This window comes from Vibrio sp. QJM3NY_15 (assembly GCF_057785995.1).
This window is the reverse complement of sequence record NZ_JBYMCW010000003.1, coordinates 1-57,671: the sequence shown is the minus strand read 5'-3', so window position 1 is coordinate 57,671 and position 57,671 is coordinate 1. Positions and strand designations below refer to the sequence as shown.

General features: G+C 44.3%; 53 protein-coding genes and 3 pseudogenes (1 of these 56 running past the window's edge). 35 read left to right on the top strand and 21 right to left on the bottom strand.

The window, feature by feature from the left end; all coding sequences use genetic code 11:
- The 14 genes from traC to AC3CKG_RS24845 all read left to right on the top strand — a co-directional run.
- On the top strand, nucleotides 1-1,344 hold the 3' portion of the coding sequence (gene traC, locus AC3CKG_RS24910) for a type IV secretion system protein TraC (RefSeq protein ID WP_076645890.1). 1,239 nt of this gene lie to the left of the window's left edge; the window shows 1,344 of its 2,583 coding nt (coding positions 1,240-2,583); its start codon lies off the left edge, out of view; the stop codon is at nucleotides 1,342-1,344.
- Complete coding sequence (locus AC3CKG_RS24905; RefSeq protein WP_016768853.1) at nucleotides 1,334-1,669, top strand: TrbI F-type domain-containing protein; 336 nt, start codon at nucleotides 1,334-1,336, stop codon at nucleotides 1,667-1,669. Before traC ends, AC3CKG_RS24905 begins: the two co-directional genes overlap by 11 nt.
- 8 nt (nucleotides 1,670-1,677) lie before the next feature.
- A complete protein-coding gene (gene traW, locus AC3CKG_RS24900) occupies nucleotides 1,678-2,343 on the top strand; it encodes a type-F conjugative transfer system protein TraW (RefSeq protein WP_488530067.1) in 666 nt (221 codons plus the stop codon).
- Nucleotides 2,340-3,353 (top strand): conjugal transfer pilus assembly protein TraU, encoded by a 1,014-nt coding sequence (traU, locus tag AC3CKG_RS24895; protein ID WP_488530066.1) that lies wholly within the window; start codon nucleotides 2,340-2,342, stop codon nucleotides 3,351-3,353. Before traW ends, traU begins: the two co-directional genes overlap by 4 nt.
- Before the next feature lie 89 nt (nucleotides 3,354-3,442).
- Nucleotides 3,443-4,138, top strand: coding sequence for a type-F conjugative transfer system pilin assembly protein TrbC (trbC, locus tag AC3CKG_RS24890; RefSeq protein WP_488530065.1), 696 nt, complete (start codon nucleotides 3,443-3,445; stop codon nucleotides 4,136-4,138).
- The gene (gene traN, locus AC3CKG_RS24885) at nucleotides 4,135-5,850 is read left to right on the top strand and encodes a type-F conjugative transfer system mating-pair stabilization protein TraN (RefSeq protein WP_488530064.1); all 1,716 of its coding nucleotides are present in this window, start codon (nucleotides 4,135-4,137) and stop codon (nucleotides 5,848-5,850) included. Before trbC ends, traN begins: the two co-directional genes overlap by 4 nt.
- Nucleotides 5,851-5,854: 4 nt before the next feature.
- Nucleotides 5,855-6,634, top strand: coding sequence for a type-F conjugative transfer system pilin assembly protein TraF (traF, locus tag AC3CKG_RS24880; protein ID WP_102281431.1), 780 nt, complete (start codon nucleotides 5,855-5,857; stop codon nucleotides 6,632-6,634).
- Between the two features lie 85 nt (nucleotides 6,635-6,719).
- The gene (gene trbB / locus AC3CKG_RS24875) at nucleotides 6,720-7,136 is read left to right on the top strand and encodes a type-F conjugative transfer system pilin assembly thiol-disulfide isomerase TrbB (RefSeq protein ID WP_488530079.1); all 417 of its coding nucleotides are present in this window, start codon (nucleotides 6,720-6,722) and stop codon (nucleotides 7,134-7,136) included.
- Nucleotides 7,133-8,539 (top strand): conjugal transfer protein TraH, encoded by a 1,407-nt coding sequence (locus AC3CKG_RS24870; protein WP_146458021.1) that lies wholly within the window; start codon nucleotides 7,133-7,135, stop codon nucleotides 8,537-8,539. Before trbB ends, AC3CKG_RS24870 begins: the two co-directional genes overlap by 4 nt.
- 1 nt (nucleotide 8,540) lies before the next feature.
- A complete protein-coding gene (locus AC3CKG_RS24865) occupies nucleotides 8,541-11,345 on the top strand; it encodes a conjugal transfer protein TraG N-terminal domain-containing protein (RefSeq protein WP_488530063.1) in 2,805 nt (934 codons plus the stop codon).
- Nucleotides 11,346-11,423: 78 nt separating this feature from the next.
- Nucleotides 11,424-11,978: a hypothetical protein gene (locus AC3CKG_RS24860; protein ID WP_488530062.1), complete on the top strand. Its 555-nt coding sequence runs from the start codon at nucleotides 11,424-11,426 to the stop codon at nucleotides 11,976-11,978.
- Nucleotides 11,979-12,284: 306 nt separating this feature from the next.
- A complete protein-coding gene (locus AC3CKG_RS24855; RefSeq protein ID WP_488530061.1) occupies nucleotides 12,285-13,412 on the top strand; it encodes an XRE family transcriptional regulator in 1,128 nt (375 codons plus the stop codon).
- The gene (locus AC3CKG_RS24850) at nucleotides 13,413-13,964 is read left to right on the top strand and encodes a PIN domain-containing protein (protein WP_171763042.1); all 552 of its coding nucleotides are present in this window, start codon (nucleotides 13,413-13,415) and stop codon (nucleotides 13,962-13,964) included. It abuts the gene before it with no gap.
- Nucleotides 13,965-14,521: 557 nt separating this feature from the next.
- Nucleotides 14,522-15,091: a TfoX/Sxy family DNA transformation protein gene (locus tag AC3CKG_RS24845; RefSeq protein ID WP_171387428.1), complete on the top strand. Its 570-nt coding sequence runs from the start codon at nucleotides 14,522-14,524 to the stop codon at nucleotides 15,089-15,091.
- A 292-nt stretch (nucleotides 15,092-15,383) separates the two neighbouring features.
- Here AC3CKG_RS24845 and AC3CKG_RS24840 read toward each other — a convergent pair whose 3' ends face one another.
- Together AC3CKG_RS24840 and AC3CKG_RS24835 are read right to left on the bottom strand one after the other, a co-directional pair.
- Nucleotides 15,384-15,791 carry an H-NS family histone-like protein gene (locus tag AC3CKG_RS24840; RefSeq protein WP_488530060.1) on the bottom strand — a complete coding sequence of 136 codons (408 nt, stop codon included), beginning with the start codon at nucleotides 15,789-15,791 and terminating at the stop codon, nucleotides 15,384-15,386.
- 176 nt (nucleotides 15,792-15,967) lie between these two features.
- Nucleotides 15,968-16,567: a DUF2913 family protein gene (locus AC3CKG_RS24835; protein WP_488530059.1), complete on the bottom strand. Its 600-nt coding sequence runs from the start codon at nucleotides 16,565-16,567 to the stop codon at nucleotides 15,968-15,970.
- A gap of 149 nt (nucleotides 16,568-16,716) precedes the next feature.
- Between AC3CKG_RS24835 and traD the strand changes: the two genes are divergently transcribed.
- Complete coding sequence (gene traD, locus AC3CKG_RS24830; RefSeq protein WP_488530058.1) at nucleotides 16,717-18,804, top strand: type IV conjugative transfer system coupling protein TraD; 2,088 nt, start codon at nucleotides 16,717-16,719, stop codon at nucleotides 18,802-18,804.
- Nucleotides 18,805-19,389: 585 nt separating this feature from the next.
- Complete coding sequence (gene traI / locus AC3CKG_RS24825) at nucleotides 19,390-25,167, top strand: conjugative transfer relaxase/helicase TraI (RefSeq protein ID WP_488530057.1); 5,778 nt, start codon at nucleotides 19,390-19,392, stop codon at nucleotides 25,165-25,167.
- An 18-nt stretch (nucleotides 25,168-25,185) separates the two neighbouring features.
- Here traI and AC3CKG_RS24820 read toward each other — a convergent pair whose 3' ends face one another.
- The 5 genes from AC3CKG_RS24820 to AC3CKG_RS24800 form a co-directional block, all read right to left on the bottom strand.
- Entirely contained in the window at nucleotides 25,186-25,545 is a 360-nt protein-coding gene (locus AC3CKG_RS24820; RefSeq protein ID WP_016790675.1) for a hypothetical protein, read from the bottom strand.
- A 590-nt stretch (nucleotides 25,546-26,135) separates the two neighbouring features.
- Complete coding sequence (locus AC3CKG_RS24815; protein ID WP_372045359.1) at nucleotides 26,136-26,579, bottom strand: lytic transglycosylase domain-containing protein; 444 nt, start codon at nucleotides 26,577-26,579, stop codon at nucleotides 26,136-26,138.
- Nucleotides 26,580-26,634: 55 nt separating this feature from the next.
- Nucleotides 26,635-26,970 (bottom strand): type I restriction endonuclease subunit M, encoded by a 336-nt coding sequence (locus AC3CKG_RS24810; protein ID WP_488530056.1) that lies wholly within the window; start codon nucleotides 26,968-26,970, stop codon nucleotides 26,635-26,637.
- Between the two features lie 76 nt (nucleotides 26,971-27,046).
- Complete coding sequence (locus AC3CKG_RS24805) at nucleotides 27,047-27,433, bottom strand: DUF7659 family protein (RefSeq protein WP_488530055.1); 387 nt, start codon at nucleotides 27,431-27,433, stop codon at nucleotides 27,047-27,049.
- A gap of 40 nt (nucleotides 27,434-27,473) precedes the next feature.
- A complete protein-coding gene (locus AC3CKG_RS24800; protein ID WP_488530054.1) occupies nucleotides 27,474-27,818 on the bottom strand; it encodes a hypothetical protein in 345 nt (114 codons plus the stop codon).
- 211 nt (nucleotides 27,819-28,029) lie between these two features.
- Here AC3CKG_RS24800 and AC3CKG_RS24795 point away from each other — a divergent pair.
- Together AC3CKG_RS24795 and AC3CKG_RS24790 are read left to right on the top strand one after the other, a co-directional pair.
- Nucleotides 28,030-28,128 (top strand): annotated as a pseudogene (locus AC3CKG_RS24795) (IS3 family transposase); the annotation flags it as partial.
- 97 nt (nucleotides 28,129-28,225) lie between these two features.
- A pseudogene (locus tag AC3CKG_RS24790) lies at nucleotides 28,226-28,542 on the top strand (DUF2913 family protein); the annotation flags it as partial.
- 29 nt (nucleotides 28,543-28,571) lie between these two features.
- On the opposite strand, the gene AC3CKG_RS24785 reads toward AC3CKG_RS24790, so the two are convergent.
- The gene (locus AC3CKG_RS24785; protein ID WP_488530053.1) at nucleotides 28,572-28,697 is read right to left on the bottom strand and encodes a hypothetical protein; all 126 of its coding nucleotides are present in this window, start codon (nucleotides 28,695-28,697) and stop codon (nucleotides 28,572-28,574) included.
- A gap of 733 nt (nucleotides 28,698-29,430) precedes the next feature.
- On the opposite strand from AC3CKG_RS24785, the gene AC3CKG_RS24780 reads away from it, so the two are divergent.
- From AC3CKG_RS24780 to AC3CKG_RS24750, 7 genes are all read left to right on the top strand, one after another.
- Nucleotides 29,431-30,608, top strand: a protein-coding gene (locus AC3CKG_RS24780) for an IS3 family transposase (RefSeq protein WP_488530052.1) whose coding sequence is annotated in 2 segments (ribosomal slippage) — nucleotides 29,431-29,689 and nucleotides 29,689-30,608 — 1,179 coding nt in all. Because the reading frame shifts where the segments join, the coding sequence is not laid out codon by codon here.
- Between the two features lie 275 nt (nucleotides 30,609-30,883).
- Nucleotides 30,884-31,921: a ComEC/Rec2 family competence protein gene (locus tag AC3CKG_RS24775; RefSeq protein ID WP_488530051.1), complete on the top strand. Its 1,038-nt coding sequence runs from the start codon at nucleotides 30,884-30,886 to the stop codon at nucleotides 31,919-31,921.
- Nucleotides 31,921-34,140 carry a Mov34/MPN/PAD-1 family protein gene (locus tag AC3CKG_RS24770; RefSeq protein ID WP_102483254.1) on the top strand — a complete coding sequence of 740 codons (2,220 nt, stop codon included), beginning with the start codon at nucleotides 31,921-31,923 and terminating at the stop codon, nucleotides 34,138-34,140. The genes AC3CKG_RS24775 and AC3CKG_RS24770 overlap by 1 nt, the downstream gene beginning before the upstream one ends.
- 21 nt (nucleotides 34,141-34,161) lie before the next feature.
- Nucleotides 34,162-34,668 carry a hypothetical protein gene (locus tag AC3CKG_RS24765; protein ID WP_108214425.1) on the top strand — a complete coding sequence of 169 codons (507 nt, stop codon included), beginning with the start codon at nucleotides 34,162-34,164 and terminating at the stop codon, nucleotides 34,666-34,668.
- Nucleotides 34,669-34,935: 267 nt separating this feature from the next.
- Nucleotides 34,936-35,577 (top strand): hypothetical protein, encoded by a 642-nt coding sequence (locus AC3CKG_RS24760; protein WP_102483256.1) that lies wholly within the window; start codon nucleotides 34,936-34,938, stop codon nucleotides 35,575-35,577.
- Nucleotides 35,574-36,278, top strand: a complete 705-nt coding sequence (locus tag AC3CKG_RS24755) for a hypothetical protein (protein ID WP_102483257.1) — start codon at nucleotides 35,574-35,576, stop codon at nucleotides 36,276-36,278. The genes AC3CKG_RS24760 and AC3CKG_RS24755 overlap by 4 nt, the downstream gene beginning before the upstream one ends.
- Nucleotides 36,271-36,945 carry a hypothetical protein gene (locus AC3CKG_RS24750; RefSeq protein WP_488530050.1) on the top strand — a complete coding sequence of 225 codons (675 nt, stop codon included), beginning with the start codon at nucleotides 36,271-36,273 and terminating at the stop codon, nucleotides 36,943-36,945. The genes AC3CKG_RS24755 and AC3CKG_RS24750 overlap by 8 nt, the downstream gene beginning before the upstream one ends.
- A gap of 260 nt (nucleotides 36,946-37,205) precedes the next feature.
- Here the strand turns inward: AC3CKG_RS24750 and AC3CKG_RS24745 are convergent, their stop codons facing one another.
- Nucleotides 37,206-37,922 carry a S24 family peptidase gene (locus AC3CKG_RS24745; protein WP_488530049.1) on the bottom strand — a complete coding sequence of 239 codons (717 nt, stop codon included), beginning with the start codon at nucleotides 37,920-37,922 and terminating at the stop codon, nucleotides 37,206-37,208.
- 342 nt (nucleotides 37,923-38,264) lie between these two features.
- Between AC3CKG_RS24745 and AC3CKG_RS24740 the strand changes: the two genes are divergently transcribed.
- From AC3CKG_RS24740 to AC3CKG_RS24730, 3 genes are read left to right on the top strand one after another with little or no spacing between them, the layout of a single operon-like run.
- A complete protein-coding gene (locus AC3CKG_RS24740; RefSeq protein ID WP_488530048.1) occupies nucleotides 38,265-39,062 on the top strand; it encodes a ParA family protein in 798 nt (265 codons plus the stop codon).
- Entirely contained in the window at nucleotides 39,055-39,447 is a 393-nt protein-coding gene (locus tag AC3CKG_RS24735) for a hypothetical protein (RefSeq protein WP_016767843.1), read from the top strand. The genes AC3CKG_RS24740 and AC3CKG_RS24735 overlap by 8 nt, the downstream gene beginning before the upstream one ends.
- Nucleotides 39,448-39,501: 54 nt before the next feature.
- On the top strand, nucleotides 39,502-39,792 hold the full coding sequence (locus AC3CKG_RS24730) for a helix-turn-helix domain-containing protein (protein ID WP_488530047.1): 291 nt from the start codon (nucleotides 39,502-39,504) through the stop codon (nucleotides 39,790-39,792).
- 496 nt (nucleotides 39,793-40,288) lie between these two features.
- Here AC3CKG_RS24730 and AC3CKG_RS24725 read toward each other — a convergent pair whose 3' ends face one another.
- The 5 genes from AC3CKG_RS24725 to AC3CKG_RS24705 all read right to left on the bottom strand — a co-directional run bounded on the left by AC3CKG_RS24725 (nucleotide 40,289) and on the right by AC3CKG_RS24705 (nucleotide 45,142).
- The gene (locus tag AC3CKG_RS24725) at nucleotides 40,289-40,561 is read right to left on the bottom strand and encodes a helix-turn-helix domain-containing protein (protein ID WP_488530046.1); all 273 of its coding nucleotides are present in this window, start codon (nucleotides 40,559-40,561) and stop codon (nucleotides 40,289-40,291) included.
- Between the two features lie 560 nt (nucleotides 40,562-41,121).
- Complete coding sequence (locus tag AC3CKG_RS24720) at nucleotides 41,122-42,066, bottom strand: hypothetical protein (protein WP_488530045.1); 945 nt, start codon at nucleotides 42,064-42,066, stop codon at nucleotides 41,122-41,124.
- A gap of 477 nt (nucleotides 42,067-42,543) precedes the next feature.
- A complete protein-coding gene (locus AC3CKG_RS24715; protein ID WP_137003057.1) occupies nucleotides 42,544-42,813 on the bottom strand; it encodes a hypothetical protein in 270 nt (89 codons plus the stop codon).
- A gap of 146 nt (nucleotides 42,814-42,959) precedes the next feature.
- On the bottom strand, nucleotides 42,960-43,514 hold the full coding sequence (locus tag AC3CKG_RS24710; protein WP_488530044.1) for a recombinase family protein: 555 nt from the start codon (nucleotides 43,512-43,514) through the stop codon (nucleotides 42,960-42,962).
- 275 nt (nucleotides 43,515-43,789) lie between these two features.
- Nucleotides 43,790-45,142 carry an ISNCY family transposase gene (locus AC3CKG_RS24705; RefSeq protein ID WP_488530078.1) on the bottom strand — a complete coding sequence of 451 codons (1,353 nt, stop codon included), beginning with the start codon at nucleotides 45,140-45,142 and terminating at the stop codon, nucleotides 43,790-43,792.
- A 421-nt stretch (nucleotides 45,143-45,563) separates the two neighbouring features.
- On the opposite strand from AC3CKG_RS24705, the gene AC3CKG_RS24700 reads away from it, so the two are divergent.
- Entirely contained in the window at nucleotides 45,564-45,824 is a 261-nt protein-coding gene (locus AC3CKG_RS24700; protein ID WP_050647194.1) for a type II toxin-antitoxin system Phd/YefM family antitoxin, read from the top strand.
- Nucleotides 45,824-46,126 (top strand): type II toxin-antitoxin system RelE/ParE family toxin, encoded by a 303-nt coding sequence (locus AC3CKG_RS24695; RefSeq protein WP_050647195.1) that lies wholly within the window; start codon nucleotides 45,824-45,826, stop codon nucleotides 46,124-46,126. Before AC3CKG_RS24700 ends, AC3CKG_RS24695 begins: the two co-directional genes overlap by 1 nt.
- Nucleotides 46,127-46,129: 3 nt before the next feature.
- On the opposite strand, the gene AC3CKG_RS24690 is transcribed toward AC3CKG_RS24695, so the two are convergent.
- The 3 genes from AC3CKG_RS24690 to AC3CKG_RS24680 all read right to left on the bottom strand — a co-directional run bounded on the left by AC3CKG_RS24690 (nucleotide 46,130) and on the right by AC3CKG_RS24680 (nucleotide 48,815).
- Complete coding sequence (locus tag AC3CKG_RS24690; RefSeq protein ID WP_488530043.1) at nucleotides 46,130-46,741, bottom strand: recombinase family protein; 612 nt, start codon at nucleotides 46,739-46,741, stop codon at nucleotides 46,130-46,132.
- A gap of 137 nt (nucleotides 46,742-46,878) precedes the next feature.
- A complete protein-coding gene (locus tag AC3CKG_RS24685; RefSeq protein WP_488530042.1) occupies nucleotides 46,879-47,793 on the bottom strand; it encodes an AAA family ATPase in 915 nt (304 codons plus the stop codon).
- Nucleotides 47,790-48,815, bottom strand: coding sequence for a DNA mismatch repair protein (locus tag AC3CKG_RS24680; RefSeq protein WP_488530041.1), 1,026 nt, complete (start codon nucleotides 48,813-48,815; stop codon nucleotides 47,790-47,792). Before AC3CKG_RS24680 ends, AC3CKG_RS24685 begins: the two co-directional genes overlap by 4 nt.
- A gap of 1,372 nt (nucleotides 48,816-50,187) precedes the next feature.
- On the opposite strand from AC3CKG_RS24680, the gene AC3CKG_RS24675 reads away from it, so the two are divergent.
- From AC3CKG_RS24675 to AC3CKG_RS24660, 4 genes and pseudogenes are all read left to right on the top strand, one after another.
- Nucleotides 50,188-50,910 (top strand): hypothetical protein, encoded by a 723-nt coding sequence (locus AC3CKG_RS24675; protein ID WP_488530040.1) that lies wholly within the window; start codon nucleotides 50,188-50,190, stop codon nucleotides 50,908-50,910.
- Between the two features lie 67 nt (nucleotides 50,911-50,977).
- On the top strand, nucleotides 50,978-51,649 hold the full coding sequence (locus AC3CKG_RS24670) for a hypothetical protein (RefSeq protein WP_488530077.1): 672 nt from the start codon (nucleotides 50,978-50,980) through the stop codon (nucleotides 51,647-51,649).
- Nucleotides 51,646-52,163: pseudogene (locus AC3CKG_RS24665) on the top strand (metal-dependent hydrolase). The gene AC3CKG_RS24670 and the pseudogene AC3CKG_RS24665 overlap by 4 nt, the downstream one beginning before the upstream one ends.
- A gap of 350 nt (nucleotides 52,164-52,513) precedes the next feature.
- A complete protein-coding gene (locus AC3CKG_RS24660) occupies nucleotides 52,514-53,239 on the top strand; it encodes a S1 domain-containing protein (protein WP_488530039.1) in 726 nt (241 codons plus the stop codon).
- Between the two features lie 331 nt (nucleotides 53,240-53,570).
- Here the strand turns inward: AC3CKG_RS24660 and AC3CKG_RS24655 are convergent, their stop codons facing one another.
- Both AC3CKG_RS24655 and AC3CKG_RS24650 read right to left on the bottom strand, forming a co-directional pair.
- On the bottom strand, nucleotides 53,571-54,422 hold the full coding sequence (locus tag AC3CKG_RS24655; RefSeq protein WP_488530038.1) for a hypothetical protein: 852 nt from the start codon (nucleotides 54,420-54,422) through the stop codon (nucleotides 53,571-53,573).
- A gap of 135 nt (nucleotides 54,423-54,557) precedes the next feature.
- Nucleotides 54,558-54,818: a restriction endonuclease gene (locus AC3CKG_RS24650; RefSeq protein ID WP_488530037.1), complete on the bottom strand. Its 261-nt coding sequence runs from the start codon at nucleotides 54,816-54,818 to the stop codon at nucleotides 54,558-54,560.
- Nucleotides 54,819-55,213: 395 nt separating this feature from the next.
- On the opposite strand from AC3CKG_RS24650, the gene AC3CKG_RS24645 reads away from it, so the two are divergent.
- The gene (locus AC3CKG_RS24645; RefSeq protein ID WP_488530036.1) at nucleotides 55,214-55,342 is read left to right on the top strand and encodes a hypothetical protein; all 129 of its coding nucleotides are present in this window, start codon (nucleotides 55,214-55,216) and stop codon (nucleotides 55,340-55,342) included.
- A 59-nt stretch (nucleotides 55,343-55,401) separates the two neighbouring features.
- On the opposite strand, the gene AC3CKG_RS24640 is transcribed toward AC3CKG_RS24645, so the two are convergent.
- Nucleotides 55,402-56,472: a ParB family protein gene (locus AC3CKG_RS24640; protein ID WP_488530035.1), complete on the bottom strand. Its 1,071-nt coding sequence runs from the start codon at nucleotides 56,470-56,472 to the stop codon at nucleotides 55,402-55,404.
- A complete protein-coding gene (locus AC3CKG_RS24635; RefSeq protein WP_488530034.1) occupies nucleotides 56,472-57,671 on the bottom strand; it encodes a ParA family protein in 1,200 nt (399 codons plus the stop codon). The genes AC3CKG_RS24640 and AC3CKG_RS24635 overlap by 1 nt, the downstream gene beginning before the upstream one ends.

The window sequence follows — 57,671 nt, the reverse complement described above, 5'->3', positions numbered from 1 at the left end:
ACGTTAAAAAGTGCCAACGTGGTCAATTTCTTTCCGATGGTGCTCGATTTTAAACGCCTGGTCAGTGGCATGTTGCTGCCGACGATGCGCGGGCAAATCTCGTTTTTTGATCCCTTTCATTGTGGCAGTGACAACAAAAATATCGCCTTAACCGGCGGCTCAGGGGCGGGAAAAAGCTTTTTTACCCAGGGCTTGGTGCGCAGCGTCTACGCCAAAGGGGGGAAGTGTTGGATCCTCGACAAAGGGGACAGTTACAAAAAGCTCACCCTGATGCTCGGGGGCACCTACCTCAATCACACCAATATTTTCCTTAATCCGTTTACCCATCTAGAACAAGTCAAAAACAGCGCGCATCACGAGCCGGTCGACGGAGAGAACGTCGACCCGATGAAAGAAGCGCTCAGCAACATCACCGCCTTGTTCGCGACCATCGCGTCGCCTCATGCTGAATTGGAAGGCTATCAGATGGCGGTGCTGGGTGACGCCATTTTACGGGCGTGGGAGGACAATGGCACCATAACGATTGTGGATGACGTCCAAGCGCAGTTGTTTACGTTGGCCGATGAACATGGCCACGATCGCCGTATTCGAGACATCGCCGTACAACTGAATAAATATTGCGCAAAGGGCATTTATGGCGACACGTTCAATAAGCCCTCAATGCTCGATCCCACGGTGGATATCACCACCCTAGAGCTTGAAGGGTTCCCTGAAGATGTGCTGCGTCCGGTGGTGTTTGCGCTGATTGTGTCCATCAACCAGCAGATGTACCTCTCAGGCTCTCGCTCAACCCCCAAAATGTGCATCATCGAAGAGGCGTGGAGCTTGATGTCAGGCACCAACGCCCAGACGCGCAGTTTCATTAACACCGGTTATCGAACCGCGCGTAAATTTGGGGGATCATTTTGTACGGTGACCCAAGGTATTGGGGACTTTTTTGTGAACGAAGAAGCGCGCGCCTCTTACGATAATTCCGACATTCACATTACGCTGCGCCAAGGCGAAGGCTTTGAAAAGTTTTTGCAAGACAACCCCAAGGCGTTCAACGAAATGGAGCAAGGGATCATCAAAAGTTTCCCACGAGCTGGGGACGCCGGGTACAGCTGCGTGCGCATCAAAGCCGGTGGCCACACCACCTATCACCGCGTGTTTTCCGATCCGTTTACGCGAGCGTGCTACAGCACCGAAGCGACCGAATTTGAATACTGCGAAAACTTAGTGAAACAAGGCATGCCGAGTATCGAAGCGATAGAAGCGACCGCGCAACATTTCTACGGTCAAGAAATCGCCGACTATCAGCAAGCGCTTCAACAAAAAGCACAAGGGGTTTCCCATGACGTTTGATTTACATGGCCTATTTATAGTGGCGTGCGTGAGTATTGCCTCCTCGGTGGTGACCACCTTAGCGCTGGAGTCGCCGCCTCCCTTAGTCAGCATGGACGTAAAAAGCACCCTCGACCAATACCATAAAGAATTGCTGAAATCCCCCCTTTCTCTGCCTGAGCAAACGGATAAATTGGCGCACTTTGCTCGTGTCATGAACGAAGAAGTGGCGCGTTACGCCACTGAGCAAGGGCAAGTGGTGTTGGTCAGCGCCGCGGTCGTCGGCGGCACACCGGACATCACCGCACACATCCAACGTGCCATTGTTGAGCGCTATGAGCCGTAGGAGTCAGTATGCGACACCTGATGATGGTCTTCGCCCTGCTGCTTTCGTTAGGGGCGGTGGCGAAGGACTTAGGTCGAATGGGACCGACGTTCCCGATTGGCGAAATCGACATGCTGACGTGGATAGAGGCGCGGCTTAAACACTTCGAGGCAACGGGCAAACTTGAGCAAATGCAAACCGAGTTTGCTGAGCAAGTGAAACAAAGCGTGGAAACGCCGCCGCCGCTTTCCTTATCGACCACGACCACCCCCAAAACGTTTTTGGTGGATCCCAGCATCACGGTGCCCAAGGATTTAACCGACGCCCAGGGGCGAGTCTTTGCCAAAGCGGGGACGCGAGTGAATCCCTTTGATACCCGCACTTGGCCAACGGGCGCAAAATTACCGCAGTTTGAGTATTCAAACGTGCTGGTTTTTTTTGATGCGCGTGATGCCAAGCAAGTCGAGTTCGTGGCCAACCTAGAGCACGCCAAGCCCCTTCGCTACATTTTAACCGGTGGCAGCCCCAATCAGGCGGCCAAACGATTCAAGACCCGCATGTACTTCGACCAACAAGGGACGCTCAGCGACCGGCTTCACATCCAAGCGGTGCCCAGTCTTGTCGAGCAGTCGGGGCACGCATGGCGCGTTCAAGAGTTTGATGTGCAACACATTGTTGTGGGAGAGTCACCATGAAAATCCGACCTTTCCTCGGGTTACTGGCCCTGTGCGGCGCCTTGTTGGTCAGTTCGACCGCGAAGGCCGGAGGGCCCGCGTGCGTCAGCCGATTTATCAACCCCATCACCGACGTGTGTTGGAGCTGCCTATTTCCGATGACGCTGGGCTCTGTACCCCTCATTCCGTCCATTTACCCTGACACCAACAACCCCACAATGCCGATCTCGTTTTGCCCAAAACCGCCGCCGATTTTCATGCAAATTGGTTTAAACATTGGTTATTGGGAGCCGTACGCGCTGACCGATGTGACGCGGGTGCCTTATTGCATGGTCAATATGGGGATGCAACTGGCCGGCGCCAATCAGCAAAAACTCGGCGGTCGAACCACCGCGCGCGATTCCGGTTCGAGTGATGGCGGGTTTTATCACGCGCACTGGTACAAATACCCCCTCATCTACTGGCTGCAATTGATGCAATCGGCGGCGTGCATGGCCACCGATAACTTTGATGTGGCCTACCTGACCGAGGTCGACCCTCTGTGGGACGACGACGAGCTGGCGTTTATCTTAAACCCCGAAGCGATTTTGTTTGGTAACCCCATTGCGCAGTTAGCGTGCGTACCGGAGTCCATTGCCACCACGACCAATGTGGTGCTCCCGTTTGATTTTTTGTTTTGGTGTTTGGGCTCTCAAGGCAGCGCTTACCCGTTAACGGGCAACACCAACTATCGAGACACCCCGATACAAGCGGGCACCCTCATTATGGAGCGGCTCAATTACAAGTTGCACCGGCAAGGGATGGTGTGGGAGACGCGCGGCGAAGATGGGGCGGTCTGTTATCAATACCCGACGCCAATCTTACCCAAGTCTCGATACCGTTATCAAATGAGCGCGCCGATCACGGACGCCGCATGGTGTCACCCTTACACCACGACGACCACCATTTGGGAAATGGGCCACGATAACCCCACTACGGGCGATAACTTCGGTTACGTTCAGTGGCGTAAGCGCAATTGCGTGTTTCTTTAACCTGAGCTCGCTTTTGGCTGGGTAGGCTTGCCTGCCCCGTCAAAAGGAGTACCACGCTTGCGTGGAGCTTTTATTTATTTGAGGTTTTTATGTCCCCCTTGCACTCCCTAGTCGCCACGGCTGCCTTGTGCGCGGCGACGCTGTGTCACGCGTACACTCAAGAAGAGCTTCAAGCATTCACCGAGCTTGAAAAAACAATGGTGCAAACAGCCATGCCGTCAGAGCTCGAACGTCATCTTCAATCCCAGCCACGCGCCAGCGATGAGATAGCATCTGATGCGAAAGCTATGGCACGTTTTTGGCAAGACAAGCTCAAACCCCAACACCTTAAGCGCGTCATTGATATTCCCGATCCAACGCAAAACCCCAAAGCTGCCCCAACGGGGGTCATGGTGTTTGTGTCTTTGACCATGCCAGAGGCGTCCTTGCGCGCGCTTTTAAAACAAAGTGAGCAATGGCAAGTGCCTTTGGTGATACGCGGTGTGTTGCCAAGCGGTTTTCCGGCGACCGCAAGGCGCATTCAATCGCTACTGAAAACCCATCAACCAGACCAACCCATTCAAAGTGGTTTTGCCATTAACCCTGAGTGGTTTCGGACCTTTTCGGTGACTGAAGTGCCAACGTTTGTGGCGGTAAAACCCGGCAAGTGCTTACCCAAGCAGCCGTGCAATGAAACGGACTATGACCTCATTAAAGGCAACCTATCGATCCCCGATGCGCTGAATCAATTGGCTCGTGGTGACAATCCCGAGGTGGTGAATGCCGTCTTAAGGAGGCAGCCGTGAAACACGTTCTATTGATCGCGAGCCTGGCCATCGTTAGCGGCGCATTCGCAAGCCAAGGCGACCATTATTACGACAATGTAGATTGGGTGAAAAGCGCACAGAAAAATATCCCTTCAACGGCAAAGGGGAAGCTCGATGTGGGGGATTACTGCGCGGGGCAAGGGTGTGACAATGATCTGCGTAACCCTGAGCAGGCTCAGCTGAACGACGGCAATATGGACGCAAACGCGCGCACTCATTATCAGTCCAATGATAAGGCGCAAGCCGTGCAAACCCGTTTTGATAAAGGCCGACCGGATGTGAAAAGCGACCCCGCGTATGAATTTGCGCTCATGGTCCAGGATAATGCCTATGAGATATCTCATGGCTTATCCAATCAATACGTGGATTGTGATAACGCGACGCAATGCGTCATCGATGACATTCCCAAAGTGTGTCGTCAACCGACCAATAACACCGTGCCTTGCACTAAAATGCCGACGTTCACCGCGGTCACGTCTCCTGTGATTTACAGTTGCCCATCAGGGTGGTCTCGAAGCGGACACATGTGTCATCGCACGGTGACAGAGTGTCGCTATGACGGTTATAACCAAGTCAAAAAAGGGGGGTGTCCTTGGGATAGTGACCTATGGCGTTGGGATGGGAAATATGTGCATCCCTCTTCTGGTTTCTCATTAGGCCCGCTTAACAAGTCGAACCAGCGTTCATGTGGGCGTAGGGATAGAGACAGACATACTTATGGGATCTGCGGCCCTGTTCCAGAAAGCCAGCGGGCTTCACTCTCTTGTCGTTCAGGCTACACCCTATCCGGCGGTAACTGCATCAAAAACACCCTCACCTGGACCACTCATTGCAACCTATTAAGTGAGTGTCAAGTCGTGTCCCAAACCTGTGTAGAGGGGCGAGGCACACGCCGTATTAACGGCGTGCCCACCACGCTCGATTGCTGGAAGTACCAAGTTAACCACCAATGCACGCGGGACAATACGTGTAATGCGCTGCCGACCGATTGCACCACCACCGCGACGCATTGCAGTGCCAAACAAAAAGGCGTGTGCATCGAGGAAGAGCTCAAAAAATCCTGCCCAGAGAAGCGCTGCAGCGCCACCAACTTAACCTGTGGCGAAGAAAGTTTTTGTCTCGACGGTGATTGCTATGCGGGCACGCCTGAGCCCTCCAGTGATTTTAATGAATCGGCGGCGGCTTTAGCGGCGCTGGCCAAAGCGGCAGAAGGGCTCGGTGATCCGCCTCTCATCTTTACTGGGCAAGGTCAGAAGTGCACCAAAAAAATGCTCGGCATTTCGGACTGCTGTAAAGATGGCGGTTGGGGCACCGATGTGGGGCTCGCTCAGTGCAGCGAAGAAGAAAAAGCCCTGGGTAAAGCGAAAGATGACAAGTTGACCATTTATCTCGGCAGTTACTGCGCAGAAAAAGTGCTCGGGCAATGCTTACGCAAGAAGAGAACCTATTGCGTGTTCGACAGCTTATTGGCGCGCATTATTCAAGAGCAAGGAACGCGCGACCAACTGGGATTGAGCTTGGGCACCGCTAAGGTGCCCATCTGCGGGGCGATCACCCCAGAGCAGATGCAGCAAATTAACTTTGAAGATATCGATTTCTCGGATTTCTTTGGTGAGATGAACAGCAGCACCCACTTGCCGTCTAGCCAAGAAATTCAACATCGGTTATCCAGTGCTTTAGGAGATCCATAACGTGATGCCCTCTTTTTCGACCCCTTTGGTGAGGGTCGCCCTGATGTTGGGAGTGATGGGCGCGTTCAGCGCCCAAGCCTCGTCTAACCCGCAAGGTTGGAAGTGGTATAACGAGCCCCATGCGGCCCCAACCTTAACCCCGCCGCCCCCAAAACCCCTTGAGCCCAATACCACCACGAGGATCATGAGCGCTACCGAACAGATGGACTGGTTTCATGAGACGTACAAGGAAGCGCTCAACGACGCCACCATCCATTCGAAAGACGAGGACAAGCTCAAGACGGTCATGCAACTTCACCAATACATTGGTGAGCGCACCAGTGAAACGGGCATGACGTTCAAAAAGGTATTACTCCAACACCCTGAGCTCTCTTACCTCAAAGATCGCCCGGCTGAATTTGCGGCGCGCGGCACCTATCACAAGCTCGAACGGGAGAAGAAAATCGACGCCGTGGCGCACATGCGCGACGAAGGTTGGGGTTTTTTCTTTGTGTATGACGGCCAAGACAGTCTCAGTCAGCAATTGGCCCCGTCGCTGCAAGCCTTTTCCGATACGCACGGGATTGAGATTTTAGGATTATCGCGTGATAAGACCTTTGTCTCCGGTATTCGAGATAACCGCAATAACGACAACAAAGTCGAGGTGCCTTATGCGCCTGCCCTGATTTTAGTCAACCCCAATACGGGTGAGATGAAGCCGCTTGCTTACGGGTTTATTTCACAAACCGCGTTGTTGGGGCGTTTCTACAACGTCGCCAATGACTATCAAACGCCCGATTTTTAGCGCGCAGAGTCTTGCCGCTTCAAATCTCTCCCCCTGTTTTGCGCCTTCACGTCCTTAAATGACGGTAAACCAAGAGAACATCATCATGTTGATACGCACCCTTACTTTACTCTTTTTGCTGCTTTCGCCTTTCGCTACGGTGCAGGCTGCGCCCAATGACGATTACGCGATGGTGTTCTTCTTTCGCAGTGATTGCCCTTATTGCCACCGTTTTGCACCGAAACTCAAACGAGTGACCCATCGGCAACAACTGCAGACGTACGCCTTTTCGCTGGATGGCCAAGCCGTTCCTCATTACCCCGTCCCTATTCCGGCGACGCCCGCGGTGAGTCAGATGTTTTTTGACACTCCCCGCAACATCACGGTACCCGCGACGTTTTTGATAAACGTCAATTCTCAGAAGTTTGTGCGCGTGTCTATTGGCGATGTGTCGGAGGTGCAGTTAGAAACCAGCATTCGCCACATTTTAAGCGATGCCGACACCTTAGAGGCCATACGATGATCCGACCTCACCACACCCCACCAGGGCGAGCCCGTCTTATCGCTTTGATGCTCAGCGGGTTACTCACTGGCGCTTCCTACGCCGGCGGCGTCAATTCGTCGTTAGACGGTTTTTTTAATGGTCTCGGTTACAACGCCAATGTTACCCACCCCAATGCTTTCAAAGGCCAAGCCGCGAATTATTACAATGGCGGCTCTTTGTATGCTCGCACCCCTATAAAAAGTGCGCAGCTCATGAGCGTGCACTTGCCCGAGGTCTCAATGGGTTGTGGCGGGATTGACGCCTTCATGGGGGGATTTTCTCATATCAACGCCGACGGTCTCGTGCAATTTGGCAAAGCGGTGGTGCAAAACGCGGCGCCGTTTGCGGTCGACCTGGCGCTTCAAGTCTGGGCGCCGCAAATCAAACAAATTCGTGACAACCTGCAAAACATTGCCGATAAGTTTCTCAATCAGTCGATCAACTCTTGTGAAGCGGCGCAGGCGGGGGTCAGTGGACTGGCCGCTACCTTTGGCGGTCCGGCGGCGAAAAAGCACGTCTGCGCCACTATCGGCACCAAAGGCAACGTGTTTGATGATTGGGTCGGCGCGCAAGTGGAGTGTGGTGTGGGCGGTCAGTCGAACGCACAGGTCGCACGCGCTCGCGCGGATGGCAGTGCTGGGTTGGAAGACATCGCCAAGACCAGCCACAACATCGTTTGGTCAGCGGCGCTTAAAAATGGCTGGTTAGCGGGAGATAAAGCGCTGGCTGAATTTTTGATGAGCCTGTCAGGGACGTATATTTATGACGCAAACGGTCGCCCCAAATACTACGCCTCCTTGTTAGCGGACAACAATAACTTGGTGGACGCGATGCTCAAAGGGGGGAAGATTGAGTATTACAAGTGTGATAACACCGATGAGAAAGCCTGTTTGTCTCCGCAGAAAAAAGAGCTGACTTTAGCGCAAGACAAAGGGCTCGAAGTGCGTATTCGTCAAACGTTAGAAGCCTTATACATCAGTGTCGCCAATGATACGGAGCTCACCGACAATCAAAAAAGCTTTTTGGAGTACACCGACACGCCGGTACTGGCGGTGTTCATCGGCTCAGTCAGAAGCAACCGTTACCCGAACTTTTCGGCGTACGCGCGCGTCATCTCGGTTGAGTTGCTGACCCGCTACCTCAGAAACATGCTGACGGTGGTGACCACGTCACTGAACCACACGCAAGTGGACAGCAAGGACATCGCTTTAATCATGTCAGACATCGATCGCGCTCGCGACTTCACCAATGGACTCTCAGACAAAGCGAAACGCGTGATATTGACCCAAGAGCAATTGACGCAGGCGTATAAAGAGAGCGACTCGGAAGCGATGAGCAAAATCAACAAACAACTGCTGCAGAACCTGTCCTTTGGAGGCTAATGTGACACTCGAATATTACACTTACACCCAAGGCGCGGCGATACAAAAGGCGCTCAATGCCATCGCCACTTTTTTTGTCAGCCAATCGTTCGCCTCAATGATGTCCATCTCTTTGATGATAGGCGCCGCGATGACCTACGCGTACTTTGTGGCGACACGTAACCCCAAACACATCTACATTTGGGCCATTGTGTTCGCCCTGGTGCCTTCGATGTTGATAAAACAAACCGTCACCATGCAAGTCATTGATAAGACCGAGCCAACGGCGGGGTATTCGGTGGCCAACGTGCCCTATCTCATTGCCCTGCCGACGTGGTTCTTTTCGACCATGATGGTCGGTACAGCCGACGCCATCGAGTCCATTTTTACCACCACCGACGATGAGCGTTACGGTCGCACCGGCATGATGTTTGGGTCCGAGTTGTATCAGTTGTCGCGTCAAAGTGATTTAAAAGACGTGGCGCTGCGCCGTTTATGGAATGACTTTTTCCAAAACTGCATTATTGGCGACATCCAAATCAATAAAAAGTACACCTGGAACGCACTCATGAACGCGCCGGACACGTTTGCTTTCTTAGATACCAAAAACATGAGCCCACTGCGCGGTGTGATACTCAACGATCTCAATCAAACCTTTAAAACCTGCGAAGAGGTGTACCCTGACATCAAGGCCAAATTCACCACCTCCGCGGCGATTGAGCTCGATTTGATTGCGACTTACCTGCACGGCGACAAAGCGTCGACCTATAAGGCGCACGTAAAAAATGCGATGTCGAACAGTTATCAGAAATTCATTGGTATCAGCAACAACGCGGTCGATGTCCTCAAGCACAACATGGCGATGAACGCGATGCGTTACAGCATTAACACCCTCGACCCGTCCGCCAGTGCGATGAATTACGCGTACACCTCGAACAAAATGCAGCAAACCTCGATGTGGGCGACCCTTGGTATGCAGGCCAGAGAGTTTATCCCGATGTTGCACACGATGCTCTTTACCCTGTTTAGCTGTCTAGGGTTCATGGTCGCGGCGGCGGCGCTCATTCCGGCGCTCACCAAGATGGTTCTGACCAACTACATCAAGACGTTCGCCTACCTCGCCACTTGGCCGGCCCTGTTTGCGATACTCAATGCGATCATGACGTGGACTCTTGAGTCGCACTCAAGCGCGACCGCGAATCCAATGCGAGGACTTTCATTATCGAACAGCAATGCGATTGATGAGCTGCACATGCGCTACGGCTACATGGCCGGGTTTTTGATGATGACCATTCCAGTGCTTGCGGGGAAAATATTGCAAGGGGGCGTGGCCGCTGCGCAAGCCATGAACTACCAACTGGCGGGGATGATCAACAGCACCAACGCCCGCGTCTCTGCGGCGTCTTCCACCGGTAACATGGACTTTGGTAATCTGCAAATGCAAAACCACAGCCTCAATAACACCTCAGCCAACAAGTTTGATGACAACATGCTGCTAAGAACCGGGATGAACACCGCGCAGCAGCGGGATGGCTCAAGCATCACGAGCTTACAAAATGAAGATGGCCGCAGGCTGTATAACGCGCAGGAAGCGGAATCCAAACCCTTATGGCAAGCGCAAGCCTCGAACATGCTGCAAAACAGCGTCAACGACCAATATTCGGACGCAAAAACCGCGCAGACGCAGAATATGAACAGTTTCAACGACAGCTTCTCGAAAGGCTTCCAGCAAAGTGACCGCTGGAACGACAACTGGAGTAAAAACCGCTCTTATGGCGACGGTCAAACGATGTCGACCGAAGGACAAATCAGTCAATCCCACTCGAAAATGGACTCGGCGATTCAGAGTGTGTCTGAGACCATGGGCTGGACGCATGATCAAGCGCAGGCGTATGTGGCGGCGAAAAATGCCGGCGTTGAAGTGGGCACCCCGAAATTCTTTGGGACGAGCGCCAAAGCCGGTGCCAGTTGGAGTGAGGAGGATAGAGAGTCATTCAGTCACATGAACGCGGAGCAGAAACAAGCCCTATCCCAAGCGACTTCGCAATACAGTGAAGGGGCGACGGAGATGCAGCGCGCAGGCCGCACACTCGATGCGAAAGAAAATCGCAGTGAAGCTGAGCAATACGCGCACGACTTTGCGATCAATGCGCAGCGCACTCAACAAACCGCGGCCGCGGTCAATGAATCGAACGCACAGGTCGACAGTCTAAGCCACATGCAATCGAGACTGAAAAACGACACGGTGAATTTCAGTGCCAGTGCCATCACCGGTTTCCAGCAATATTTAGAGAAATCGACACGCGGAGACACAGAAGAAATGGCACGCTTGATGAACGCCAGTCAGCCGGAAGACATGCAAGACGTTAGGCGCGCTTTTGAGGATTACACCCGTACCGATGGCTTCCAGGAACAATACGGCGTCAATACCTCAAAAGCGTCACTCAATGAGCTCAAATCTTTGTATCAACCCAAGGACTTAGGGCAAACGCCAACGCTCACGCCTGAGCAAAAAACGCTGGCTAATACAGGCGCTGAACAATCGTTAGCCAAAACACAGGAGGTGGCTGCTGACATGTTTAAGGTCAATGAGAGTGGCGAGTTGTTTGTCGACAGCACTTACCATAACGTGAAAGGGAATGCTTTACTCTACGCGGGACATTTGCAAAATGAGGTGCAAACGGCCCCAACGCCGACCGTCGAAGGCAATCATGGAGTGCAAAAGAAAGTCGAGGCGGAAGTTGATACCACCCCCATTAAATCGACTGAAGTGGCCAGTTATCCCACTGCGGGCTATCCCCTCATGCCGCCTAAAGATAATGGTTAAAAACACAGCGCTGTATATTTAAACACATAGTAAATTATGTTAATATGGTGTCTATATTGGTGAGGGTTGGAGTAATGTATGAAATGGATAATAGGCGGTTTAATCAGTGTGTTGGTGAGCCTACCAGCTATAGCGCAACCGTGGCACAAAAGCCCCGCGTTAGAGCAGCTTATCGTGAAACTGAACACCAGATACCAATCGGATGACTTATCAGAATATAAGCAAGAGAAGATGGATCAGGTCGACAACCTGTCCTATTTCATCCGCTACCTTGACCAACCTGGCACCGAACAGCACGCTAAGCTCAAAGCGTTTTTATGGGGAATGCAGGCCGCGCACATCGGCAGTATTAACCAACAAATTCAGACCAATGTGGTGCCGTGGTTTTGTCCAGCCGGCGGCAGCTTGAAAACGGTCAGTCACAACGCGAAAAACCCAACCGAGTTCATAGAGAACATCATTTGGGAGGCATTAGAAAGAGATTTAAAACACGATCCAAAAGCTTTCGATGAGTTTGATGGTGTTGCTGCGTTTAGTTATACAACAGGCTTGATTATGTATGGCTTACAAACTAAATACCCGTGTTACGACCAAGTGCCGCAATCGCACCGTTTGGTGGGCTTTAACTACTAGCCTCCTTAACGCCAACCACACTCTAAAAAGGCACGCCACACGGCGTGCCTTTTTCATGGGTGATAACAACGAAGATATTCTTCCCCCGCCACTGGCACTCAAGTTAGGCGACTGACGAGGGCTAGTCTTACTGCTGGTGATATTAAACAAACGCCAAAGCTGGAAGAGTTCCGAATGCGAGGTGTTTAGCTGTCTCTGTAGTAGTCGAAAAAGAGTTTAATTGATCTGGGATAAAATTAGTCAAGTTACAGGTTCTGTAACTTGACTAAACTTGACTGACTGGCTGTTCAACAATATACTTCGGCCATGAAAAAGAAATTAAATATTCAAAACGCCTTGAGTGCAATGGAATCAGCTGGTTTAACACAGACAGCTGTTTCAGATAGCTTAGGTGTCAGTAAAGAGGCTGTTTCTCAGTGGTTAAATGAGAAGTCATTCCCTCGTCCTAATAAGTTGCTACAGCTTGGTAAACTACTAAAGCTGAGTTTCGCCGATCTTGTTATCAATGAAGATCCTCATGCCCCTGTAATTGCCTTTCGCAAGAAAGCAGGGACAAAAACAAAGGATCACCATGTTGAGAAAGCGCAAGAGACAGGGCGATTTTTACGTCATTTAGTTCCTTATTTACCTTTCGAAACATTAGAAATGCCGCCGATCTTAAAGTCTCCAACATGTGACTATGAGTATTTGCGTAAAGTTACAGCGAAAGTACGAAAAGATATAAACCTTAGTGAAACTGAAACTGTAGATTTTGACCATTTAATACGTCGCTTTAGCGAACTACAAGCCGTAGTTGTTCCGGTACTCTGGGGGACAAAGCAGCGTCATGAAAATGCTATTCATATACATCTCCCTGACTCTCAAACCACATGGGTATATCTTAATTTAGATACAAATATTCATGATTTTAAATTCTGGATGGCACATGAACTAGGACACTGTTTGTCTCCATCTTTGTCGGGTGATGAAGCAGAAGATTTTGCAGATGACTTTGCTGGTGCTCTACTTTTCCCTAATGAATTAGCAAAAAAAACATATCTAGATATTTTCAAGCTAGGATCGAGTTCAGCCAAAATTTCAAAAATATTAGAGATCGCAAATAGTCAATGTATTTCACCTTATACAGTACTGGGCCAAGTGAATAAATATGCGTTGAATGCCAAAGTTCAGGAAATAGACCTACCTAAATCTTTTTATGGTGCTATTACGAATTTTAATAAGAAATTTAGTAATTTAAGTGAAGCTTTACTAGGTAATATCTCTGAGCTTGATGCTCGTGATTTTATTACTAAGTCAGAGAAAGCTTTTGAAACGCCTTTCTTTGATTTGCTAAAAAGATACCTCAAAGAGGAGAGAAAAGGCCCTGGTTTTGTTCAATCAGTAACAGATATGCCACTATTGGATGCACGTAGTATCTATTCTGAGTTGACTTAAATGCCCCAGTCTAAAGTCTTAGTTGATACCAATTCATACCTCAGATTAGCCCAATCAATTCGACCATTATTGTTTGTTTCTTTTGGTGACGACGATTACTGTCTTTATATCCTCCCTGAACTCAATGAGGAACTTGGTAATCGTCGATTAAATTCAAAGTTCCCATGGGTCAATGAAGAAGAATATGAAGAGAACAGAAAGCATTTCCCTACAATAGGGCGCAAACAAAAAAATGCAATAAACCACTCATTTTCATATATCTGGGATTACGTTACGACGGACTTACCTGGCCCCTCAAAGGTTGATGCCCTCTACATTGCGTATGCGCTAGAGTTAGATATTCCTGTGGTGACAGATGATCAAGACATGGCTGAGTTAGCCGAAGCGTTTGAAGTGAAGTCTATTCCGACTTTAGAGTTAATGAAAATTATGCATGACAACGGTCATGCAGATATCGGCAAAATCAAAGGTATTGTTGACTATTGGATCGCAATTGGAGATTGCCCAGCTAATCTACATCGTGATCTTAAGAAATTTTTTCCTGAGTTATAAAAACAATCAACCCTTGTGAGACCCCTGAACAAGCAGAACATTCAATGGGTTCACTTTCCCAACGCTGTACGACTTTACCCACCCCACTTTCGTGTTATGGAATAAATCAAGGTTCGCTCTACCAGCTATATGCTTGCATGTAGTAAGTAGAGTGAGCCAGACAAACGCAGTGCGTCAGAAGTATTTTCGTTTTTAATCGATAACCCTAGCTCACTGAGAGCGACCAACCCCTATTTTTTTCGTCTCAGAAAATTTTAGTGGACCGTCTCTGTGGGCTACTTTATTGATGGTAAGAACCGGACGGGTTTTGAAGTTATTTTATATTTTTCTCTCACTTCCCCTCTACTTCTCGGCCCTTTCCTTGTTATCGAGGTGATACGCAGATCACCGTATTATGGTCATGTTATTCGGGGCTCCAAATGGGCGATTAATGTGAGAACTCGATCATGCTTTTTCTTTGCATTAGCCCATAAAATAGTTAAATCATATCTCCTCTCAACATGAGGTTAAACATTACAGTACTCATTAGCATGCCTAACAATTTTTTGAAATATTACATGGATCTATTATCACCATTAGGAAGCATAACATCGCACTCTATGTTCGGCGGATTTGGTTTATTTTCAGATAAGACAGTTTTTGCTTTCGTTGCGGAACAACGATTATGCATAAGAGCGAATGAAAGCCAAAAAAAAGTGTTTGAAAAGCGTGGATTTCAGCCCTTTTCTTATACAAAACGGACGGGTCGGGTTGTCACCTCTTATTACATCCTACCTAATGATGTATTGAAGGATCGCAACCAAGTGCTTCAATTAGCTAAAGGTGCACTGAACGATTCCCAGAATAGAGGGTTATCAAAACGTTTATCTTTCCCCGTTAAATTGAGAGTATTACCGAACTTTCAAGCAAGCACAGAACGGATGCTCAGAAAGGCTGGTATTGATTCTGTTGAGTGTTTATATCGTGTTGGCGCAGCCAACGCTTTCCTCGCCATTCGAGCTTCGCATAATGTTCCCGTTAAACTTGAACTGCTTTGGATTCTAGAGGGAGCGATACAAGGTGTACACTGGTCGGTCGTTTCTAACCAAAGGCGCAATGAGTTAATCCATTTGATTGAAACTGTGTGACTATATTTATAAAAACGACAAACAACGAGCCAAAGCTCTGAAGCCCTCTTTATTTATAATTACTGTAATTGAAGGTGATGGAAGTCTTTCGTGGCTTGTTACCATATAAAGGGGCAATAGAGCATTAAACCACCTTTCGTTTAATGCTTTGTAATATTGATATGTGTTTGCCAGCGCTAAGTCATGGGGGCTCTGTCCATTGCCCTGACTTTTTGCTGAGCCAAGGGCATCGAGTAGATCAAGTATGACCGTTATAGTCGTCTGCAGGGGCGCTTTTTTTGAGTAAAAGAAACTAGCGATTAATCAAAAAATCATCCATGGATTGACCCGCATCTAATTTCGTTTGAATGCCCGAAGGTGTGCGACCTTGTCCTGTCCATGTTTTTTCAGTGCCGCTCTCATCAGTGTATTGGTATTTTGCGGGTCTTGATTGACGAATTTTTTTTGTTTTTGGCTGTCCAGAGAGCGCTGCCAGTAAGTCCTCTACCCCTATTCCAATCTCTGACATTTGTTTTGCCATTTCAGCCACTTTGGCCTCTTTTTCTGCGCGCGCTTCACGTTCAACTTCTTCGCTTTCCTGGCGTTCCAGATACACGGTTGTTAATTTATCCAGTGCGTCTTCAAGCTGCTCAAAAGTTAATTCTCGAGAGAATGCTCGCAAAGTGCGAATGTTCAGTAACGTTTTAATCATTGGGTTCATGTTAAGCCTATTTATTGTTGAATTTTTATATGACTAAGCGGCTGCATATATAATGCTTGTCGAAGTGTGTGTCAAAATTCATTTGAAAGTAGTGATGCTTTGTTAACTGGGTCTCATATAAAAGCTGAGATGACATAGAGGGGGAGAAATGAAGAGGTCATTGTCCAACAACGCGCTTATCGCTCACTTTTTGGGGAGGAAATGCGATGCAAGAGTAAGTGAATCACTTCATGCTCATCCACATGCTCGATTTCTACGCGATAGACACCTTTGGCTTGCACGGCCTCAGTCAGCGCTTTGAGGCGCGTCGTTTTGACAGTCATCACCAAGGGTTTAATTTGGTTATTGTCTTTATCAAACCCCTCTTCAATTTCTGACTGGGTCATATACAAGGTCTCCTCCTCTCTCGCTTTGTCGGGATGGTCAATCTCGGAAGGAAATTGGTGCTGCTCATTGAGGTCTGTCAGCATGAGATAGAGTTCATCCGCCTGGGACAATCGAGCCTGATACTCAAGGTTCAGTTGATTGACCGCCCACAACTTTTGCTCAAGATTACCTCTGGTTTGGCGACCAATAGTGAGCATGGTTTTTAGGTCGTTCTTGCACACAGAGAATTGAGCCTGCTTTACTTTCGGTTTGAGGTATTTCACCAAGAATGCATTGCGTTTCTTGACCGTCCAAAACCCGCCTTGCTGACTCATAGTGCAATAGAGCGTCAGCAGTGAATGGGTAACCAGCTCATCCAGAGCTAGGTAGTGTTTTAAATTTTGACTCATCAAAGCGCTCTGTTTATCCAATCAGTCGCACAGTGTATCAAATCCCCAATGAAAATCATGGCGTAAGCGCGGCCTTTCCTTTGAATGGCAGTGAATACGTTCATTTCACCACTTTACCTTCAACGCCAACTCTTAAATAAGGAGCGACGATGCGTACCCGTAAGAAAAGTAACCATTTTACCCGAGGTGGCCAAGTCACCTTCCATTCCATTCGAATGTTCTTTCAAGTCAACAACACCCTCATCAAGTTCATTGGTTTTGGGATGTTATTGGCTACCCTCGCCCTGACACTGTGGCAAGCTCCGCGTCACGCCTTTTGGGGTGAGTTCTATTACTGGCGGAACATTTTATACGCTAAGTTCGGCAAACCATTAGACAGCTTGGTGACCACGGTGTGGGACGGTGAGCGCTACCAGTCCACGCTCGCGTCTCAGCTTGAAAATGTCGTGCTTCTCGATATTCACGCCGAGGTGTGGCGCAACTTCCAAGTCTACTACCTCATTTCGATGTTGGTCGGATTCTTCATCTTTTATTTGCTGCAGCGTTTTTTCAAAGAGCAAGGCGAGAAACAGAGTGAAGACTTTCATGTGCGTGGTTTTCGCCTGGTTGAGCCACAAGTCTTAACTAAGAGGCAAATTAAGCGCGCTAAAGTGAACCGTAAACGCGGTTATGGCGATGGCACCATTTCTAAATTTAAGATTGATGGCCATGCGCTGCTCAAACAATCGTTTGAGGTGCAACATCTGCTCATTGATGGCACCACGGGCGCGGGTAAATCAGTGATGATCCGCAAACTGGTGCGATGGATACGAGCGCGTGGCGACAAAGCCATCATTTACGACAAAGGGTGTGTGTTCACCAGTAAATTCTACCGCCCTGAGACCGACGTCATATTGAATCCGTTTGATGCTCGATGCGCGAATTGGGACGTGTGGTGCGACGCGAAAGACGCCCCCGACTTTGAGAACATGGCCGCGGCCCTCATCCCACAACACGGTGATGGCGATCCGTTTTGGGTTGACTCAGCGCGCACCATTTTTTCATCCACCGCCTTTCGCATGAGCCAAGACAATCAACCCGCGACGACCGCACGCCTATTGAGTTTAATTTTGACCAGTGAGCTTGAAGCATTGGGTAATTTTCTTGAAGGCACCGAGGCGGCGGCCCTGGCATCGAAGGACATCAAGAAAACCGCGATTTCCATCAAGTCGGTGTTGGCCACCTACATGAAAAGCATGCGTTTTTTAGACGGTCTTGATGATGAGCATCGAGACGAAGCGCTGCAGAAGAAGTTTTCTATTACAGACTGGGTGCAAGACGATAAGCAAACCGGGTTTTTGTTCTTATCGAGTAACGCGCAGCAGCATGCGTCACTGCGACCGCTCATCTCCATGTGGTTGGCTATCGCGTCCAACGCCATTTTAGGATTAGAAGCCGATGAAGACCGCCGCATTTGGGTCTTGATGGATGAAATGCCCAGCCTTCACAAACTGCCAGAATTGGGTTCCATCATAGCCGAAGTGAGAAAATTTGGCGGGTGCTACTTAATTGGTATCCAATCGTACGCGCAGTTGGTGAAAACCTATGGCAAGAACGCCGCCGATGAGATGTTTGATTTGTTGAACACGCGCTTTTTCTTTCGTGCTCCTTCCGCACAAATGGCGCAAATCTCTTCCAAAGACTTGGGGGAGCAAGAAGTCGATATTTCTAAAGAAAACGTGTCGTACGGTGCGAACACGCTGCGTGATGGCGTGTCATTGGGCCATCAAACGGTCACAAGACCGGTGGTCTCGCCGAGTGAGATCCAAGCTTTGGATGATTTGCAATGTTACTTACGCACGCCAGGTGTCGATCTCATCACTAAACTGGATTTGGAGTTCGATGTCATGAAAGACATCTGCCCTTCTTTCAACAAACGTAGCGTGACATTGTCACAGCCTATGCAGGAGGCCTATGCCCAAGCCACCTACTACGAAAGCGTCGCACCGAGCCTTCACCTATCTAAAGAAGAGCAGCAACCCCTTCTCGACCTGCAACAAGCCAAGTTCGATTCAAAAGAAGAGATGCTCAACGAGGCAAGCCAAATGAAAGAAGCGATGCAAAGTGACACCGTGCAAGCGATGGTCGAGTCAAAGGCTCAAGAAAATCACGAGTACCAGGAGCAAGCGCAACGCACCATTGAAGAGCAAGCCATCTCGCCGGAAATAGAGATGGAAGCGGGCGATATGGTTGAATAGCGCACCAAATAGTCGAGAGCCACACAAGACAGAAATAGGTCATTGCATCCCAAGTCTAGTAGGTATTTTCATGTTACCGAGTTTGTCTAGATTCATCTTCGAGACCTTGGTCGTCTCGCTCTTATTTTCCGCACTTTGTCTTATGCAGATCACCGAGAGTCCATTTCAATGGACGCAACTTTTCATCGCGACCACGGGCTCTTTATTACTGTATGGTTTGAAGCACCTCGTGGTGGTTTTTGTTAAAAAACGCCCCAACACGCCTCACTACATTGTACTCACCTCTGCAGGATTCGCTTTACTCCTGAGCATCAGCATGGAGTACTCGTTATTTGGTTTATTGCATTCGATAGGCATGACTTGCCTGTACTTGGCACTTATCGTGTCAAAAAGTGCACTGACTCAATCTTAGTTACTACTAAACATTTAGTTATAGTGCACTAGAAACGTACATAGAGCCTTATCATCTCGAATCATCACTATAAAAATCCTTGCAATGGCAAGGCTTTGTAATTCCACCTCCCGTTATTACCACCGCTCAGTTTTGCTGCTAGCGGCGATTTGCGTTGCACAAGGAAAATACTCATGCTTTCTATTAGCCCATTGAAATCCGCTTCTGGCGCTGCCAAATATTACCTCACCGAAGAAAACCCCAAAGACCTACCTGACGTCTCTTTAGAAAAAGACGCCGGCGATAACTACTACCTCAAGGAGCAAGACCAGGAAGAAAACACCTTCTGGCATGGCAAGCTGGCCATCGAAGCAGGATTGGCGGGAAAACCCGTAGAGCAAGCCACCCTAGAATCGGTACTCTCTGGCAACCTGGGTAGTGAAACCATTAAAGGGAAACGAAATGATCATAAATCGGGCTTCGACCTGACCTTTTCTGCACCTAAAACCGTCAGCGTTCTTGCGCTTGTAAGTGGCGACCATCGACTTATTGAAGCGCACAATAACGCTGTAAAACTTGCCTTAACAGAGCTCGAAAAAGACGTGGCACAATTCACTACCATCAACAAAGAAGGAGCGCGCGAGTTTCACAACACCGACTCGATGATATTCGCAGTCGTACGCCATAAGACCAGCCGTGAAAACGACCCACAGGTCCACTCTCACGCGCTAGCCGCTAACATGACGCGCGATCAAGAAGGAAAACTTCGCACGCTTGCATCCAGCCTAAAACAAAAAGGGGGCGTGATTAACGGCACTGGCGAGCGTATTTACAACTTCCAAAAATACTACGGTATCTTGTACCAGAGCCAATTAGCTAAAGAGGCAGAAACACTCGGTTATTCCACGCGAGGCGTCGGCAACGGTCAGTTCGAAATCACCGGTGTCCCTCAGCCTATTCTTGATGCGTCGTCCACTCGCAAACAGCAAATTGACCAACGCACACTCGATTTAGGCTTTGACTCTCGCGCGGCGAAAGACGTAGCAAACCTCGATACTCGTAAAAGCAAAACCTACCAGAGCAGTGACAGCCTCAACAAACAGTGGCAAAGCACCGTAAAAGAGCAAGGGTATGAGCCCGACCAGCTTGTCACCATGGCGCAACAAGTGAAAGAAGCGCAAAACACCCCACTATTTGGTGAAACCAAAGCCGCCATCAGCAGAGCCATTGACCATCTAGGGCAATACAGCACCGCGTTACACCTAGAAAAAATCATTGAACTCACCGCCTCAGAATTCACCAAAGGCGGCGTGCAACTCAACGCTATTGATATCAAAAAAGTCGCGGATGAAATGATTAAACAGGGCGACTTGATAGGACTCAATCAAAAAGGGCAATACACCACCAAAGGCTTAATTGATAACGAACAAGCGCTTATCGACAGCACCCAAGGCCGGGCGCATCACATGCGCACCCACGTTGAATCCAGCACGCTCAACAAGCTCGCTATCCCTGAAAACCAGCAGCGTATACTGACCGACCTGTACCACTCCACCAAACAGTTCCATGTGGTGAATGTACACGGCTCATCACAGGGTATTGCGCAGCAGCTACTCAACGTAGGCAATCACAGCGGTAAGCGTGTCCAATTGGTCTCCCAAAGCGTGAAAGCTAAGGCTGAAGGCATGGAGAGCGTCCAGCGTAAGAGTCAAACTCTCAGCGCCTGGGTCGGTCAGCTCTTTTCACCAGAGCAGCGCCACACCACCCACAGCTTATTGCAAAGCGATACGCCGCTGACCAATAAAGACGTCTTGCTCATCGATGACGCCCATAAGATGAGCGCGAATGAGCTGTTAGCCCTCACCGATAAAGCCAAACAATCGAGCAGTAAAGTAGTGATGCTTAATCGTGTATCAAGCCGTCAGGGATTTAAAGCCAATAACGCTATCTCGCTGTATCAAAAAGGCAATGTGGAGAGTCATTCTTGGGTTGGCAAGCGAGCCAGCCATACCAACGTAAAACTGCATGACAATGATACCGAAAGGATAGCGCGGGTGTACTCAGACCTCCCCGATAAAGCCAACACGCAAGTGATTGCCACCTCCAGCGTCGAGCAGCGGCGGTTAACCGAAGCGATACGGGGCCAACTGAAAAATACCGGCGCCCTCGCCAGACACGAAACCACCCTATTCACTCAAACCCTTCACCACCTCTCTAAAGCGCAGCAACCCCTCGTTCAACACTACAAACCTGGCATGACACTCACCCATTGGGAGAAAAACAAACCTCAGAGTTTTGTCATCGCCAGTATCGATAAAGAGAGCAACACCATGACCGCACTCAGCAAACACGATGGACAGTCACACACCTTTGACCCGTCCAGTCGCGCCTTTAAGCACATGAAGATGCAAATCAATAAACCGCAAAGTCTCAACATCGCCCAAGGCGAACGCCTTCGAACATTAGGCAAACACTTCCCTGCTGGCTTGGACGCGAACCAAAGCTACCTTGTCACTCACATTGACAAAGAAAGCCTCACGCTTGAGAGCAAAGGGGAAACGCAGCGCGTCAACTTAGAGAGCTTAAAAGACGCGCCGCTGCAATACGACTACGTTCACGGCGCCCACCATATTGAGCCAAAAGCCCATACCTTACTGTCTGGCAAAGCGTTTACCCTATCTAAGCCCCTGATAAACGACCTGACTGAAAAAACAGAGCGCCTTGATATCTTCACCGACAAACCAGACAAAGCCCAAAGCGCACTTGAAAAAGAGCAGGTCTCCCCGTCAGCCATTGAGCGCGTACTGCAGACGCAAAACATCAACGACCGCTACCTAAACGACGCCACCCAAGATTGGCTAAAACAGGATGTCAGTCAGGCGCTGTCAGCACTAGCCAAAGCGCAAAACGCCCCACTCATCGAAAAAGCGGTCAGCTTTGCCCTGAACCACCTCTCAGAGCGAGAAGCGGCGTTTAGCCAAAAAGCCTTAGTGGTGGAAGCGGTGCGTTACGCCTTTGAAGAAGCCGGAGGCTCTATTACTAAAGAGCAGGTTGAAACAGAGCTGACTAAACGCAGCGACACCCTCTCTGCAGAGTACAGTGACGGCACACGCTGGACGACGCACGCCGCGCTAGAAACTGAAAAGCGCATCTTGCAAAACATCGATGATGGTAAAGACCAACATCAACCTTTTGCAACGCCTAAGCAGGTGCAAGACTTTCTCGATACCAAGCCTCGCCTAACCCAAGGGCAAAAGGACACCATCACCCTCATCTCAACCACCAAGGACAGCTTTGTGGCCATCCAAGGGTTAGCCGGTACAGGTAAGTCCACCATGCTTGAATCGAACATTGAACTTATCCAGTTAGTCAAAGAAGCCAGCCAGCAACCAGAGCAAAGTGTCATCGGTCTTGCGCCCACGCACGCTGCCGTGGCAGAGCTCGAAAGCAAAGGCGTGAAAGCGCAAACCCTGGAAAGTTTGCTCTCTGACATCCGACAAGGAAACCGCGATGCCAGCGACTACCAACACACCTTGTTCTTTCTCGATGAAAGCTCCATGGTCAGCAACAAGCAAGCCGATGAGTTCACAAAGCTGGTCAATGACAGTCAGTCCAAAACAGCCAAATTGGGCGATAAAGAGCAGCTGTTATCGCTCAGTGCCGGTAAACCCTTTGAGTTGGCCATAAGCCAAGGCCGCATCGATACCGCTTACATGACCGACATCATCCGTCAGCAAAACGATAATCTACTTAATGCAGCGCAAAACATCATTGATAAGCAGCCACAGAGCGCCCTAGATAAACTCCAGCAGCAAATCCCTGATACCCAAGGCAACAGTCAACATGTCATTTCTACGCTGGATGAAAACGACAAAGACCGACGCAGAGCGCAGCTCACCGCCACAGAGAAGCTGCCTTATGTGGTCGCCAAAGACTATTTAGAGCGCACCCCCGAAACGCGAGACAACACACTGATTATCGCGTACACCAACCAGGAGCGAGACACCATCACCGAACACATCCGTGTCGGTTTGATGAAAAAGAGTGAATTAGGCAAAGAGAACGTCATCGCAACGAGGCTACGCTCAATCGGCGCGACGGGAGAGGAGCTCACCACCATGATGCCGTATCAAAAAGGCTTGATACTGAGCACCAAGCCCGGTGAGTACGCGACAATCACTCACGTGGATTCAGAGCATGGCGTAGTAACACTTCAAGATGCGAGTACAGGTAAGGCAAGGCCGTTCTTACCGCGTAACCGTGACCACCGTTTCACCACCCTGTTCTCTACGTCAGAAAAGCCACTTTCAACCGGTGATAAAATCATCACCCGTTTTACCGATAAAGAGCGCGGCATTAAAGCCAACGTGGAGTACCGCATCACGCAAGCGACAACAGACAATGTTATCGCTCAATCTAAGACAGGACAAACACTCAACCTTAACCCTAATGCGCTTAAAGACGGGCACTGGGACTACGCTTACAGTCGGACCGCAGACATGGCGCAAGGGTCCACCCATCAACACGTCATTAGCGCGATACAAAGCAAAGGCGCACTGACCAACTTAAGACGCGCTGGTATCGATGTGACTCGTGCCAGTCAGCACATTCGGCTCTATACCGACAACACCAAACAATTGGTCAAAAGCTGGCTTTCTAAAGAGAGCCACAAAGCCAGTGCGATAGAAACCCTCAACCAAATCCCACCCAAAGACACCACTTACTTTAACCGTAATGCCCTCCCTCATGAGGACATCCGGTTCCAAAATAAAAGCGGTGACTTTGACTACAACACATTTAAGGAGCACATCAATACGCAACTACCCAAATACACCGAAAGCCTCGCCATTCAGTTATTAGGCCAGCCGAATCAATCCAAATCAGACCGGGATTATTTAACCTTTGGCATTGGTAAATCCGCCATTAAAGTGACCTTAACCGGAGAGCATCGAGGGTATTTCAAAGACTACACCACAGGCGAAAAAGGCGCATTGATTAACCTTATTATGAGTCATAAGGAAATGAATTATAAAGCCGCGATGAATGAAGCGCACAAGATGCTCAATGAGCCAGATAAATATCAATTGGAGGAAAACAATAAACACGACAAATTACTGAGCACCACCCCAAGGCATATTGCGCAGTTTGAAGAGCGGGCTAAAGATTATATCAATCAAAGCTTACCGATGGATAACACACTGGCCCAAACGTACTTAAACAAGCTCGGTGTCAATAACATTGAAAATAACCAGGTTAAGTTCCACCCTGCGGTCTATTCATCCGAAGATAGATCTCTTCATCCTGCGATGTTAACCAACATCCACAATAAAGAAGGTGAAACCAAAGCCATTGAAGTGACCTATTTAGATACTCAAGGCAATAAAGACACCTCCCTAGACATTAATCCAAGAACCCTAGGCACAAAGTCCAAACAATTAACACAATTCCATCAAGGAGAGAATTTAAACACCACCATCATCAGCACATCGATAGAAAACTCGTTTTTAATTCGAGACCAAACCCAAGGGCAGATTGACATTATCAATGTCAATCATAAAAACGACATTCAAAACATCTCCACCGATGAACTGAGACAGAACATCATTATTGTATTAAATCAAGGCAACCACGATTTAAACCCGAATAACATTGAGAAAATCGTCGAGAACTTTAACGGTCGAGACATTCAATTCATGTCAGACGATAACCTTAAAGAGGACATTAAATCGTGCATTGATAAACTAGAGCGAGATAACAGCGCACATAGCCTTGAATTAAATGAGACGCACACTTCTCATCAAGAGAGCGAATTAGATACCCTCAACTATAATGAGAAAAAAGAAACCGACAGCCAATCGCTCGACCACTTTGGGCCAAAAGAATATTCACCTCAACAAGAGATGGCATTGAATCACTCAGAGAAAGAGAGCCATTGGGAAGACAGAGAAATCGACAGAGAGTTAGAGCGATAATATAAGGGTAGCCAGTGGCTACCCTTTTTTTTCGCCTTCAAGATACTCGTCGACGCTTTTATCAACCAAAGCGGTGTTGGATTTTCTTTGCTCAATCGAATCCGCTTTATTCTTATAATATCCCTCCCCATCAAAGCTATGCGCCAAATTTAAATTTAGCACGCCTTGTACCTGCCTAACCCTACGATACGTTTCTTCCATCAACTCACGGTTCGACGGCCGCTCATCGTCACTGTCATTCAGTTTGATGCGCAACGCCAAGGTAAAAAGCTGACGAGTTGCCTCGGCATCACTTAACTTTTCTCTGTCTCTGAATTTCTTAAAATCTTGCTCTAGCTTCCCTCGAAGGGAGCTTTGTAAAGGGTAAGAACGCGACATAATTTAGCCTTTTCTCCTCAATGAATGTCAATGAAGTCCACTTTTAAACCCCAATGAAACCCAATAAATTCTCAATGTAAACCCATTGTACTTAGTTTTAAAAAAACAGCTACAACCTTATTGCCAAAGGGATAAATAACAATTCAATTAAACCCCATTGAATTTAGATAGAAATCACCGCAATCCCTTACACAGAAAGGCGTCAATGATAATTCAATGTGATTACATATTTTTACACTGGGATTTTAGCGGCTAATTAGTTGAGATTTTGAAAATTTTTTCACGCTCTACTTTGCCTCCAATACCAACTGTAAGGTATTGTTTTTATTGCCTTTATATTTCTCACAGACAACCATTCACATTGAAATCAATGTGCCGTGGTGTGTGGTCACCAACTCAACTAACCAACAACTCAGAACGAATGATCTGAGTCCCTAATCAAAGCGACGGGAAAAAACTGACAGCGAAAGACAAAAGCCGACCAGGTGGCGAATGAATCTGACGAACGAGGGATGCGGGGGATCTGGAAATTGAAGGAAGAAAGCGAGAGGAAAAGCTGAAGGCCTCGCACCATTATGGTGCAAGGCCTTTTATTGAACGTTCATCTTAAAATAAACCGATTGGACTTTTTGGATGTATATTTTTCTGGCGCTCTCGGTGCGTTTGGAAAAACCCGCATTATACGCGCCGACGCTGTTCCAGTTATAACCATGACTAGAAAAATTAGAACTTAATACCCACGCGCCAAGATGAACATTAAAGCAAGGATTATAGATGTTTGTTTCATTCACATTAAATTCGGATAGTCGATCAAACCAATGGGAATTAATTTGCATCAATCCAAAGTCACGACTAACCACCTCACCGACTCTATTTTTATTTTCATTGTACGCGTTCGGTTTTAAGCTGCTCTCTACCGTTGCAATGGATTTTAAAAGCTGTGGATCGACATTATAAAATCGCCCTGCCTCATCAAAGCAAAAAGCCCAACTGAAACACGGCGATAACAACGAAAGATAAAGTAATGGTTTCATCATAAAAAAGAGCCCTAATAATAGGACTCTCATTTTATGCCATCCCATTGAGATATCAATATTCACAAGGTAATAAAATTGTGGTCACGCTGCGGTCACGTTCAGTTATTATCCAAACCGATTGATCACAAATCGTATAATTCGATATCACTCGCTCACCTGTTTTGGTTGCTTCGTCATTGGTGATTTTATCTTCAATGCAAGTCTCTCCCCAATCTCCACTTTGGTGACGCTGCAAATAAATCGACAAGTTAGCACCGACATTATTATCTAATAACTGCTCAATACCTTGCGTATAGACCACTTTACCCAACGAAAACGGCACGGCCGTACAAAAGTAACATTTTGCTTTCGTTTCTTCTCTATCATGTGTAGCATTCAGAATGTTCATTAAATCTAACTCCGATGTAATTGAACATGCCTTGATATTTGATGGAACAAATATCAAGGCGCTTTAATTTTCACGCTTAATAAACGTCTTCCGTTTTACGAATATGATTAAACACTTCATGAATTTCATCGTAAGTGATGCCATACCCTTCGAGCTTTTCCACACAATCACAAATATCATTGGTGTAGAAACACTCATGATTAAATAACTCACGACGAATGATCGCCTTTTTCCCGTTCTCTTTGATATCTTCGGCGATCCCTTCTTGAGCGATGGAATCTAAACGAGTCATTAATTGCTTCGCGTTATCGGTGGGACATATTAAACCCATACCTAGCGACGCGTATTTCAAGCCCTCTTTTTTTTCATCATCGAACTGTTGATTAGAAAAAGCAAAGAACGCCCCGGTCTCATTAAAAGCCTGAGTTTGTTTGTCTTGAATATAGTGTGAGAGATATTTCATTATTTAAGTCTCCATTTTATAATTAGGGGGTATCAACTCTTTATACTTCGATATATTGATGGCTATCTGTCACCCACCCCATGACGACAGCACGACTATTCAGCCCTACTTTATTCGTCTCAGTAATCACATGACCTCTCGCGATGCCTTGCCCCCAGTACGGCTTATTGAGTTCTGTTTCTGGGAACAAAACCGTCAGTTCTAGCCAAACACTGGAATGTCTTGCTCTTGCTTTTACATGAGCGGCAATCACGACAATATTTTCCACAGATGTTGATCCTGATAGGGCAACATCACGACTTGGCTCTACTGGTTGCAGGCGCTTAGAGATATCATTTTTTGGTGAGCTTTCGTGCTCCAACGGCGAAACGCTGGTCACTTTCATCCGGATGGTATGGCTCAGCAAGATGAGGGCTCTGAGTACTTTCAATATGGCCGCTGAAAAGAGCGGTATGGGGTTGTGCAGGACTTTTCGACTTTTACCTACCTTCCACCCTTATTGTTATGATATTCAGTCTCTTATTGAGGGAAGGTAAATATTGATCCACACCAGCAGTTTTGGACGGCAAGTTATTGGTTGGCCTATGAATACGAGAATGACGAGAGAGCAAATGCGCCAAACGATCTTCGAGTACATGGAGGTTGATTATAATCGAACGAGAAGGCACAGTGTTCTTGGGTATTTAACCCAATGAAATTTGAAAAGCAAAATGTCGCTTAGTGAAGTGTCCAGTCATACTGGAGCAGATCAAAACCATCTAGGGCAAGAAATTAGACAAATTGATAAGATTGCTGAGGAGAATGCTCAGCATTGGCCGCAGTGCAACTGGCAACATTGAAGAAAAACTATGGGATGTCAATCGACTGAATCTCGAGTATCAAGCCAAATTTTCACAGGCTGACTCATGTTAACGGAATTATTTGAGCAGCATCAGTTTCCATCTATGCTGGAAAAACTCGAAAAAGAAATCGAACGGGACACGCTTTACATGAAAGAAAAAAGCGTAAAGCAAGGGTTTGATGAAGACAATAACCAAAGGCTTTTATCGCGTTGAAGTTGCCCAGGAAGATAAGATGAAGTCATTCACCTTTTATTGCATCGAGAGTGAGAACGATTATACGATTGAAGAAGACCTTTCTATTTCTCGGGGTTACCTTGGGTAGACTGGTGCACGACTAAATGCCCAACTTCAACCTTGAATGAAAGCTTTCCCATAGGACAACGCATTCCAAAGCTAGTCTGACCAAGTAGGTCATTATTCATTTTTCCACCCAAATCCGGATTTAGGTCTAGTATAATATACAGCGATACTCGCCATTAAAACATCCTGTAACACGGAGCCTTCCATCCTAATGGTAAGGTAAAGTTCACCCAAAACCTTTACGGACGCCAGTTTACAATGCAGAGACACAAGCAATCAGAAACCTGCTCTTACGAGGCTGATGGTTATATGAGGTGTTCCGAAACACCCCCTTTGATTTACATTGTTACTGAAACTCAACTTGAGAGTGCTCTATCCTCTATAGCCACCAAGAACTTACATATTTACTGTGCATTTACACATAAAAGTTTGAACACTAAATTAATCAAAGATATTCAGTACAGCCACTTTAAATCCATAAGCTTTAGCGACGCTCAAACTCTCTACCCTCAAAAAACACTTTCGGTTAAAAACAGGGTAAAGTGATTGATGTTAATCAACAGTAATTATGCGTCAGCTACACGCTAACAATGACTAAGGACTACTCGCTAACGCTTTCAAGCTCTAAATGTGAGGACTCTATGCCGTCCTACGGGCTACGCCCTACCTGCACAGCAGTAACAAAAAGAAAATACTTCGCACTTCCTTTTCCTTACCACTCGGTATTTTTTGATAACGTTAGATACGATTCACAACTAAACCTTGGCATCATGTTGTAGTGTAGTGGCATAGTGAATTTGGCCACCTGATTAAGAGGTGATGTATGATCATCTCGATACTAAAACAGGTGACATTATGACTAAGCGTGAAAGACGCACTTTTAACCCAGAATTTAAACTTGAATGCGCTCAGCTAGTGCTTGACCAGGGACGTTCCTATAAAGAAACCTGCGAAGCGATGGGGATTGGAAAAACTACGTTAGAAAGCTGGGTTAGGCAACTCAAAGCTGAAAGAGCGGGTAAGGCACCCAATTCATCACCACTCACTCCAGAGCAAAGAGAAATTCGTGACCTTAAAAAGAAAATCAAACGCATTGAAGAAGAAAAGGAAATTCTAAAAAAGGCTACGGCTCTCTTGATGTCAGACTCCCTGAACGGTTCTCGATGATCGAGAAACTCAAGAAGAGTTATGCTGTGAAACGGCTTTGCGAAGTGTTCAGGGTTCATCACAGTAGTTATCGTTATTGGGTAAATAGGGATAAATCTCTGTCGTCAGAGCATGTGCTTGTCCGTGCTGAAGTTCGCCGAGCTTATGAGTTGAGCAATGGTTCCGCTGGAGCGAGAACCATTGCTGACATAGTAACAGCGAGAGGCATTTCACTTAGTCGTTACCGAGCGAGTAAGTTCATGAAAGAGCTAAACTTAGTCAGTTGCCAACTACCAAAACATACGTACAAAAAAACACAACAGGAACATGTTCATATACCTAACCGGTTAAATCGTCAGTTCGCGGTGACTGAACCGAACCAAGTCTGGTGCGGCGATGTGACCTACATCTGGACGGGACAGAGATGGTCTTATCTAGCAGTTGTTATTGACTTGTTCGCACGAAAAGTCATCGGCTGGGTAATGTCTAACTCACCAGATAGCGCATTGACAGGTAAGGCGCTGACCATGGCCAATGAGAGCCGCGGAAAGCCGTCTGGTGTAATGTTCCACTCGGATCAAGGTTGCCACTATACGAGTAAAAAATATCGTCAGTTGCTATGGCGATATCGAATCACTCAAAGTATGAGTCGTCGAGGGAACTGTTGGGATAATAGCCCTATGGAGCGAGTGTTCAGAAGTTTAAAAACGGAATGGGTACCAAAGAATGGCTATAGAAGTTTTACAGAGGCACAGAAAGCAATAACGGATTATCTGGTTGGTTATTACAACCAGCATCGTCCACATCAATACAATGGTGGATTAACACCAAATGAGTCGGAACGACAGTTTTGGTTCCCTTATAAAACTGTGGCCAGTTTTACTTGACCACTACATAGGGCGGGTGCCGAAGGATAATTTTAGGAAAGAGGAGCAAACCTAATTGTCACTAGAGCAGTCACTATCGCTACATAGGCTTTCTTGCGTATTTCTAAGCTTATTTCAAACTTCACCTGTGTTGTACACCTTTAATGGACACTCAATGAGCAAGTATAATTATCCTTATTATTAGAAAGGTTAAACACTTGAAAAACTCAACCACCTCCCTCATATAAAACTAAGCGCTATTATTTTGATTTCACAACAAGTTAGAGGTTTAGTATATGAGCGACTTTATAAAATATCTTCCTGTCGGAAATGGCGACTGCATCCTAATAAAATCAGGGGATAATACCGTACTTACAGATATAAAATACCGTACGTCTTCGGAAGATTCTTATGATATCGCACCCGATATCAAAGACGCTTGTAGTAACAATAAGCTAAGCCTTTTCATATCAACTCATCAAGACCAAGACCATGTTTTGGGCTTCGCAGAACTGTTCCATTGTGGAAAACCTGAAAATTGGAAACAAAGTGACGATAAACTTCTCATAAACGAAATTGTTTGTACAGATAGAGCCTTGAACGAAGAAGGTACAGAGGCCTCTAAAGCTATTATTAATGAAATTCAGCGAAGACATAAGCTAACAGGCGATACGAAGTCTAAAGATGGCAATCGCCTAATCGTAGTCTCTGAGGGGGATGAACTCTCTATTGACAATAAATTATCAGGAATAGTCCTTGCACCAAATAGTGAAGAAGTAAACGGGGAAAGTCGCAACAATAGTAGTATCGTTATTCAATGGACATACCAAAGCTCTTCAACTGCTACAAAGTCAAAAATATTACTAGGTGGAGATGCTGAATGCGAAGTTTGGGAGCGCTTAGATGGTGACTACGAAATAGAACATCTAGAGTGGAGTTTATGCACCGCTCCTCACCATTGTAGTATGACTCCGCTCGGAGCTAAAGAAGATAGGACAGTTAAGGGTGGCAAGTATATAGATAATGACAAAGCTATAAGTGCACTTAGTAACAAAGTGGGTAATGCCTTCGTTGTATCATCATCGAAAGAAATTAAAAGAAATGATGACAATCCACCACATTACCAAGCTAAAGGTCAGTGGATAAAAATCATAGAGAACTCAGCCGACGACGACGCGAGCAGTCGTTTTTTTTGCACATCGACCCACAACGATGGGAAAGAAGCGCCAGTAACCTTCACACTTAACGATAAAGGCATTCACTTAGAGAAGAAAAAAAACTCTCAGACTAAAAGAGCTGCCCTTAGTTCAACAACCAAATATGGCTGTATGTAATGAGCACTGTCCAAGATTGGCTCAATTACGATATAAGACAGTTAAATTTACACGATGATGTGACGAATTTAGTTACTGAGCTCGCCGACGACGAAGTCCACGTATCTTTTAACTTAGGCTTCATTCAATATGCACAAGTGTTAGATATCAGGATTCGCTGTCCTGAGAAAATAACATTGGTCTACTTAAATAAACGAGAACGAAATGCCCCTAAAATTTTAGCTACTAGGGAAAGTTTTCCTAATGATCTGCCCCACCTCAACCCTGTAAAAAAAGGAGAACCAGCATCTCTTTGTTTGTGGCGTAAAGGTGGAACGGATACGCTCTATAAGCAAAAAGGAATACTGGAAACCATACAAATACTGCAAGGTTGGCTTGAAGACGCCTCACTTGGTCTCCTAAATAAAGATGGATGGGAACCATCACCAAGAACGAGCTTTGTCAGTTTTCATATGGATGTCCCAAAGCTACAAGAGATGGTGGCAAATCCAAAAAATGAGAATAGTGTATATGTTGCCGAAGGCAAAGGTTTCTTCTTTAAGCTAAATAAAGAAAATATAGTCGGCTTCTCAAGAGGCTTTAAAACTCTTAACAGAAAAGTAATTAACCCTGACTTCCTACCCAAGAAACAAGACAGGCTTGCGCAACCTGTCGATCTTGAAAGCAAAGAACTTATCACTCTCAAAATTGTTCTGAGCACTCCACCGATAGATAGGATTGATAGCTACCATACTCCCCACAAAATCAACACATTTGAAGACTTAAGGGAGTATTCAGATTACGAGTCCTTTCAAAATACATTAAGTGCGATTGAGAAAGAGTTCGGTGAATCGAATGGTGATCAAGGAGTCATCGTGCTTATCGCTCATCGCAGACCGTTACCTTTAATTAAAGAGATAATGGGACTTTCTGAAGATGAAGAACATAGAAAAATAGAATTACTGCCATTTTTTATCCATAAAACTAAATCAAGCATCTCCGTTCAGTTTTTATCATTACGTTCGGAAATTACAGGTAAAGAGCTGGGTGACATATCTGGATACGATCCAGTCGCTGGAAACATTGGTATCATAGGTTGTGGCTCTCTGGGCTCAACTATTGCAGATCAAATTGCACGTTTAGGACATTCGGACATAACGCTATGGGATATAGATTGCCTAGAAGCCCACAATACAGCTAGGCATGTATCTGTACACTCAACCTTTGACGTCCCTATACTAATAACAAAAGCAAACTTGGTGGGAAAACACATAAAAAGTATGTCCACTACACACGAAAAATGTGTATCAATTAAATCACATAACTTTTCTCTACACCAAGACCAGAAAACTGTTCAACAGGCTTTACATATCATCGATGCGACAGCAAGCGATCTGGAAAAGTACTGGCAGAGTAAGCCGAATTGCCCTGTTTCTCGTGTATACATATCAGATGAAGGCAGGGTTGGTATAATTCAAACACAACCTCAGTCCGGCACCCCTGATATTCTTGATTTAGATGCATTCCTACTTTTGTTATCTCAAAATGACAGTGACATACAAAACTGGCTTAATCGACAGTCTACGCTTAGTTCCAAACTAGTTGGATTAAGTTGTAGCAGTGAAACATTAGAGCTACCTTGGTCATCAATCTTAAACCATGCATCTTCAATGGTTCCAGCCTTAAAACAACAATTCGAAAAACCTAAACCATTGATTGGAATAAACATATTAGATAAGAATGGCTTCCCTAAAGGGTATAAGGAAGTAGGTAATGAAAAAAATCTCACTTTCCTTTCAAAAACTGTTAAAGATAACGAAGGGATAGAATGGAAAGTTTCTATTCATCAAAGTGTTATTAACAAGATTGATTTAACTCTTGAAAAGCATAGCCCAAGAGAAGCTGGAGGATATCTTCTCGGTTTGTTTAGTTTAGAAACACATAGAGTTTCTATTGTGTTCGCATCTGAAGGGAAGTTTAAATCAAGTCCCTCGTATCTGGAGCTAGAAGCAATAGAAAGTGACCCAGAGATTGATACCATAGAGCAATCATCACGCGGTATGTTAGTACCTTTAGGTACTTGGCACAGTCATCCCAACTCCTCAGCTAATGAGTCAGATCGTGATGTTTCCACTTATCAAGATATTATAAAAGAATCAGAACAAGTCCTACCATTTATAATGCTGATAAGGGGAAAGGAAGATTTAAATCTTCTCATTGGCCTTAACAGAAGCCTCTGATAATAAAGGAGTATTGATTAAATGCCTGAGTTAACAAATGATAAACAGAGTAACAGTGATGTAATGGAAAAAGAAAAACCTACATGGGTTAAGCGGGTTATTTCCTACTTAGTAGCCTTATTAATTCTTCCATTAATTTACTTTATAGCCGCGTCTAAAGGAGCTTTACCTGACTGGGTGAAAGTAAATCAACTAATTGTGGAATGTGTGTTATTCGGCCTAACAGGAGGAGTCACTTACTGCTTGAGGGCGGTTTACCTTAACAAGTGCGTTAGAAAGCAATGGGATACTAATTGGGTTACTTGGTATTTTTTAAGGCCACTCGTGTCCTTAATTCTTGGCGGAATAACTTTTTTCGTTCTTCAAATAGGCCTAGTTACAGTTGGAGTGAAAGAAGCAGCAAACCCTCAGCACCTTTTCTATGTAATCGCATTTTTCGCTGGACTAAATGTTGATGGCTTCTTAAAAAAATTTGAAGGGCAAATATCGAAAAGCGTTGGTGTATCTAAAAGTAGGCAATCGGGCTAGAAGTTTTCATAGCCCTAGGCTTACATGGTATTACCTTTATAATGGTTAGAAATAGATAATCAACATTTTTCAGGAAAAGGCTATAACACCTTATCATTTAAACCTTTCCAGGTTTATTTCAGAAGCCACTAGCGTTGGGGTTTAGTTGTTCTTACCGCTTTCAAAATTACTTTGACAGATATCCATAAAAAACTTGACATAAGCAAACGAAAAGAACAACACTTGTCCACGATTTGCAAATTATGGACAAATGAGGTTTAGCCCACAATGAAAAGTCAAGATGTTTTATTGCTTGTTAAGCTTATCTGCTTAGGTAACTTGAAAGTTGATGATATTGTAACTAACAACACTAGTTCAAACCTTGTTGGTTGGCTTGATGAAAGTGAATTAGATACTGAGCTGAATCACATTGATGCCATATTCGAGTCTTCAGATAGTTACGAGCGCCTGTTCACTCTTCGTGGCCTATCCGAAGAGCTAGGAATCAGTAAAAGTGAGATCAGTAAAAGTTTAAAGCGATGCATCGATGTAAAACTGGCCAAGATCAATCGATTAACTGGTAGACCTGAAGCGAATAAAAGAGCATTTGACGAATTTATCACGCACGGCTTTAAATACGTTTTTCCTGTAAAATCAGCTCAGGTAACACGAGGCATACCGACTACTTTCTCTGCGCCTGTACTGCAAAGTAAACTCTTATCTGGAGGTGACTTAAAGATGGTTTGGCCAGATCCTAGAGGGAAAGATATGGGGCAAGCTATTGAACCCCTCTATAAGTCTGTACCACTTGCCGTTAGACGAGATAGTGAAGTTTACGCATACTTAGCTCTTTTGGATGCAATCCGCATAGGGAATGCAAGAGAAAGCAATTTGGCAATTAAGATGTTTAAAGAGAGACTATTCCAATGAATCAATCCACCTTTGAAAAACTTAAAGGTATGGTAATACAAGTAGCTGAAGCGCTTGGGTCAGACCTTTTAAGTAAAACGGCTTTTGTTGGTGGGGCAACTACAGGCTTTCTCCTTACAGATGAGCTTGCGCAAGAATCAGTACGCTCAACAGATGACGTCGATTTAATCGTTAGTGCGCTTGGTTACTTCCAGAATGCGGAATTTGAGCAAACACTACGCGAGCGTGGCTTCATCGAAAATCCTGAGGACAATGTAATATGCCGTAAGTGGCTTGATGATATTCAAGTTGATTTCATGCCAACTGATGAGACGCTTGGATTCACCAATCGTTGGTATGCTGCAGCATTAGAACATGCTCAAGATTACGAATTGAAACCAGGCTTGATAATCCGCCTTCTTACTCCAGCCTACTTCTTAGCAACTAAGCTTGAAGCATTCAAAGGTCGAGGTGCTGACTTCTTATGGGAAAGTCGTGATTTAGAAGACATCGTGAGCTTAATTGATGGTCGAGATACACTTATTGAAGACATTCGAACAGCCGATAAGGAAATGCTCTCTTATATATCTATTGAACTCGATACAGTACGCAATCACACCGACTTTGATTATCTTCTACAAAGTACAACAAATGGAGATGAAGGCCGTATGGAATATCTGCATGAGCAGATTGATGGTATCGTGGGGATAGAAAATGGATAGTAAATTAATATCCTCGACGCTCAAAGGAACAGAGCGACCTGTTAACCAAGATTTTTCCGCCTACTGTAAAAGCGATGATGGCAAAGAGTTTTGGATAATTGCTGATGGCTCAACTAATGCAAAAAGCAGTGGTGATTTTGTTGCTTCATTTTGTTCACTATTGCGTGCTCAATGGTTAGCTGCACAAGGCCCTGCGACAGAAGATGACATTCAAGCTCTCATAAAGCATGTCCATAGACAGATTCACCGTGACTTTATTTACTCGAAAGGCAGTTTTTTACTACTAGTCATTGAAGAGAATATACAGCACTGCTTTTATCTGGGTGACTGCCGCATTGGGACTATAGAAGGTAATGACATAACATGGTTAACCTATCCACATAGCTTAACTTACAGGAGCGAGGGCTGTGATGAAAAGATGTTATGTACTGATCCCGATCGCCATACGTTGTTCAATGTTCTTAAAGGCGTCCGCTTCAGTAGGCCAACTTATAAAGCTCTCCAACTTGATCTAAACAAGCCATTGATTCTTGCATCCGATGGGTTTTGGAGCTACCACCCAGCACAACTTCCGGAACCTTTAACCGAAGAAGCTGTAAACGAACACCTTGAAACCTTAATATTTACGGACGACTGCACAGTACTAATTCGAAACGCAAATCAATAGATTGATGTAAAAATAAGACCACAATATTCCATGCGCAGCGATGCAAACAGATATTCTCGTTACGAGACCACTGCAATACAGTGTAATTTAAAAAGGTATCTTGAGAGTTCCAAATTTTCTGGAAATTAGTAATATAAACACTCAAAATTAGGGGGAATTGTTCACAATTCCTATTTTTCTGGAAAAGGCTCTAAAATCTTTTTCTCTGTAGCTTTCCAGATTTATTTCAGAAGACACCTGTGTTGGTAATTAGGTGCCGTCTATGAGTCCGTACATAGAACATCCCTATGTAATCGAAAGCTGTAACGAACAACGCCGTGCAATCTTAAGTAATCGGATTCAGTCACCCGGTAATCTGGATAGGCGGGATTGTCTGACGATAGTAATCTAGAACTTAAATGAACACGCTTGCAAACTAGATCATGATTAAGTGCAAGAATACAAACATCGTCATCACCAGGCTTTAAATGACGCTCCAATAGCATTAAATCATGGTGGAATATGTAGGGCCTCATAGATTCGCCGTCCGCCTTACAAATCAAAGTAGAGTGCTCAACATCAATGAGTAGAGAGTGCAGATCAATATCTATTAGACTGTTGTGTGCAGGCAATGAAATAGGTTTACGAAAGTGATGGATAGATACTGTGACCACCCCTATCACTAAGAGATCATTCTGACCATGGCAGGCATGCTTCATGTGTGCATAAAGCTGAGGCCAACTCACACAATATCGTTCATCAAACTGCTCAACCAAAACTATATCGTTCACTAGTGGCTGTCGTGAGGCATCAATGAGTAGCCAATCACCGATAGCAATTCCAGAACATACATACTCAGTCGTGCTCTCAATCAAAAACATAGATGAAGGAGCATGGACAAACATCTGACTCAAGTTAAGGGCTTTCTTACGAAACGTGAGTGTAGGGTTTTCAAAACCAGTGATCGAGGCAGAAACCGAATTTTCTAATATCAACATGCCCATATAATACTGTACATAAAACCAGTAAATCAATATTTAAGTTTGAATCAAGAGTCGCATTAAGCAAATTTCCAGCCACACCACTCAATCAAATTATCAAATTATCAAATTATCAAATTATCAAATTATCAAATTATCAAATTATCACACTAGACCCCAATCAAAAAAACACTTAAACCATTATTATAAAACAAAAAAACACCACCAATAATCATGTATAGCATTGGCGCTATACATAAGTTCAGGTTTAATTGAAGTATGTATAGCACTTTTGCTATACATAAATAAAACACTCACATATAATACGTATAGCATCAATGCTATACATAGGGCTTAAACATGACAACACTCAAAGACAATTCAACTAGAATCATAATGATCGGCTGCCGAAAAGGGGGAGTAACAAAAACAACAACAACCGTAAACCTCGGCTATGAACTCAGCCAACAAGGACAACGTGTCCTTATCTTAGATTTCGACGGTCAAGGCGATAGTACAAAATTTTACGGATGTGAAGATTCAGAATATTACATTGGAGATGCACTTCTTGATCGAAAATTCGATATTAAAAAATCAATTTACCCTGCAATCATTAATGGGCAAGCACAAGAGCACCTACATATCATCCCTGGGCGCCGGGGCGATATAATGACGAAGCTTGATATGGACATGATTTCTCTTACACGTCGAGAGGAACGATTAAAGCTGCATTTAGAAAAGCTTCAAGGTTGTTATGATTTCATACTAATAGACACCAACCCAGGAACCTCTGTTCTTGGACTAAATGCTGTAATGGCTGCTACAGAATATCTATTCCCAACTGAATATAAAGAGCACAGTCTTGACGGCGTAGAGACACTCCTTGAACACATCCAAGATGTGAAATTCGTGGAAGAAAATGAAATAAAGTTTTTAGTGATTCCTTCTAAGATAAGTAAAACAGCAAAAAAAGCTCTTGATTACGGTACTGGGTATTTAGCGGAAAGGTGGCCAAACAACACAGCAAAAACCACCATTTGGGATCGCAGCCTATTTACGGAGGCAGAAATGGAGCATGAGCCAGCAAGTGTAATTAACCGTGGCCATGTAGCTGCACGTTACTATAAAGAGCTAGCAAAGGAGGTCATCAATGAATAAAGACGTCCAGCTACTCGCAGAGTTAAAACAAAAAAAGAAACTGACAGGTGCAGAGCGAGCTCAAGTGAAAATGCTGGAGCGGAAAATTAGCCAATCAGAGAAGCCGGTTAAACAAGAAAGTAAGAGTAATATTTTCGCGACGAAACCCACAACAAAAATCAATCCGCTACCAATTCGATTTTCCAACAACGAACGCACTGGAATAACCGAACTTGCTAATGATATAAAAACCAACAACCTAGAATTAGTTATAACTGAACTTGGAAGCGAAAGAGAAATTAACGATACAAAACTGGTACGCGCTGCCGTTTACTTACTTAAGAAGCAAAGTCACGAGGATATAGTGGACGCTATAAAGCAAGTAAAACTAAACATGATCAGATAGTAGTTATGTATAGCATCAATGCTATACATAACTTTCATCTCTGGAGCTATACCAATGCAACAGCGACAGGAAGACTTAAAAATTCCCCTAAAAGTTAGAGAACTTTCAAAGGATAAAGACTCGGCCTTAAAGGCTTGGCTAAACTACCTTGGCATTTCTCAGTGCGAGTTAGCTGAAAAGTTAAACGTATCCCAAGCTAGAGTCAGTCAATACTGTTCAGAGAGGATTAACAAGCGATCTGTCTTATTAAAGATTTCTGATGCACTTGGTATTACACCTGAACAATTGGACTTTGAACCTGATTCAATACCCTTGATAGTTTTTATAAACGATACAAATGAATAGAAAAAATTCAAATGTCTATCATCTCGTAGACCACACATGCGGGGGAGGGGATAACGATGGCAAAGCTCAAACTTGGGGCTAATAAAGGTCGTAAAAACTATGTATAACACTGATGCTATACATAGTTTTACTCTTTAATTTATGGAGATAACTCTCACCCACTCCAATCAAAAAAATCAAGACCCGTTCTATAACATTGAGCAGTAGTGGAAAGACTTAATGTACTTAATGTACTTAATCCAGTGAATTAAAACCAAGAAATTAATGTATAGCAACAATGCTATACATAGGAGAATGTAGGACTCAAAGAAAAAATACCGTTCATAATCAGTGCAGCGATAGTTACTTTGCAATCTGACTATATTACCGCCTGATATTTTGAAGCGAGAATAAGATAAGCCACCATAGACTTCTTGAGAGACAACGACAGTTGATTAAGTTCTGCACCCTCAGCATTAGACCAGAATAGCAGGGTACAAATAAGCTTGATACGAACTTACTGGCTCTCATACAATCCAAATTTACGAGTTGTGATCAGGTTTAATTTTTTGCTAAAACTACCTCTATTGATACCTAAAATCCTTGCTGACTTTGACTGATTACCGCGAGTATGAGTTATCAACTCCGTAAACAATATTTCAAATACCGCTGGCGTCACCCAAGACATATCAGGGTTAGGTAATTGTTTATCTAACCATGTCGGTTCCAATTCTGCTCGAATAAGCTTTTTTAAGTGGTCTTTGTTGATGGGTGTTAGTTGGTCATTCATAAAGGTTGGGGATAGTTAAGAGACGTAATAATTCTGCCAAATTTATCATGAAACCACCTTAAAATCTGCCGACGACGAAAATTGATGTAATTCATGCTGTGGCTTGGATTCGCTTAAGGATCTGGTTCATGTAGCGCACACAATTTAGAGTATTTAATCTAACCAATTGCTGCCCCTTTATGGTTTAGAGCAGAAGCTCATACACATTCTTTTAATGGGCGTTTGCCTTATCAAAAGTTATCGGCTTTTATAGTGCTGTTAGTTGTAAATCCCCGTAATGTGGTGTTTTTTTAAGTTAGTTTTACTGGGAAAACACCTAACACAACGCCGAATTGGATGCTTTAATTTTACTACTAGCGCAATTTCGTGGTTACGCATTTGCTGTAAGTTCAGATGGTCACTACCACCACAATTGAACTAAAAAAATTAGCTTCGGATTACCTATTAACAGTGACCAATTCACCTCATCTTCGTGACATCACTTGTGTATCTGGACAGGTAACAGTACTACCATATCCTGATGTGTGCCCGAGTAATGCATAGTTACTCGGGCTACCCTACTACCGGAGACAAGTTTTTGATTGTGGAGCCGTTGGTGTTGTTATCGATTTATTAAACTCTTCCAGAGAACAAACCCCATATTGTAAACGGGCTAATTTTTCTGCCATTGTTTTAGTTAATAACAAAGAAGAAAATTTAAACTTGGCTCCAATTACTTTTGTTGTTGATTTAAACTCATTAGCTGGAGCACTTTTCCCACTGTTTTCACTGTATTCCATTTGCATCCAAGTATAGCCAAGTGAATACCATACATCTCTGCCCATACTCTCGGTGGTGATTTCATTTTGTGCAAATGTTGTAGCAGTATTTTTAGTATTTGATTGACTTGTACAGGCCACAGCTAGGTCAGTGAATGACGAAGTTATTTTTTTTGGATCTCCTGTAAAGATACTAGTGACTGCGTTTGCTGCTTTAGCAATAAGATCTTTATAATTTTTTTCTTCATAATGTAATTCTTTTGAATCAACAGTTACAATTTCGAAAAGCGATATGTTGGAAACAAAACTTGTATATTTTGCAAACCCTTTCGCACTGTCTTCGCTATTACCAGAAATGGGATCCCATCCTGATTCAACTCGTGCCGCATTGAGTAACGTTGATACTGCTTGAGACGGGTAGTCTTGAAAAACCGCTGCCATTTCTTCGATTTCTTTTTGTGTAGGTTCAGAAGTGGCTTGGTATCTGTCAACACCCTCTTGACCTTCTTTTATTGCTTCTTCTGAATCAAGAGAAGTATTTGTACTTGGATTTGAACCAGGTACATATTGGTCATGAGGTTGATTTAGAAAGTCTGAGAATGAAGAAGCAGAAGACTGGAGGTGTTCTTTTAACATTGCTGATTTAGCTGTTCTTTTTGTTGAAATAAATTCTTCACCAATAACAGAAGCTAAATCATCAAAAAAACCAGCTTCTTTGAGGCTTAATCCTTTAGGTTGTGTATACATAATTCAATCCATAAGTTAATTTGTTAACAATTTATATGCACAGCAATGCATACGGGGAGGGATAATAACATATAGAAGAGCCTTCAAAATAAGTCAATAAATAATATATTGAAGAATGGCAACATTATGAATTTATTTGTATTTTTTCGAAATAAAATTTAATGAAGATAGTTAAATTAGCTCTTTCTAAATTAAGGTGACGTATGACGTTCAAGAGTTCACCGTCGAAACGTACGACTCGTTAAATTAGGTGACCTTACATAATGTTTCAAATATGACTATCGCTGTTTAACTCCCAAACACTTTACAGTTTAGCTTTGACTGTTTGCTCATGATCGGTGATCTGCACCAATAATACTGGACATTGAGTTAAGCGGCATTTTTATATCTGTAGTTATTCATAGATTGCTAACTTAGGCAAATCGTTGACAAACTTTTGTCCAAAAATGAGTTTCAGAAGTATCGTTTATGTATCGTTTAATCAAGCCAGGTGAGTGCCTTATCAAACCCCTCTGGCGTTATATTGATGTACCAATCTAGCTCCACTTTTTTGCGCATAACCAGTCCACACTCTTCAAGAGCTTTACATGAAACTCGGAAGTTGTTCGGGTGAATATCTCTCCCAAGCACTTGATTGACGGCCAGGTTGATGACGGTTGACTTACCTTCTTTTACTCCTTTGATGAACGCCTTGGCCAAACATCTTAAGACCTCTTTTTGAACCTGGCTCATTCTTGCTCTTTTCATTCTCTCTGCCTCTTAATCATTGCAACAATAATTAAATTAAAATTCTGAAAATTTATTTCATCAAGGGATAGGTTCGTGCTGGCTGCTATATACTTGCATGTAGAGTCAGCTCTTTACTCATTTAACGAACAGCTTTATTCGCGATTCTAAAGAGAGATATTTTTTCCTAAAACCTTATAGACCGTAGTCCTGCTGCACTCTAACTCTTTACTGATCGCATGCTTGTTCATTCCTTGGTCTGCAAGCTCTTGAATACGCGTATGAAGCGTCTTATTAGGAAATCGGCCAAGATGCCTCCCTTCAGAGCGAGCACGCTCTCTGCCTTCATTACAACGCTGTAATATTCGTTTTCTTTCCATTTCAGCAAATGCCGATATGGTCGTATAAATGACTCTACCTACATCGCTATTGATATCTAAATCCCCCAAATCATGAAACACCAAACCCGCTTTCTTTTGCGCTAGCTGATCGGCAATTTGCAAAGCATCAATGGTATTTCGAGCAATGCGGTCGACTTTGGTAACATGAATAACATCTCCCTCCCTTGCAAAATCAAGCAACAGATTAAGCTGTTCTCTATCAGAGGATTTACCGCTCGCTTGCTCTTGGTAAATTTTGTCACAACCAATACGTTTAAGCTGTTCAAGTTGAATATCGAGCGTTTGGTCTTGGGTGCTAACACGAGCATAACCAATTTTCATAAAATGGCCTAAAAGTGAACTAAAAGATCTTGACACACAAGTGTACATGTTCACTTTAAATTATAAAGACTAACTGAACAGTTATGAGATGATTGTGAGCAATGTCCATAAAGTTACACCTTAATGAACATTGATTTAAAAAACCCCTTAACCATTGCAACAATGATTAAGGGGTTCTAACAAAAAGGTTGGTTTGTGTTTGTGTCAATCCCCGATAGAAATGTCCTCTTCTCTCCCCATTAGAAATGTCCGCTTTGGGGAGAAAATAAATTGAGTTAACTTGAGTGGCTGGCGGTGAATTGGTCTGGTTCAAGGAGGACTGGATTTAATGCTCTTAGCTGCTCATTCATTGCTTGTCTCTGACCAACAATACTGACCGCGTTTGAGTTCCTCTTACGTTTGTTCTTAGCTTCAAACTCATCTTGCTTATCTTTGGCAAACAGCAATACCTGACCAAGTCTCTTGTTATCGACTACTTGACCTTGTGACACCTTTTCTAGTTTGTCGAATATCTTGAATTTTAATGAGCTATGGCCATAGCGTACGCTTATTAGTCCATCTAAATGTTCTAAGATGAGTATATTTTCTTTTACTAGTTTTGAATTTTCTTCTGTATTATCAATCAAGTAAACAACTTGGTTGTATTGGAACGTCAAGGCATTTGATAGCTTGCGTACAACTTGCCACGAAAAAATATCGTAGAGTTCATGCACATCTTCTCTTAATGGGCGGTGCATATCTTTCGGGTAGTTTGCTGTTTTTGCAAAGCGGCGATTAAAATCCGCCATGAACTCGGGTAGCCATAGATTGGCGTCGGCTATCGTGTCTAGTTTTCTTAACCTCATTTCCTTCACCAAGCGATTCTGGAGCGTTAAATTGGCTCGTTCGACTCGACCTTTAGCTTGTGAGCTATTGGCGCAAAAGAGCTCGATGCCGAGCTCTTTTAATGAACGACCAAATTGAGTCGAGTTTTTAGCCTCTATTCCTTTTTTGGTGCTGGAGTGAAATATTGCGTGCCGGTCACTGTAGAACGCCTGTGGCTTTCCGTGAGCTTCGACGTATTCACGTGTAGTAACCATATAATCAATGACGGATTCCGTTTCGCTGAATCGTAGGTTCATCAGGCGACCTGTGGCATCATCGATAAAGACGAGCAAGCAGCATTTAGGGCGACGACCTTCAAACCAATCATGATGTGAACCGTCAATTTGAATAAGCTCTCCCAAACAGTCACGTCGATGCCGTGGTTGGTAAACCTTTGGTTTACGTTGAGATCTTGGTTTCCAGATCAAGTCCGCAATCATCCAATTACGCAGCGTTTCTAGTCCTACAGGAAGGTTATGACACTCTAATAGCTTCTCTTTGGCGAAAGTGGGAGGGAAGTCTGGGTAGTGTTCTCTAATCGTATTTAAGACTGTCAGGCGGTATTCAGGTAAGTGGCATCGATTGCTTGGTTTACCTCTGGCCTTATGAACGATCGATGATGGACCGCTTTGCTCTAATTTCCTGACTAGTCGCCGCACTTGTCTAGGGGATATGTTTAATCGCTTTGCGGCATCACACTGACGTATTCGACGCTCGATCACGTCTTGCAATATTTTGATTTTTTCTAGTTCTTTGGTGCTCATGGTTATCAACATTCCGGTGAATCCTCTTTAGGTGATAAGACATAAAAGAGGACATTTCTAAATGGGTCAAACCGGACATTACTATCGGGGGCTCACAAAAGTGGTGTTCATTATTCCTGTTATGTAAAATCCGCGAGTTTGTTGTAAGAAACAGTACTCAGAGCGCCTCAAACACTCATAGCAAAGGTTTCGGACACTTGATCAAGGCAATGCTTCCATACTTTCTGGTAAGTTTGTGACGCTTTTAAGTGCGCTCCCCGCGTAAATTAACATCTTTTTAATTCAACCAAAAACTATACCGAATCAACGAGAAATCACACCTTTATGGACATTACATTAGATTAGATTACCTCTAATCACAGAATCATACAAATTGGTCAAATCATTCGATTCGTTTATAATGAACGAAAAGGAGAATATTATGCAATCACTTACTGCTAATACAGCTAAAACTAAATTTGGTGACTTACTGATGAAGGTTCAACGTGAACCTGTACAAATTAATAAGAACGGTTCACCCGTTGCGGTGATGATGTCTTGTGAAGAATATGAACAACTTGAAGCACTCAAATTGATGGTGGTGAAATCACGCTTCGAACAAGCAGAGGCCGATGCTCTATCAGATAACTTGGTCGACGGTAATGACTTCATGAACGCACTTGACCAAGGTAAATTTGATTAATGATGCACTACAAGCTTTCTTCTGCAGCGCAATCTGATCTCATTGAGATTCGTCGCTATACATTAGAGCGATGGGGGCAAACACAATGGACGACTTACTTTTCAGAGCTCAAGCAATCAATGGAATTACTGGCGAATAATCAGCTGCTTGGCATAGAAGTTTCTGAACTGGGACAAAACTACTTCCGGTTTCCTTTAAAACACCATGTGATTTATTACATCCAAAAGCAAAATCACATTGTGATTGCAGCCGTTCTTGGTAAGCACATGTCGCCAGCCAAGCACTTTTCACTACTCTCTTAACCCTTAAGCTAATTTAAGGGTTAACCCGCGTCGCTTCATATAGTCACGCAGCGTGCTCGGCGCTTCATTAATCAATTTCGCCGTAGGTCGAATACCCAAACCCATCTTTAAATACTTCTCTATTTGTTCACGTTTAACATCGAGCTTCAGCTTCTCAGCTTGGCCCTTCGGCCTTCCGAGAATCATGCCATTTTTCTTTCTAGCGGCAAGCGCTTCCTTAGTTCTCATCGAGATAAACTCACGCTCTATCTCTGCCGCAAGTCCTAGTACAGTTGCGGTTATGCGAGATTGCATTGAGCCATCTAGCTGTAAATTCTGTTTGGCGATGTAGACATTGATCTTCTTTTCCATACACACTTCGAGAACCTCAAGCACTTGTAAAGTAGAACGCGCAATTCGACTGACTTCAGCAAATACGATGCAATCTCCGCTCGCCATGCCCTCCACTAACGCACCTAATTTACGTTGCCGCCATTTTTTCTTGCCTGTCACCACGTCTTCAACAAACACCAAATGGCCAATCCCAACCTTATTGGTGTAGTCATAGATCCCGTGCTTTTGGTTTGCCACATCTTGGCTGTCTGATGAGATTCTTAAATACGCATAGTTCGCCATGCTTCCTCCTTAACTAAAGGCGATCCAAATTGGACAAGCTGCGCGAAAAAATATGGACAGGTAACAAAGAGTGCGAACTGTGTCAGATAAAAAAACAGCACCGAATGTCGGTGCTGTTTGAAAGTGTGAGAGGTCGCTTACAAAACGTCCCTGAGGTTTTTACGCTCTTCAATTTCTTCTTGTTCTGGAATCATCCCGGGCAGCGTGATTTTTTTAGGGCTCTGCTTGATGCTTTGCGCGGAACGCGCAGGCTTAGACGCCTTCGATTTCAAACTGAAGACCTGTGGATTAATGGTGAGGCTTTGTCTCACTTCAACCGCGAACTCTTGATTTTCATTTTCAGGTAAGTAATTGCTCTTAAGATATTTAATCGACAACGATTCTTTGTTTCTCTTTAGCGTAAACAAGCACTTTGTTAGTCGCATTATCGATGTTAAACCGGCACCTGAGGCCATGGTAATTTCTTGGTTACCGCGGATTTCATCTTTATTAACATGATGAATAAGCAACAAACTGGCACCTGATTCACTGGCAAGGCTCTGAAAAACATTTTTGATTAAGCGATCGTGTTTTACTTCCTCACAACGGCCTATTGATTCCGTTACAGTGTCGACGATCACTAAGTCAAATTCAGAGAAGGTTTGTTTGAGTTGTTCTAAATACTGTTTATGTTCTGTCTGTTCTTGGACCGAACTATCTGGTGGAATCACTATCGGTTCAAGATCAGTAAGAAAGTGGAGATTGTTTTTTAGCTCTGACTTTATAGTGGCAGTGCAATTAGCCAACTTTTCTTTCATGCGAGATTGAATCACGCCGGCTCCGTCTTCTGAACTCAATACCAAAGTTTTTGCGGGTTTGTCGGCTGCACTCATCCCGAGTAAAGACATTGAAGAAGCGTGTTCCATTGCTATGCAAAGAGCCAGATGAGATTTACCAACGTTAGGCGCGGCAATCAGCATGCCTACATGTCCTTTAAGTAAACCTTTCAAACTGAAGCTTAAGTTCTGACTTTCAGGTGAAGACATCAAGCTATCAAGAGATTGAGTGATCATGATTCACCCTCCCCTATATAAAATATTTGTATGCTATTACCAACGTCGCGAAATTGAAGGCTGAAATCTTTTTCAATTTGTACGGCATTGGCCAACAAATCTTTTCTGAGATCACTACGGAAGCTATGACTGACTTTAGAAGCAATAGATTGAATGTAGCTATCAAGTGCCCACTCAAACTTCTTGTTGTGTAAAAATTCAGCTTTATGCGTAGTGATGTATTTTAAAAATGAACGAACCGACGGTTTACTGTAGTTGGTCATTTTGTGTTGTTCTAATCGATAGTAGTAACCATGGTCGCGTATTGCTTGCAGTAAACGCATATCTGGCACTAAGAACACATGATTAGTGAGGTTCTTACTGTTTTTACGACCTGTTTTGAACTTACTTCGATCACAATAAAATCGGTAGTCTTGAACAAACTCTAATGGCTTTTTGCCTACTACATTCTGCTCTTCATCAAGTTCATTGATCACCAAGTGGGCCGTTGCTAATTGAGTAATGCGACGCTCTATTTGATCGTAGTTCGCGCGAGTGGTCGCCATGCCCATTCGGGTTGCTAATTCATACATGCTCATTGATAGAACGGTCGCGTCACGATCGATAAATGAATCAAAACCATCTTGTTGAGTATCTGAGATATCGCCATCAGTGATGGTTTGGTATACCTGCGACCAGGTTAAACGTGCGCCGGCATTATAGGAAGTGTCGTCTAGTTGAATCGTTTGAGCATACGCCAACATGGTTTCTAAAATATCGCGATGGGGCTGCAGTAAGTAATCAACATGCAGGTCAACTCTAAAGTTTTTTCCATAGCTATTGATGTTAACGCTTTCTAACGGATAGTTAGGATCGGTACCGCCGCTTTGTGCAATCTCGATGAGTTTGGATTGCATTGTGGATGTTAAGCGTGAAGCTGGATGAAAGATGGTAGCTCTCGAAAATAGAATGGATGAGATGAACCGGTTCTTACGGTCCTCTTCATTAATAACTGTCAAACTAGAGCTAGATGTTGAAGCCATGATCATTACCTAATAATGCGATAGTATTATTTTAACAGATAGTCTTCATTAACTCACTCTGTTCGGTAGATATCTATACTTGCTCACATAAAACAACTATAAACTTCGGCAAATAATCACTGTATTCGGTAAATGTTTAGTTATGTGATAAAGATCTTCCATGAGGCCTAAGGAAGCCGATTAACGCTATTTAAGGTTATATAATTGGTTTTTATTTATAGCTGATCTACGAACTATGCAGATCATGATCATTCTATCTTTAAGATCGGTAAATGTTCATACTTAACTTATTTATTTCGGTAAATGTTTACATCATTGATCGTTAAATATTGATATTTTATCGGTAGATGTTCATATTAAATCGGTAACTATTTATATGATTTCGGTTGATGTTGATACCTTTAACACCTATCTAAGAAACTAGAACCTTAAGGATCTAGTTTTAAATAATACCAACTTCACTGAGGTTCAGCCGGTGACTTAACAGTTAACCCCAAATCTCTAGAGAGCTTTGATGTTAACTGTTAAGTAGGTGTTAATACTCTAACCATATTATTTTCAAATTCGCTGATATCCATCATAAACCTTATGTAATTGATATGTTTCATTTTATGAATCTATAGACTTTTGATCGCTTGATTATTCATTTATTCCTTATTTGATCGTTTAACTTTTTATTGTGTACCTGCATTTTAGGGTCTTACTACCCTGATCGTTGCGGGTGTTCGCCAGCGATATAAAATAAGTGGGTGGAGCTAAGTTCTAAGACTTGGTAAAAGAAATAGTAAGTGACAGTGTCATAGTGTCTAGACGGGGACACGCTAAATCTAGGTTCATAGATTTAGATAAAAACAAGCTCTCAGTGATGAATTCGCTAGATAAGAAGATTGATAAAGTGGTACACAAACTTATTTAGAAAGGGGAAAGAGTGACGTCTTGACCTGCAATGTTGTGGCGAGCCAAGCGACTATGCCCAGCCCTAATTAATCTGTCGTATAAATACGCGCTTGATGAAGTATGAGACTGAAAAACCAACAATAAAATGAAAGATGGTCTTTGGTTGATGTTAACGTTTTTATGTTGCATCACCCAGCCTGTCATAAATGTGAACGAATTAAATGACCGTATAATTCGTGCATCTGGGTGTTTGGTTGTTGTTGTCTCTCTTGTCTTTGTTGTTTACCCCTATGTTTCACATGAAAATTTTTTTCTGTGCGCGGTTTTTACAGCAGTTCTTCGCTCAATACTTTATTTTTGGTTTGCTTATAAACATGTCAATTACATGGAGTTTTGAATAAGCTCGAAACGAGCTATTTGTTCTTTTCAGTTTCTAATACGGTGACTTATTCTGGATAAGTAAGGACGGAATAGAATGCGATTTTTGAAACTCAGAACCGATCATAAACGAGTGCGAAGAGATGGAACACGTTATGTGACACCATTGATTGTTGATGCACCAAGACGCTTTGCGCCAAGTCGTGATCGTAAAGAAACCAGCTTGCGCCGGAAGGAGTGTCAGCTAATTACTGGAGCGCATGATTCAGGTAAAAGCCGCTGGCTCATGCGCTTAAAGGATAGCCGACACGAAATCTGGGGGAAAAAGCCGCAACCTATTTTACTTGAGGGGCTGATGCCTTTATCAAGTTGGGTGGAGGTGAAAGGCATTGCAAAATGGCACCAAGACAAAGAAGTTCAATCAGAAGATTATACGCCCTGGGGGAAGCTCAACTTGCAGCTTAAGGCGGATCTCTTAGCTGATTACCTTCTTGAAACCCAAGCCTTACTTTTTATCGATGATGCGCATAAGCTGACTGGCCGGAAAGCACAAATAGCACGCAAATGTTTACTGTCTTCCAAAGTTTGGTTAATGGCATCAAGCGAGGAAGGACGGCTTCCTCCTTCTTTTCGGCCTATCGTTGAGCGCCGTTCTCCACAGCGAATTAACTTAGAGAGTGATGTAAGTTACGACACGACCAAAGCCTTGATTTGGTTCATGGTGGCGATGTGTGTTGTGGCCGGAGCATGGGAAGCCGGCGCTGTAATCGGTGGTCTGCAGATGTTAGGCACTGGAAGAAGGTCGACGCGTGCTGATTAATGTTTTCCTTATATGGATTAGTTTATGCGCGTTCAGTGCCGCCTACGGCAATGATTGGGGGATTAATGTGCCTTGGGAAGAGGCTGAGGTGTTGCCGCCAGAGATTAAGCCCTACGAGCTTCCTACTTTAAAAGGCCAAGCTCCCCACTATAACGTCCCAACCCCTGCCCTCACGCCGGCACCAAAAGTGGATCCGGATGCGATTTTTAATACCGTTCTCAAGTGCTATCCAGAAAAGAGTAAATTTAAACTCGATCTAAACCTAGTTGCGGGTATGAAATCCAACATTGATGAATATGACTCAGAAGGTTGGCCTGAGATCACAGAGCATTACATCGGGATTGTCGGCAAGATGCCACTTTACTCAACGACGGAACAATCACGGGAGCGTCAATGGGAATATCAACGTCGTACCGCTACAGCTACCTCTGTCGCAAGCTTTACTCAATCCTTAGCTGATAGAAATTATGCCTACCGCTTAATAGGGCTTTATCTTTCGTTGGAGGCCAGAGCTCAACTGAGAGTTAAAAAAGGGGTGGCTAACGTATCCGAGCAAGTCGCTTTGCTCGAAAAAGTGGCTTCTTCTCATCGAGATGTTTTGGCGCATGAAGCCAAAATTGTTGAGCACCGTTTAGCTTTGGTCGCGATGTGTGAAGCCTCGTATACTGAACAGATGAACCATTACCTTCAAAAACTCGCTTTCCTTCCACGCCCTACTTCCGATATCAAACAACAATGAAATGGCTTAATCACACCTTAATTGCTGGCGCGATTTGTGCTGTGGTATCACCGCCTCATGTTGCTGTGTGTGTCGCCGGTGCAACGGCCCCTGATTGGTTTGAATATGTACTTAAGGTTGGTAATCGACATATAAAACATCGAGGACCCCCACATGTTTTTACGCATTGGTTACTAGCTGCTCTAGCCTTTACCTTGGTTTGGGATTATCACGGGATCGGTATGGCATTTGCTTGGGGTGGCGTTAGCCATATATTGACTGATGCGATGACAGTGTCTGGGGTACCTTTTTCGCCCTACAGTGATAGGCGATTCCACCTATTTGGAGGTCGATTTCGAACCGGTGACCCTATCGAATATGCCATTTCAGCTGGGGTTGTAGTGGTGTGCATTGCCCTATCCCACCTTACTGGTAGTACTGGCTTTGCCCCTTTTTTTTTAACTGGGGAGGCATGTATCAAGAAGGTGTGATTGATGCGCTTGAATGGAAAACTAATCGCTTTAGGTTGATCTAACTGTGGGGAAAGTTGTCAATGCTCAGGCTGAGCATTGACAACTTTATGGGGCCCGTATTACTCAAAAATAGCGACGTATAGGTGTTTTCGGAAACAAATTGAAGTGCATTATCAATGTTAGACACAAAGCTAAGAGAATTTTTTACTAAAGATAATCCATAAACTCCAATGAGTGGTTTAAAGATGATGTCGCTCTACATAGTTTTGTTCACAGACATGTATGCTAGCATTTGAAGGTCGAATTTAACAAAACATAACTTAAATGTGGAATAATCATTCTTTAATGGTTGGAGTATAGGTTTTCAGTGCTTTTACGAATTTTTAAAGCTCGAGTTAGCTTGGTATTGTTAATGCTATTTTACATTGGCTTTAGTGTTTTGCTGCATAACCCACAGCTTACATCTAGTCTACTAACTGCGGTAAAAGGTATTTTAAACAATATGGAAGACACATCTAACCTGATTGCTTGGCTATCTGTAATAGGAGCATTACTTGCGAGTGTTGGTGCTATAGCTTCAGCAGTTGCGACCAAGAGAGCATCAGACATGGCTAAGTCATCGAGAGATATTGCTAAGAGTGCATTGAGCTTTCAGTACCGTGATTCAATTAAAGAATCTGTTGAATTGGTTGTAGGTACCTTGATCTCAGAAAAAGTGATCAATGTGAACTCATCAGACAAAATTTCTGTTAGCAAAAAAAAATTCGCTCTTTCATTAAAGAGAACTGATTGGATTTTTGCTGCTCAAGAGGTTAAAAGTATAATTGAACAGATAATAGCTCTCGCTATTGATGATAGTGATGAAAAGCTCTTAATGGAGCGCTATGGTCGAATGTTGGAAATGAAATTGTCAGTAGTTAATGGTGGAAAAGGTGGCACACTATTTACTAGTAACAAGCCGAGTAATAGCTACATATACACTAAGATTACTCAAACACAGGTAAATATCAGAGATGAAGATATGTTTGTTGTTTACTTGTTCACTGAGGAATACAGTTCATACATCGTTGGTTCAGGTCAGTATCCGACACAGAATATTTGTAACTACTTTAATGATGCGAGCAAGTTAAGCCTATAATAGTTATTGGTCTTTTCTGGCAAGAATGACGAATCATTTAGGCAAATCGGAATAGTCCAGATTCGAGTTGTCGGGTCCATCGCAGCCTACTCCTGATCTGTAATTTCTTAGCTACTATCATGTTACCTAACGAATTTTTATCTTGCCTTATCGCCTTTGCACTCTGTGTTGCTGCAAATACTATACCTTTGAAACTTTTACATCTTTGGTGTGCGAATTCGTGTACCCCCCACCGTTTCCCATATGATCAGAGCGGCGCTTAAGGGGAGATGAGATAGGATGTCATAACGCTTCACCAATCAGTTCTACAATATCTTTAGATGCCTCAAAACTACTTCATCTCCGAAGCTCTGTGTTCAGGCCACATCGTATAATAAGTCTTTGAGTTACTTATGTAGTTTCTTTTCTTCGCATCTTTAAGAACGAGATAATTGTTATATCCCGCATCAACATGGGGCAAGGTAGTAATGTATACATCACCGATTGAGCTGTCGCCAGTATAACTGTAACCGTAGTAGCCAAAGTAACAGTTGGTTTTCGGACCGTTTGCGAGCAGTTGCATGGGGTCAAACCCACGAGATTTAAGATTTGCTTGTAACGATTCATAGGCCGCTAAAGACTCTGCATTATCAGCCATACAAACTTTAAATTCCTCAGTCGCATGATACGCAGCTTTACCGAGGCTCTTAAACTTATCACTTTGGTTCCAATCATTATGGTTAGGGTGCTTTTCCGTGTATATCAATAATCTATTAATCGCCCTAATAAAATTCAAATATTCCCGCTCCGTTTCCAGTACTGAAACCAAGTCGTGATCTCGTAATCGATGTAGATGGGTGCTACGCCACTCGACTGGCAGGATATAATTTTTGTTAAAGCCGCCATTAATATGCTTTTCGAATTCCTTGAACTCGCGCCCCATAAGTAGCACCCATTGGGCTAAAGGAGCCAGATCTTTAAGTAAAGAGGCGTGGTTTTGTAGGTAGTCATAGCTTGGGTGAATAAGCCATTTCAGATTATTCACCAGTTTATTAACAGTCGGCCATTGTCGGCCGTCCGAGAGGATGTATTTACCAAACAGTGTGAACTGGATGTAATGGTCAAGCGAAAATTGCTTATACTGCGCGATAGTTTCATCGTCATATAGCTCGGTAAGGTAATATTTTCGCACCAGCTCCGGCATCTGGTTTAATTTGTCTTCCAGATCATCCCAAAAGAGTATGCGGACATTATACCGTAGGGGGGTCTTCTGTAAGTATGTTTTCAGTTCTGTCTGAAGGTTTATGTCACGCAGCTGTGTCGTCACAATATATAGGTGTTAGAACGGAGCCTTTGCGTAATACTCTTCGGCCTTTTCCGCCCACTCAATGATCTCCTTGATATTTATAGGATCTCTGTGGATTGCCCGCTTTTTAGCCTGAATGACAATGTTATTATTGGCGTCAACCAAATCGATACCATATTGAGCTTGCCCAGAACTGCCAGAGATCTCAACATCAAGCTCAAAGTAGAGGTCGCGAAGCATACGTTCGAAATCTTGCCAATTGGCTGGTGAGGGGTACTGAAAAGAAATTGTCATAGTTTTACTAGACCTTGTTACGTTTATAGCGAGAGCGTCAAGAACTGACGCCGAGAAAGTTATTAGGCAAAGTTCGCAGATTTTGTAATGTCACTTAAAACACCGATAGCCGCATCTGGCGTACATGATCATATGTGCGCACCCAAAGGGCGCGATCAGTATTTTCCTACGATATCATGGCCACACTGTCGACCAAAAGCTTGCTAGAGATTGAACAAACTTGGTCCTTCATGAACAGCGAAACGAGTTTCAACTATTAAATGATATTGAGTTTCATATGGCGAGAATGCTGTATTATCATCGAGTAAGAATTACGCATCAGCCTGATGCAACTGGTAACCCTTGCTGTCGTTTCGCTCCTTGAGGTCTATTACATACCATTAATGGGAGGATACATGGGAACATTCCTAGCGACATTAGCAGTGAAGTGGATTAGCGAACAGGTAGTAGGTACAGCGCCAGCGGAGCAGCAGGTGACTACAAACCTAGGCGACACTAAGCTGGTTCAAGTGAATTTGGGCTAGTAATGCTACGCTGTTTGCTCCACCAATTAAAAACGCTAGCTACTAGAGCTGGCGTTTTATTATTTCTTCTTTAGTACTTCTTGAATTGCAGTATCCAGTTCCGCCTGTAATTCCTTCGACAACCGCCCAAACTCATATGAGAAGTTACGGCCTTTCACTTTTTTACGCGCGAACATGCCTTTGCTATCGAATTCAGCTAGAGGAGTCACTACTGCTTTGTCTGGTTCTTGTTTGGTTTCGACGATCTTTAACTCGGTTTTGATGAAAGAAATTAGATCATCTTTGACATCTTCTTGGCTCTGCTCAGGCTGAGCATTGACAGCTTTACTCGCTATTTTTTTGATGAAGCTACTCAGAGCTTTCTTGTCATCAGTAAACGCTTTCATCACTTTAGCCAGGATAGAGTAATCTGTGTGAGACAAGTCATTAACAACAGGGAATAGGGCGATTAGCTTACTATCAATACTGGCAGCTTTCAGCGCACGGCCCACCGCTTGACGGCTAAGGTTCAATATTTTTGCCGTATCTTCTTGAGTAAGCTCACCACTCTTCATCAGTATTTGGCACTGCAAGCCAATCTCACGTTGATTGTGTTCTTTAGCTGTTTGTAACTGCTTGGCAAGCGCTTTTGCATCAGCTGTCGAAAGTTCGTCTTGGGTGACGAGAATTCGGAATGTTTTTACACGACCTTCTTGAAGTAAAAACCAAGCACGGCGGCGAGACCCATCAAGAACATCAATGTGGCCATCTATTTCGCGGCCTACGGCTGGGTAAAACTGTTGGAACTCTAACGAGTCTAAATCTACTAAGGACTCTTTGGTTAACAAAGACTGGTCGCGGCCATTAACATCAAACGTAACTACAGTGTTTTGCTTTACCTGTTCGTATGACAAGGTAACTTCGTTAAAAGTCGCAGTCGTACCAGATGCCAGTTGCCACACCATCTTTTGACCTACCGATTCTAGGCCGAATTTTTTCTGTAGATACTCGGCGGCATTCTGGCCACTTTTCTCTAATTCTGTGTTGAGTTGCGATGTTAGAGTATCTAAGTTTGCTTTGGCCGCTGATTGTTGTGCTTGCGCTGAACCAGGTGCATTACCTAGAGGGCTACCGCCACGTTTCTTTGCCATTACTTGTTCTCCTGTTCACGCCAAACGTTCAGAATATCGCGCAAGATCTGGCTGGTAACTTCATAGCTATTTTGTTGCGCGCTTTGGAACGTTGCTTTGCTTTTCGGGTATTCACTTTTCGACATGTCAAACACCGTCGAGAGTAGGGAAGATGACTGACGGACGGCTTCACTGTGCTTAAACTCTTTGGAGTACAAGTAAGGGGAGAAGTGGTCGTACAGGTTGTTCATTAACTCGGTAGTGGTTGAGCTATCGCGATGGTTAGTGAGTAATATTTTCATGAAGTCATAGCCTTCATGGTTAGCGTTTTCTAACAATGCCCATACTTGTGGGATATAGCTGAAGTAAGAACAAGTCGCGTCAATGTCATTTTCGGTAATCGACAACGGAAACACCACATTTGTTGCGGCAAAGTACGCGTTAAAGGTCGCATAGCCCAGAGAGGGTGGGGTGTCGATAATGATGATGTCGAACTCACCTTTAACGCTATCAATGATGTCTTTAAGCAAAGAGTAGGGGGACGCTAAAGTTTGGCTGAACACTTGCTCATGAAACCAACCTTCCATCGCGCGGTCACTTTGTGCTGCAGGTAAAATGCGCAGGTTAGGAATGGTCGTCTCCAAAAAGGCTTCAGAGATGACTTGTTCAACAGTTTCGCCTTCATCAAGGTCGAATGTTTGCATCATCAGATCCCCAACAGACAAATTGCCTTCTTGGTCCGCTTCGGGTGCATAGTACATCGACAGCGTGGCTTGGCCGTCCATGTCGATTAAGCCAACGCGGTACTCTTGATGGAATTCGGTTGCTAAACCTGAAGCGATAGTTGCGGCAGAAACCGTTTTTCCTACACCACCTTTTTGGTTCTGGATCACCATTACTTGCGTCTTTTGCTGGTCGCTGCGTATGAACTTAGCGTCTTTACGTAGGTTCTCTGGCAGTAAGTCACGCACTTTGTACATTTCTGCAATATCAATCGACCATTGTGAGTCTTCATGGCGACGTGGATCGATTTCAGCTGCAGTAACATACCGATCAAGCGTTTTGGCATCAATACCAAGGTAGGCAGATGCTTCTGCTCGGGTAAAGTTACGAAGTTCTTTGCGGTGATTGGCTAATAAACGTTGGTTACGGCGCTGAATGTACGCGTCGGCACCGGTTTTAAGCGCTTGAAATGTCGTAGTAGTGTGTTGATTATCCAT

Coding starts and splice junctions, on each gene's coding strand:
- AC3CKG_RS24720 (WP_488530045.1), bottom strand. CDS start 42,066: ATGTATACACAACCTAAAGGATTAAGCCTCAAAGAAGCTGGTTTTTTT.
- AC3CKG_RS24755 (WP_102483257.1), top strand. CDS start 35,574: ATGAATCAATCCACCTTTGAAAAACTTAAAGGTATGGTAATACAAGTA.
- AC3CKG_RS24785 (WP_488530053.1), bottom strand. CDS start 28,697: ATGAATAATGACCTACTTGGTCAGACTAGCTTTGGAATGCGTTGTCCT.
- AC3CKG_RS24740 (WP_488530048.1), top strand. CDS start 38,265: ATGACAACACTCAAAGACAATTCAACTAGAATCATAATGATCGGCTGC.
- AC3CKG_RS24655 (WP_488530038.1), bottom strand. CDS start 54,422: ATGCCGGAGCTGGTGCGAAAATATTACCTTACCGAGCTATATGACGAT.
- AC3CKG_RS24770 (WP_102483254.1), top strand. CDS start 31,921: ATGAGCACTGTCCAAGATTGGCTCAATTACGATATAAGACAGTTAAAT.
- AC3CKG_RS24820 (WP_016790675.1), bottom strand. CDS start 25,545: ATGTCGCGTTCTTACCCTTTACAAAGCTCCCTTCGAGGGAAGCTAGAG.
- traI (WP_488530057.1), top strand. CDS start 19,390: ATGCTTTCTATTAGCCCATTGAAATCCGCTTCTGGCGCTGCCAAATAT.
- AC3CKG_RS24710 (WP_488530044.1), bottom strand. CDS start 43,514: ATGAAAATTGGTTATGCTCGTGTTAGCACCCAAGACCAAACGCTCGAT.
- AC3CKG_RS24745 (WP_488530049.1), bottom strand. CDS start 37,922: ATGTTGATATTAGAAAATTCGGTTTCTGCCTCGATCACTGGTTTTGAA.
- AC3CKG_RS24815 (WP_372045359.1), bottom strand. CDS start 26,579: ATGAAACCATTACTTTATCTTTCGTTGTTATCGCCGTGTTTCAGTTGG.
- AC3CKG_RS24750 (WP_488530050.1), top strand. CDS start 36,271: ATGGATAGTAAATTAATATCCTCGACGCTCAAAGGAACAGAGCGACCT.
- AC3CKG_RS24700 (WP_050647194.1), top strand. CDS start 45,564: ATGCAATCACTTACTGCTAATACAGCTAAAACTAAATTTGGTGACTTA.
- AC3CKG_RS24775 (WP_488530051.1), top strand. CDS start 30,884: ATGAGCGACTTTATAAAATATCTTCCTGTCGGAAATGGCGACTGCATC.
- AC3CKG_RS24685 (WP_488530042.1), bottom strand. CDS start 47,793: ATGATCACTCAATCTCTTGATAGCTTGATGTCTTCACCTGAAAGTCAG.
- AC3CKG_RS24730 (WP_488530047.1), top strand. CDS start 39,502: ATGCAACAGCGACAGGAAGACTTAAAAATTCCCCTAAAAGTTAGAGAA.
- AC3CKG_RS24715 (WP_137003057.1), bottom strand. CDS start 42,813: ATGAAAAGAGCAAGAATGAGCCAGGTTCAAAAAGAGGTCTTAAGATGT.
- AC3CKG_RS24765 (WP_108214425.1), top strand. CDS start 34,162: ATGCCTGAGTTAACAAATGATAAACAGAGTAACAGTGATGTAATGGAA.
- AC3CKG_RS24850 (WP_171763042.1), top strand. CDS start 13,413: ATGCCCCAGTCTAAAGTCTTAGTTGATACCAATTCATACCTCAGATTA.
- traU (WP_488530066.1), top strand. CDS start 2,340: ATGAAAATCCGACCTTTCCTCGGGTTACTGGCCCTGTGCGGCGCCTTG.
- AC3CKG_RS24845 (WP_171387428.1), top strand. CDS start 14,522: ATGGATCTATTATCACCATTAGGAAGCATAACATCGCACTCTATGTTC.
- AC3CKG_RS24705 (WP_488530078.1), bottom strand. CDS start 45,142: ATGAGCACCAAAGAACTAGAAAAAATCAAAATATTGCAAGACGTGATC.
- AC3CKG_RS24725 (WP_488530046.1), bottom strand. CDS start 40,561: ATGAATGACCAACTAACACCCATCAACAAAGACCACTTAAAAAAGCTT.
- AC3CKG_RS24800 (WP_488530054.1), bottom strand. CDS start 27,818: ATGAAAGTGACCAGCGTTTCGCCGTTGGAGCACGAAAGCTCACCAAAA.
- AC3CKG_RS24760 (WP_102483256.1), top strand. CDS start 34,936: ATGAAAAGTCAAGATGTTTTATTGCTTGTTAAGCTTATCTGCTTAGGT.
- AC3CKG_RS24855 (WP_488530061.1), top strand. CDS start 12,285: ATGAAAAAGAAATTAAATATTCAAAACGCCTTGAGTGCAATGGAATCA.
- AC3CKG_RS24650 (WP_488530037.1), bottom strand. CDS start 54,818: ATGACAATTTCTTTTCAGTACCCCTCACCAGCCAATTGGCAAGATTTC.
- AC3CKG_RS24640 (WP_488530035.1), bottom strand. CDS start 56,472: ATGGCAAAGAAACGTGGCGGTAGCCCTCTAGGTAATGCACCTGGTTCA.
- traF (WP_102281431.1), top strand. CDS start 5,855: ATGCCCTCTTTTTCGACCCCTTTGGTGAGGGTCGCCCTGATGTTGGGA.
- trbB (WP_488530079.1), top strand. CDS start 6,720: ATGTTGATACGCACCCTTACTTTACTCTTTTTGCTGCTTTCGCCTTTC.
- AC3CKG_RS24805 (WP_488530055.1), bottom strand. CDS start 27,433: ATGAAATATCTCTCACACTATATTCAAGACAAACAAACTCAGGCTTTT.
- AC3CKG_RS24645 (WP_488530036.1), top strand. CDS start 55,214: ATGGGAACATTCCTAGCGACATTAGCAGTGAAGTGGATTAGCGAACAG.
- traW (WP_488530067.1), top strand. CDS start 1,678: ATGCGACACCTGATGATGGTCTTCGCCCTGCTGCTTTCGTTAGGGGCG.
- AC3CKG_RS24690 (WP_488530043.1), bottom strand. CDS start 46,741: ATGGCGAACTATGCGTATTTAAGAATCTCATCAGACAGCCAAGATGTG.
- traD (WP_488530058.1), top strand. CDS start 16,717: ATGCGTACCCGTAAGAAAAGTAACCATTTTACCCGAGGTGGCCAAGTC.
- AC3CKG_RS24735 (WP_016767843.1), top strand. CDS start 39,055: ATGAATAAAGACGTCCAGCTACTCGCAGAGTTAAAACAAAAAAAGAAA.
- AC3CKG_RS24680 (WP_488530041.1), bottom strand. CDS start 48,815: ATGGCTTCAACATCTAGCTCTAGTTTGACAGTTATTAATGAAGAGGAC.
- AC3CKG_RS24835 (WP_488530059.1), bottom strand. CDS start 16,567: ATGAGTCAAAATTTAAAACACTACCTAGCTCTGGATGAGCTGGTTACC.
- AC3CKG_RS24675 (WP_488530040.1), top strand. CDS start 50,188: ATGCGATTTTTGAAACTCAGAACCGATCATAAACGAGTGCGAAGAGAT.
- AC3CKG_RS24860 (WP_488530062.1), top strand. CDS start 11,424: ATGAAATGGATAATAGGCGGTTTAATCAGTGTGTTGGTGAGCCTACCA.
- AC3CKG_RS24905 (WP_016768853.1), top strand. CDS start 1,334: ATGACGTTTGATTTACATGGCCTATTTATAGTGGCGTGCGTGAGTATT.
- AC3CKG_RS24870 (WP_146458021.1), top strand. CDS start 7,133: ATGATCCGACCTCACCACACCCCACCAGGGCGAGCCCGTCTTATCGCT.
- trbC (WP_488530065.1), top strand. CDS start 3,443: ATGTCCCCCTTGCACTCCCTAGTCGCCACGGCTGCCTTGTGCGCGGCG.
- AC3CKG_RS24660 (WP_488530039.1), top strand. CDS start 52,514: ATGCTATTTTACATTGGCTTTAGTGTTTTGCTGCATAACCCACAGCTT.
- AC3CKG_RS24810 (WP_488530056.1), bottom strand. CDS start 26,970: ATGAACATTCTGAATGCTACACATGATAGAGAAGAAACGAAAGCAAAA.
- AC3CKG_RS24695 (WP_050647195.1), top strand. CDS start 45,824: ATGATGCACTACAAGCTTTCTTCTGCAGCGCAATCTGATCTCATTGAG.
- AC3CKG_RS24635 (WP_488530034.1), bottom strand. CDS start 57,671: ATGGATAATCAACACACTACTACGACATTTCAAGCGCTTAAAACCGGT.
- AC3CKG_RS24840 (WP_488530060.1), bottom strand. CDS start 15,791: ATGAACCCAATGATTAAAACGTTACTGAACATTCGCACTTTGCGAGCA.